This window comes from Faecalimonas canis (assembly GCF_054601575.1).
This window is the reverse complement of sequence record NZ_BAAHSI010000031.1, coordinates 1-56,057: the sequence shown is the minus strand read 5'-3', so window position 1 is coordinate 56,057 and position 56,057 is coordinate 1. Positions and strand designations below refer to the sequence as shown.

The 56,057-nt window shown below is 38.2% G+C and carries 73 protein-coding genes, 1 tRNA gene, 1 other RNA gene and 1 riboswitch (1 of these 76 running past the window's edge); of the genes, 69 read left to right on the top strand and 6 right to left on the bottom strand.

The features are described from left to right. Nucleotides 1-590 carry the final stretch of a phosphoglucosamine mutase gene (gene glmM, locus ACYPXO_RS09050; protein ID WP_459640247.1) on the top strand. The gene continues 757 nt to the left of window position 1, outside the view, so only the last 590 of its 1,347 coding nucleotides appear in the window; its start codon lies off the left edge, out of view; it ends in the stop codon at nt 588-590. A gap of 45 nt (nt 591-635) precedes the next feature. On the opposite strand, the gene ACYPXO_RS09045 is transcribed toward glmM, so the two are convergent. Continuing rightward, nucleotides 636-1,478 carry a YitT family protein gene (locus ACYPXO_RS09045; protein WP_459640246.1) on the bottom strand — a complete coding sequence of 281 codons (843 nt, stop codon included), beginning with the start codon at nt 1,476-1,478 and terminating at the stop codon, nt 636-638. Between the two features lie 121 nt (nt 1,479-1,599). Here ACYPXO_RS09045 and eno point away from each other — a divergent pair, with 121 nt between their 5' ends. The 9 genes from eno to ACYPXO_RS09000 all read left to right on the top strand — a co-directional run bounded on the left by eno (nt 1,600) and on the right by ACYPXO_RS09000 (nt 8,740). Continuing rightward, complete coding sequence (eno, locus tag ACYPXO_RS09040) at nt 1,600-2,895, top strand: phosphopyruvate hydratase (RefSeq protein ID WP_459640245.1); 1,296 nt, start codon at nt 1,600-1,602, stop codon at nt 2,893-2,895. A 51-nt stretch (nt 2,896-2,946) separates the two neighbouring features. Further along, nucleotides 2,947-3,189, top strand: a complete 243-nt coding sequence (gene secG, locus ACYPXO_RS09035) for a preprotein translocase subunit SecG (protein WP_009461371.1) — start codon at nt 2,947-2,949, stop codon at nt 3,187-3,189. 78 nt (nt 3,190-3,267) lie between these two features. Continuing rightward, a complete protein-coding gene (rnr, locus tag ACYPXO_RS09030) occupies nt 3,268-5,394 on the top strand; it encodes a ribonuclease R (protein ID WP_459640244.1) in 2,127 nt (708 codons plus the stop codon). Between the two features lie 3 nt (nt 5,395-5,397). Continuing rightward, nucleotides 5,398-5,865, top strand: coding sequence for an SsrA-binding protein SmpB (gene smpB / locus ACYPXO_RS09025; RefSeq protein ID WP_459640243.1), 468 nt, complete (start codon nt 5,398-5,400; stop codon nt 5,863-5,865). Between the two features lie 8 nt (nt 5,866-5,873). Next, entirely contained in the window at nt 5,874-6,107 is a 234-nt protein-coding gene (locus ACYPXO_RS09020) for a hypothetical protein (protein WP_459640242.1), read from the top strand. A 72-nt stretch (nt 6,108-6,179) separates the two neighbouring features. After that, nucleotides 6,180-6,526, top strand: a transfer-messenger RNA (tmRNA) gene (gene ssrA, locus ACYPXO_RS09015). A 129-nt stretch (nt 6,527-6,655) separates the two neighbouring features. Next, nucleotides 6,656-7,432 (top strand): shikimate kinase, encoded by a 777-nt coding sequence (locus ACYPXO_RS09010; protein ID WP_459640241.1) that lies wholly within the window; start codon nt 6,656-6,658, stop codon nt 7,430-7,432. Nucleotides 7,433-7,493: 61 nt separating this feature from the next. Continuing rightward, on the top strand, nt 7,494-8,063 hold the full coding sequence (locus ACYPXO_RS09005; RefSeq protein ID WP_459640240.1) for a Maf family protein: 570 nt from the start codon (nt 7,494-7,496) through the stop codon (nt 8,061-8,063). Between the two features lie 17 nt (nt 8,064-8,080). Beyond that, entirely contained in the window at nt 8,081-8,740 is a 660-nt protein-coding gene (locus tag ACYPXO_RS09000) for an HAD family hydrolase (protein ID WP_459640239.1), read from the top strand. 47 nt (nt 8,741-8,787) lie between these two features. Here the strand turns inward: ACYPXO_RS09000 and ACYPXO_RS08995 are convergent, their stop codons facing one another. Beyond that, nucleotides 8,788-9,687, bottom strand: coding sequence for an NAD(P)-dependent oxidoreductase (locus ACYPXO_RS08995; protein WP_459640238.1), 900 nt, complete (start codon nt 9,685-9,687; stop codon nt 8,788-8,790). A 4-nt stretch (nt 9,688-9,691) separates the two neighbouring features. Further along, nucleotides 9,692-10,552 carry a class I SAM-dependent methyltransferase gene (locus ACYPXO_RS08990; RefSeq protein WP_459640237.1) on the bottom strand — a complete coding sequence of 287 codons (861 nt, stop codon included), beginning with the start codon at nt 10,550-10,552 and terminating at the stop codon, nt 9,692-9,694. 178 nt (nt 10,553-10,730) lie between these two features. Here ACYPXO_RS08990 and yedF point away from each other — a divergent pair, with 178 nt between their 5' ends. From yedF to ACYPXO_RS08895, 19 genes are all read left to right on the top strand, one after another. Continuing rightward, nucleotides 10,731-11,333: a sulfurtransferase-like selenium metabolism protein YedF gene (yedF, locus tag ACYPXO_RS08985; RefSeq protein WP_459640236.1), complete on the top strand. Its 603-nt coding sequence runs from the start codon at nt 10,731-10,733 to the stop codon at nt 11,331-11,333. A 25-nt stretch (nt 11,334-11,358) separates the two neighbouring features. Beyond that, nucleotides 11,359-12,399: a selenide, water dikinase SelD gene (gene selD / locus ACYPXO_RS08980; RefSeq protein ID WP_459640235.1), complete on the top strand. Its 1,041-nt coding sequence runs from the start codon at nt 11,359-11,361 to the stop codon at nt 12,397-12,399. 12 nt (nt 12,400-12,411) lie between these two features. Continuing rightward, on the top strand, nt 12,412-13,824 hold the full coding sequence (gene selA / locus ACYPXO_RS08975) for an L-seryl-tRNA(Sec) selenium transferase (protein ID WP_459640234.1): 1,413 nt from the start codon (nt 12,412-12,414) through the stop codon (nt 13,822-13,824). A gap of 30 nt (nt 13,825-13,854) precedes the next feature. Beyond that, a complete protein-coding gene (gene selB / locus ACYPXO_RS08970) occupies nt 13,855-15,768 on the top strand; it encodes a selenocysteine-specific translation elongation factor (RefSeq protein WP_459640233.1) in 1,914 nt (637 codons plus the stop codon). Continuing rightward, nucleotides 15,768-16,667: a selenium metabolism-associated LysR family transcriptional regulator gene (locus tag ACYPXO_RS08965; protein ID WP_459640232.1), complete on the top strand. Its 900-nt coding sequence runs from the start codon at nt 15,768-15,770 to the stop codon at nt 16,665-16,667. The genes selB and ACYPXO_RS08965 overlap by 1 nt, the downstream gene beginning before the upstream one ends. A gap of 135 nt (nt 16,668-16,802) precedes the next feature. Next, complete coding sequence (locus ACYPXO_RS08960; protein ID WP_459640231.1) at nt 16,803-17,942, top strand: aminotransferase class V-fold PLP-dependent enzyme; 1,140 nt, start codon at nt 16,803-16,805, stop codon at nt 17,940-17,942. Nucleotides 17,943-17,957: 15 nt separating this feature from the next. Then, a complete protein-coding gene (gene yedE / locus ACYPXO_RS08955; protein ID WP_459640230.1) occupies nt 17,958-19,055 on the top strand; it encodes a YedE family putative selenium transporter in 1,098 nt (365 codons plus the stop codon). 44 nt (nt 19,056-19,099) lie between these two features. Next, complete coding sequence (locus ACYPXO_RS08950) at nt 19,100-19,303, top strand: sulfurtransferase TusA family protein (protein ID WP_459640229.1); 204 nt, start codon at nt 19,100-19,102, stop codon at nt 19,301-19,303. 1 nt (nt 19,304) lies between these two features. Continuing rightward, nucleotides 19,305-19,541: a DUF3343 domain-containing protein gene (locus tag ACYPXO_RS08945; RefSeq protein ID WP_459640228.1), complete on the top strand. Its 237-nt coding sequence runs from the start codon at nt 19,305-19,307 to the stop codon at nt 19,539-19,541. A gap of 246 nt (nt 19,542-19,787) precedes the next feature. Beyond that, nucleotides 19,788-21,185, top strand: coding sequence for an alanine/glycine:cation symporter family protein (locus tag ACYPXO_RS08940; protein ID WP_459640227.1), 1,398 nt, complete (start codon nt 19,788-19,790; stop codon nt 21,183-21,185). A 26-nt stretch (nt 21,186-21,211) separates the two neighbouring features. Next, nucleotides 21,212-21,311, top strand: a riboswitch (glycine riboswitch). Nucleotides 21,312-21,430: 119 nt separating this feature from the next. Next, on the top strand, nt 21,431-21,814 hold the full coding sequence (locus ACYPXO_RS08935; RefSeq protein ID WP_459640226.1) for a GrdX family protein: 384 nt from the start codon (nt 21,431-21,433) through the stop codon (nt 21,812-21,814). A gap of 65 nt (nt 21,815-21,879) precedes the next feature. After that, complete coding sequence (locus ACYPXO_RS08930) at nt 21,880-23,163, top strand: glycine/sarcosine/betaine reductase component B subunit (protein ID WP_459640225.1); 1,284 nt, start codon at nt 21,880-21,882, stop codon at nt 23,161-23,163. Nucleotides 23,164-23,182: 19 nt separating this feature from the next. Continuing rightward, entirely contained in the window at nt 23,183-24,487 is a 1,305-nt protein-coding gene (gene grdB, locus ACYPXO_RS08925; protein WP_459640224.1) for a glycine reductase complex selenoprotein B, read from the top strand. A 24-nt stretch (nt 24,488-24,511) separates the two neighbouring features. Continuing rightward, a complete protein-coding gene (trxB, locus tag ACYPXO_RS08920) occupies nt 24,512-25,459 on the top strand; it encodes a thioredoxin-disulfide reductase (RefSeq protein WP_459640223.1) in 948 nt (315 codons plus the stop codon). A 22-nt stretch (nt 25,460-25,481) separates the two neighbouring features. Beyond that, entirely contained in the window at nt 25,482-25,799 is a 318-nt protein-coding gene (gene trxA / locus ACYPXO_RS08915; RefSeq protein WP_459640222.1) for a thioredoxin TrxA, read from the top strand. Nucleotides 25,800-25,926: 127 nt separating this feature from the next. Continuing rightward, nucleotides 25,927-26,400, top strand: a complete 474-nt coding sequence (gene grdA, locus ACYPXO_RS08910; protein ID WP_459640221.1) for a glycine/sarcosine/betaine reductase complex selenoprotein A — start codon at nt 25,927-25,929, stop codon at nt 26,398-26,400. Between the two features lie 213 nt (nt 26,401-26,613). Then, complete coding sequence (gene grdC, locus ACYPXO_RS08905; protein ID WP_459640220.1) at nt 26,614-28,146, top strand: glycine/sarcosine/betaine reductase complex component C subunit beta; 1,533 nt, start codon at nt 26,614-26,616, stop codon at nt 28,144-28,146. A 13-nt stretch (nt 28,147-28,159) separates the two neighbouring features. Then, on the top strand, nt 28,160-29,311 hold the full coding sequence (grdD, locus tag ACYPXO_RS08900; protein ID WP_459640219.1) for a glycine/sarcosine/betaine reductase complex component C subunit alpha: 1,152 nt from the start codon (nt 28,160-28,162) through the stop codon (nt 29,309-29,311). A gap of 15 nt (nt 29,312-29,326) precedes the next feature. Next, nucleotides 29,327-29,620 (top strand): hypothetical protein, encoded by a 294-nt coding sequence (locus ACYPXO_RS08895; protein ID WP_459640218.1) that lies wholly within the window; start codon nt 29,327-29,329, stop codon nt 29,618-29,620. Between the two features lie 36 nt (nt 29,621-29,656). Here the strand turns inward: ACYPXO_RS08895 and ACYPXO_RS08890 are convergent, their stop codons facing one another. Both ACYPXO_RS08890 and ACYPXO_RS08885 read right to left on the bottom strand, forming a co-directional pair. Continuing rightward, entirely contained in the window at nt 29,657-30,244 is a 588-nt protein-coding gene (locus ACYPXO_RS08890; protein WP_459640217.1) for a TetR/AcrR family transcriptional regulator, read from the bottom strand. A 14-nt stretch (nt 30,245-30,258) separates the two neighbouring features. Beyond that, on the bottom strand, nt 30,259-31,290 hold the full coding sequence (locus ACYPXO_RS08885) for a proline racemase family protein (protein WP_459640216.1): 1,032 nt from the start codon (nt 31,288-31,290) through the stop codon (nt 30,259-30,261). 335 nt (nt 31,291-31,625) lie between these two features. On the opposite strand from ACYPXO_RS08885, the gene ACYPXO_RS08880 reads away from it, so the two are divergent. The 8 genes from ACYPXO_RS08880 to ACYPXO_RS08845 all read left to right on the top strand — a co-directional run bounded on the left by ACYPXO_RS08880 (nt 31,626) and on the right by ACYPXO_RS08845 (nt 37,889). Continuing rightward, a tRNA-Sec gene (locus ACYPXO_RS08880) sits at nt 31,626-31,723 on the top strand. Nucleotides 31,724-31,846: 123 nt separating this feature from the next. Further along, a complete protein-coding gene (gene prdC, locus ACYPXO_RS08875) occupies nt 31,847-33,163 on the top strand; it encodes a proline reductase-associated electron transfer protein PrdC (RefSeq protein WP_459640215.1) in 1,317 nt (438 codons plus the stop codon). 19 nt (nt 33,164-33,182) lie between these two features. After that, nucleotides 33,183-33,566 carry a sugar transporter gene (locus ACYPXO_RS08870; protein ID WP_459640214.1) on the top strand — a complete coding sequence of 128 codons (384 nt, stop codon included), beginning with the start codon at nt 33,183-33,185 and terminating at the stop codon, nt 33,564-33,566. 68 nt (nt 33,567-33,634) lie between these two features. Next, nucleotides 33,635-35,461, top strand: a complete 1,827-nt coding sequence (prdA, locus tag ACYPXO_RS08865) for a D-proline reductase (dithiol) proprotein PrdA (RefSeq protein ID WP_459640213.1) — start codon at nt 33,635-33,637, stop codon at nt 35,459-35,461. A gap of 16 nt (nt 35,462-35,477) precedes the next feature. Next, nucleotides 35,478-35,765 (top strand): CBO2463/CBO2479 domain-containing protein, encoded by a 288-nt coding sequence (locus tag ACYPXO_RS08860; protein WP_009461338.1) that lies wholly within the window; start codon nt 35,478-35,480, stop codon nt 35,763-35,765. Beyond that, nucleotides 35,765-36,490: a D-proline reductase (dithiol) protein PrdB gene (gene prdB, locus ACYPXO_RS08855; RefSeq protein ID WP_084667655.1), complete on the top strand. Its 726-nt coding sequence runs from the start codon at nt 35,765-35,767 to the stop codon at nt 36,488-36,490. The genes ACYPXO_RS08860 and prdB overlap by 1 nt, the downstream gene beginning before the upstream one ends. A gap of 156 nt (nt 36,491-36,646) precedes the next feature. Beyond that, the gene (prdD, locus tag ACYPXO_RS08850; RefSeq protein WP_459640212.1) at nt 36,647-37,411 is read left to right on the top strand and encodes a proline reductase cluster protein PrdD; all 765 of its coding nucleotides are present in this window, start codon (nt 36,647-36,649) and stop codon (nt 37,409-37,411) included. Nucleotides 37,412-37,421: 10 nt separating this feature from the next. After that, complete coding sequence (locus ACYPXO_RS08845; protein ID WP_459640211.1) at nt 37,422-37,889, top strand: glycine/sarcosine/betaine reductase component B subunit; 468 nt, start codon at nt 37,422-37,424, stop codon at nt 37,887-37,889. Nucleotides 37,890-37,905: 16 nt separating this feature from the next. Here the strand turns inward: ACYPXO_RS08845 and ACYPXO_RS08840 are convergent, their stop codons facing one another. Beyond that, entirely contained in the window at nt 37,906-39,003 is a 1,098-nt protein-coding gene (locus ACYPXO_RS08840) for a permease (protein WP_459640210.1), read from the bottom strand. 386 nt (nt 39,004-39,389) lie between these two features. On the opposite strand from ACYPXO_RS08840, the gene rpsJ reads away from it, so the two are divergent. The 32 genes from rpsJ (at nt 39,390) to ACYPXO_RS08680 (ending at nt 55,991) form a co-directional block, all read left to right on the top strand. Then, entirely contained in the window at nt 39,390-39,707 is a 318-nt protein-coding gene (gene rpsJ / locus ACYPXO_RS08835; RefSeq protein ID WP_459640209.1) for a 30S ribosomal protein S10, read from the top strand. A 74-nt stretch (nt 39,708-39,781) separates the two neighbouring features. After that, on the top strand, nt 39,782-40,462 hold the full coding sequence (gene rplC, locus ACYPXO_RS08830) for a 50S ribosomal protein L3 (protein ID WP_009461332.1): 681 nt from the start codon (nt 39,782-39,784) through the stop codon (nt 40,460-40,462). Nucleotides 40,463-40,490: 28 nt separating this feature from the next. Further along, nucleotides 40,491-41,111 carry a 50S ribosomal protein L4 gene (gene rplD / locus ACYPXO_RS08825; protein ID WP_459640208.1) on the top strand — a complete coding sequence of 207 codons (621 nt, stop codon included), beginning with the start codon at nt 40,491-40,493 and terminating at the stop codon, nt 41,109-41,111. Further along, nucleotides 41,111-41,410 (top strand): 50S ribosomal protein L23, encoded by a 300-nt coding sequence (gene rplW, locus ACYPXO_RS08820; protein WP_459640207.1) that lies wholly within the window; start codon nt 41,111-41,113, stop codon nt 41,408-41,410. The genes rplD and rplW overlap by 1 nt, the downstream gene beginning before the upstream one ends. A gap of 68 nt (nt 41,411-41,478) precedes the next feature. After that, nucleotides 41,479-42,321, top strand: coding sequence for a 50S ribosomal protein L2 (rplB, locus tag ACYPXO_RS08815; protein WP_459640206.1), 843 nt, complete (start codon nt 41,479-41,481; stop codon nt 42,319-42,321). Nucleotides 42,322-42,350: 29 nt separating this feature from the next. Continuing rightward, nucleotides 42,351-42,632, top strand: a complete 282-nt coding sequence (rpsS, locus tag ACYPXO_RS08810) for a 30S ribosomal protein S19 (RefSeq protein WP_009461327.1) — start codon at nt 42,351-42,353, stop codon at nt 42,630-42,632. Nucleotides 42,633-42,662: 30 nt separating this feature from the next. Next, nucleotides 42,663-43,049 carry a 50S ribosomal protein L22 gene (gene rplV / locus ACYPXO_RS08805; protein WP_004611887.1) on the top strand — a complete coding sequence of 129 codons (387 nt, stop codon included), beginning with the start codon at nt 42,663-42,665 and terminating at the stop codon, nt 43,047-43,049. Nucleotides 43,050-43,060: 11 nt separating this feature from the next. Then, nucleotides 43,061-43,717 (top strand): 30S ribosomal protein S3, encoded by a 657-nt coding sequence (rpsC, locus tag ACYPXO_RS08800; RefSeq protein ID WP_459640205.1) that lies wholly within the window; start codon nt 43,061-43,063, stop codon nt 43,715-43,717. Between the two features lie 2 nt (nt 43,718-43,719). Further along, nucleotides 43,720-44,157, top strand: a complete 438-nt coding sequence (rplP, locus tag ACYPXO_RS08795; RefSeq protein ID WP_009461320.1) for a 50S ribosomal protein L16 — start codon at nt 43,720-43,722, stop codon at nt 44,155-44,157. Continuing rightward, nucleotides 44,147-44,353, top strand: coding sequence for a 50S ribosomal protein L29 (rpmC, locus tag ACYPXO_RS08790; protein ID WP_009461318.1), 207 nt, complete (start codon nt 44,147-44,149; stop codon nt 44,351-44,353). The genes rplP and rpmC overlap by 11 nt, the downstream gene beginning before the upstream one ends. Before the next feature lie 41 nt (nt 44,354-44,394). Beyond that, nucleotides 44,395-44,649, top strand: coding sequence for a 30S ribosomal protein S17 (gene rpsQ / locus ACYPXO_RS08785; RefSeq protein WP_009461316.1), 255 nt, complete (start codon nt 44,395-44,397; stop codon nt 44,647-44,649). 21 nt (nt 44,650-44,670) lie between these two features. Beyond that, nucleotides 44,671-45,039 carry a 50S ribosomal protein L14 gene (rplN, locus tag ACYPXO_RS08780; protein ID WP_009461314.1) on the top strand — a complete coding sequence of 123 codons (369 nt, stop codon included), beginning with the start codon at nt 44,671-44,673 and terminating at the stop codon, nt 45,037-45,039. A 12-nt stretch (nt 45,040-45,051) separates the two neighbouring features. After that, a complete protein-coding gene (gene rplX / locus ACYPXO_RS08775; protein WP_459640204.1) occupies nt 45,052-45,363 on the top strand; it encodes a 50S ribosomal protein L24 in 312 nt (103 codons plus the stop codon). Between the two features lie 23 nt (nt 45,364-45,386). After that, on the top strand, nt 45,387-45,926 hold the full coding sequence (rplE, locus tag ACYPXO_RS08770; protein WP_009461310.1) for a 50S ribosomal protein L5: 540 nt from the start codon (nt 45,387-45,389) through the stop codon (nt 45,924-45,926). A 17-nt stretch (nt 45,927-45,943) separates the two neighbouring features. Beyond that, nucleotides 45,944-46,129, top strand: coding sequence for a type Z 30S ribosomal protein S14 (locus ACYPXO_RS08765; RefSeq protein WP_009461308.1), 186 nt, complete (start codon nt 45,944-45,946; stop codon nt 46,127-46,129). Nucleotides 46,130-46,241: 112 nt separating this feature from the next. After that, nucleotides 46,242-46,643 carry a 30S ribosomal protein S8 gene (gene rpsH / locus ACYPXO_RS08760; protein WP_459640203.1) on the top strand — a complete coding sequence of 134 codons (402 nt, stop codon included), beginning with the start codon at nt 46,242-46,244 and terminating at the stop codon, nt 46,641-46,643. A gap of 149 nt (nt 46,644-46,792) precedes the next feature. Further along, complete coding sequence (gene rplF / locus ACYPXO_RS08755) at nt 46,793-47,335, top strand: 50S ribosomal protein L6 (protein ID WP_459640202.1); 543 nt, start codon at nt 46,793-46,795, stop codon at nt 47,333-47,335. A gap of 17 nt (nt 47,336-47,352) precedes the next feature. After that, nucleotides 47,353-47,721: a 50S ribosomal protein L18 gene (gene rplR, locus ACYPXO_RS08750; RefSeq protein ID WP_009461302.1), complete on the top strand. Its 369-nt coding sequence runs from the start codon at nt 47,353-47,355 to the stop codon at nt 47,719-47,721. 14 nt (nt 47,722-47,735) lie between these two features. Then, nucleotides 47,736-48,245, top strand: coding sequence for a 30S ribosomal protein S5 (gene rpsE, locus ACYPXO_RS08745; protein WP_459640201.1), 510 nt, complete (start codon nt 47,736-47,738; stop codon nt 48,243-48,245). A gap of 14 nt (nt 48,246-48,259) precedes the next feature. Further along, complete coding sequence (gene rpmD, locus ACYPXO_RS08740; RefSeq protein ID WP_459640200.1) at nt 48,260-48,439, top strand: 50S ribosomal protein L30; 180 nt, start codon at nt 48,260-48,262, stop codon at nt 48,437-48,439. A 22-nt stretch (nt 48,440-48,461) separates the two neighbouring features. After that, a complete protein-coding gene (gene rplO, locus ACYPXO_RS08735) occupies nt 48,462-48,902 on the top strand; it encodes a 50S ribosomal protein L15 (protein WP_459640199.1) in 441 nt (146 codons plus the stop codon). Further along, entirely contained in the window at nt 48,903-50,219 is a 1,317-nt protein-coding gene (gene secY / locus ACYPXO_RS08730) for a preprotein translocase subunit SecY (RefSeq protein WP_459640198.1), read from the top strand. Between the two features lie 106 nt (nt 50,220-50,325). After that, a complete protein-coding gene (locus ACYPXO_RS08725) occupies nt 50,326-50,970 on the top strand; it encodes an adenylate kinase (RefSeq protein ID WP_009461292.1) in 645 nt (214 codons plus the stop codon). Between the two features lie 4 nt (nt 50,971-50,974). Beyond that, a complete protein-coding gene (map, locus tag ACYPXO_RS08720; RefSeq protein ID WP_459640197.1) occupies nt 50,975-51,730 on the top strand; it encodes a type I methionyl aminopeptidase in 756 nt (251 codons plus the stop codon). A gap of 11 nt (nt 51,731-51,741) precedes the next feature. Next, on the top strand, nt 51,742-51,993 hold the full coding sequence (locus ACYPXO_RS08715) for a KOW domain-containing RNA-binding protein (RefSeq protein WP_459640196.1): 252 nt from the start codon (nt 51,742-51,744) through the stop codon (nt 51,991-51,993). A gap of 1 nt (nt 51,994) precedes the next feature. Beyond that, complete coding sequence (gene infA / locus ACYPXO_RS08710; RefSeq protein WP_004607275.1) at nt 51,995-52,213, top strand: translation initiation factor IF-1; 219 nt, start codon at nt 51,995-51,997, stop codon at nt 52,211-52,213. A gap of 116 nt (nt 52,214-52,329) precedes the next feature. Beyond that, nucleotides 52,330-52,443, top strand: a complete 114-nt coding sequence (gene rpmJ, locus ACYPXO_RS08705; RefSeq protein ID WP_003497809.1) for a 50S ribosomal protein L36 — start codon at nt 52,330-52,332, stop codon at nt 52,441-52,443. Between the two features lie 305 nt (nt 52,444-52,748). After that, entirely contained in the window at nt 52,749-53,117 is a 369-nt protein-coding gene (gene rpsM / locus ACYPXO_RS08700; protein ID WP_459640195.1) for a 30S ribosomal protein S13, read from the top strand. 154 nt (nt 53,118-53,271) lie between these two features. After that, nucleotides 53,272-53,667 carry a 30S ribosomal protein S11 gene (gene rpsK / locus ACYPXO_RS08695; protein WP_009461273.1) on the top strand — a complete coding sequence of 132 codons (396 nt, stop codon included), beginning with the start codon at nt 53,272-53,274 and terminating at the stop codon, nt 53,665-53,667. Nucleotides 53,668-53,684: 17 nt separating this feature from the next. Continuing rightward, on the top strand, nt 53,685-54,278 hold the full coding sequence (gene rpsD / locus ACYPXO_RS08690; protein WP_459640194.1) for a 30S ribosomal protein S4: 594 nt from the start codon (nt 53,685-53,687) through the stop codon (nt 54,276-54,278). Nucleotides 54,279-54,341: 63 nt separating this feature from the next. Further along, nucleotides 54,342-55,301 carry a DNA-directed RNA polymerase subunit alpha gene (locus ACYPXO_RS08685; RefSeq protein WP_459640193.1) on the top strand — a complete coding sequence of 320 codons (960 nt, stop codon included), beginning with the start codon at nt 54,342-54,344 and terminating at the stop codon, nt 55,299-55,301. Nucleotides 55,302-55,463: 162 nt separating this feature from the next. Beyond that, nucleotides 55,464-55,991 carry a bL17 family ribosomal protein gene (locus ACYPXO_RS08680; RefSeq protein ID WP_459640192.1) on the top strand — a complete coding sequence of 176 codons (528 nt, stop codon included), beginning with the start codon at nt 55,464-55,466 and terminating at the stop codon, nt 55,989-55,991. Nucleotides 55,992-56,057 lie beyond the last annotated feature (66 nt).

Genomic DNA, 56,057 nt, shown 5'->3' with positions numbered 1-56,057 from the left:
AAGTTGTGGATGGGGATTTGATTTTATACGTTTGTGGAAAATATTTAAAAGAGCAGGGACGTTTAAATAACGATACCATTGTCACAACGATTATGTCTAATATTGGTTTATATAAGGCTTGTGATAAGGCTGGAATTAAGTATGAAAAGACTGCTGTAGGTGATAAATATGTTTACGAAAATATGGTGCAGAATAATCTTTCGCTTGGCGGAGAACAGTCAGGACATATTATTTTCAGTAAATATGCTACGACAGGTGATGGAATTTTAACCTCACTTTTACTTATGGAAGTTATGTTAGAGAAAAAAGAAACACTTGGAAGGCTGACGGAGGAAGTGAAAATTTATCCGCAGTTATTGAAAAACGTAAAAGTTTCCGATAAGAAAACGGCGAGAGAAAATCCGGCGGTTGTCCGTGAAGTAGAAAAGGTAACGGAAGCATTAGGAAGTGACGGGCGTATTCTTGTAAGAGAAAGTGGAACAGAACCGGTTATTCGTGTTATGGTGGAAGCTGCTACACATGAGTTGTGTGAAGAGTATGTAAATCAAGTGATTGATGTGATGGAAAATGAGGAACTGATTATAGAATAATGTGATATATAAACAAGGAAAGTACAATTTGTACTTTCCTTGTTTTTATACATAATGAAATCCCTTACCGATAATCTCACTCGTATTAGAAATCAGAATAAATGCCCCCGGCTCCTGTTGTTTGATAAAGTTTCTTAATTTTACTGCCTGTGACCTGTTCAGTGCGGTGAAGATAATATAGCGGTCATCTCCGGAAAAAGCACCTTTTGCAAGACAAGTTGTTGCGCTTCGATTTAATTCGTGAACGATAAAATCACAAATCGGTTCAGGGTCACTACACACAACATTGAAATATTTACTCAAGTTCATACTTTCAATTACGTTGTCAATCATCAGTGAACGAACTGCAAGTCCGAGAACGGAATAAAGCCCTGTCTTAATGTCGAAAACAAAGAATCCAAGTAAAGTGATGACAATATCACTTAACAGAAGAGCATTTCCGATATTGAAACTTGTATATTTCTTTACAATCATGGCAAGAATATCGGTTCCTCCGCTGGATGCTCCCATATTGAACAGTGCTGCTGATGCGATTGCGGGAAGTGCAATGGCAAAAATCAATTCCAACATAGGCTGGTCTGTCATTGGTTTTGTCATTGGGAAAAGTCTTTCTAAAGCAGACAATGCTACTGAAAGAAGGATGCTACAGTAGGCAGTCATAATACCGAAATCTTTTCCTAAAATAAGAAAACCGATTAACAGAAGTACCATGTTCATAATGAAAGTGAAATCACCGGCGGTCATAAATCCGGTTTTTGCAACGAGAACTGCAAGACCTGTAATTCCGCCGAAAGTGAAGTTATTTGAGAATTTGAAAAAATAAATTCCCACTGCCATTAAAAGAATACTTCCGGTTAGTAAAAAGAAAGATTTTAATTTTGTTTTCATTTGTATACCCCTCGATGTTTAGTTTCATTTCCTTTTAAAATTGTAACGCTCTGAATATGAATTGTCAACGAATTAGAACATATATCTTGGTAATAATATGATACAGAAGGAGGAAAATATCATGTATAAAAATTTACCAATTCAAGATATATACGCACGAGAAATCTTAGATTCAAGAGGAAATCCAACAATTGAGGTGGAAGTTCTTGTGGGGGAAAATATTGTGGGAAGAGCATCTGTGCCTTCTGGGGCATCCACGGGAAAATATGAAGCGGTGGAACTTCGCGATGGAGATGAGAGATATAATGGACTAGGGGTGGCTAGGGCGGTTCATCATGTCAATGATGCGATTGCACGTGAAATTATAGGAATAAATGTCTTTGAACAGGAGAAAATAGACGGTATTCTTCTGAAAATAGATAGAACAGAAAATAAATCCAATTTAGGAGCAAATGCCATGCTGGGAGTTTCACTTGCAGTGGCAAAGACAGCGGCGAAAGCACTTGATATTCCGCTTTACAGATATTTGGGCGGAGTAAACGCTGATACAGTGCCGATTCCGATGATGAACATTTTAAATGGCGGACGCCACGCAGATAACTCTATAGATATTCAGGAATTTATGATTATGCCGGTAGGGGCAAAATGTTTTAGGGAAGCGCTGCGGATAGGAGCGGAGGTTTATCATCGACTGAAAGGAATTTTAAAGGAAGAAAAGAAGAAAACAGCTGTGGGGGATGAAGGAGGTTTTGCACCTGAACTTTCAAATGCAAAAGAAGCGTTATTTTTCATTGTGCAGGCAATAGAAACAGCGGGATATAAGGCGGGAAAGGATGTTGTGCTTGCGTTAGATGTGGCGGCATCCGAATTATATAATAAGGAAGAGAATAAATATGTGTTTGCCGGAGAGGGAAAAGAATATTCGACGGAAGAAATGATTGATTATTATGAGGAACTTTTGGCGGAATTTCCTATTGTATCTATAGAAGACCCGCTTGATGAGGAAGACTGGGAAGGTTGGGAGTTGCTTACGACAAGACTTGGTCAGGATATTCAACTTGTGGGAGATGATTTGTTTGTCACAAATACGAACAGGTTGGAGAGAGGTATAAGGCAACACGTTGCCAACTCTATTTTGATTAAAGTAAATCAGATTGGAACGCTTACGGAGGCGATAAAAGCGGTGGAAATGGCAAAAAATGCAGGTTACAAAGCAGTTATTTCTCACCGCTCAGGCGAAACGGAAGACAGCGTAATAGCGGATATTGCGGTTGGATTAAATGCCGGACAGATTAAGACGGGAGCGCCATGTCGCTCAGAGCGGACGGCAAAATATAATCAACTTTTAAGAATTGAAGAAGAATTGGCAGAAACGGCAAAATATAGGAATGTTTTTAAAGAAAATCTTGCCATTTGACAGTGTTTATGATACACTAATCCTAGTGTTATCCGTAGGAGGTGTATTTGAATGGAAATTTTAAAAATGGTAATTACAATTTTATTTGCAATAGACTGTATCGCATTGACAGCAATCGTACTACTTCAGGAAGGTAAATCAGCAGGGCTTGGAACAATCAGCGGTGCTGCCGATACTTACTGGGGACAGAATAAAGGACGTTCTATGGAAGGTGCTTTAGTGAAATCTACAAAGTTCTTAGCAATTTTATTTGTTGTATTAGCAGCAGTTTTGAACTTAAAAGTATTTGCATAATGTATGATGAAAGAAAGTGGAACACTCTATTAGGTAGGGTGTTCCTTTTATGTTGCAAAGAAGAAAGGAAGTGAAAAGGTGAACGAGATTTTTGAGAAAAGAAAAAAGATGATATATGATTTTATCTGTGATGAGTTTTATGTTCCGATGAAGATAAAAGAATTTGCCATTCTTCTGCAAGTTCCCAAAGAAGAGAGAGGGGAACTGAAAAAGATTTTGGATGCTCTTGAAACGGAAGGGAAAGTCAGAGTTTCTAAGAAGGGTAAATATGTAAAAGGCGAAGCGAAAAGTCTTATCGGAACGTATCAGGCACATCAGCGTGGTTTTGGATTTGTTACGATTGAAGGCGAAGATGAAGATATATTTATTTCAGAGGACGATATTAACGGAGCGTTTCACGGAGATAATGTGGAAGTCATAATTAAGGCGGCACCGGAAGGAAAACGCAGAGAGGGAAAGATTACGAAAATTTTATCGCACGGGACGACACAACTGGTCGGATATTTTCAGCGAAATAAAAATTTTGGTTTTGTTATACCCGATAATGCAAAATTTTCACAGGATGTATTTGTACCGCTTGAACGCTCGAAAGGTGCGGTAACCGGCCATAAAGTTGTAGTGGAACTGACATCTTACGGCAGGGAAGGGAAAAAACCGGAAGGAAAAATTATGGAAATTATCGGTCATATCAATGAACCGGGAACGGACATTATGTCGATTGTGAAAGCGTTTGATTTGCCTGTAGAATTTCCGGAGAAAGTGATGAATCAGGCAGAACGTGTAGGAGATAAAATTATTCCTGCAGATATGGCCGGTAGAATGGATCTTCGCAATTGGGATATGGTGACGATTGACGGAGAGGACGCAAAAGACTTGGACGATGCTATTTCCATAAGAAGACAGGAAGACAATTATTTACTCGGGGTGCATATTGCAGATGTGGCAAACTATGTGCAGGAAAAAAGTGCATTGGACAGAGAAGCGTATAAGCGTGGAACTAGTGTATATCTGGCAGACAGGGTCATACCAATGTTGCCGCACGCACTTTCAAACGGTATTTGTTCCTTAAATGAAGGTAAGGACAGACTTGCGCTCAGTTGTATTATGACGATTACCCCGAAGGGCGAGGTGATTGACCATAAAATAGCGGAAACGGTAATCTGTGTTAATAGACGAATGAGTTACACGAGCGTGAAAAAGATTTTGGAAGATAATGACGAACAGGAAATTGAGAAATATAAAGAATTTTATCCCATGTTTAAATTGATGGAGGAATTGGCAGGTATTTTGCGTGGAAAACGTAAAAAACGAGGTTCGATTGACTTTGATTTTCCCGAAACAAAAATGATACTTGATGAAAACGGTAAACCATTGGAACTAAAACCGTATGATAGAAATGTGGCGACAAAGATTATTGAGGACTTTATGCTGATTGCCAATGAAACAGTGGCGGAAGACTATTTTTGGCAGGAAATACCGTTTGTATATCGTACGCATGAAACACCGGATGAAGAGAAAATTAAAAAATTGGCAATTTTTATTAATAATTTTGGGCATTCACTCCATATTGCAAACAATGCGGTAAGACCGAAAGAAGTTCAGAAACTCCTGACGAAAGTAGAGGGAACAGCGGAAGAAATGTTAATCAGCAGATTAGCATTACGCTCTATGAAACAGGCAAAATATACTCCGGACAATACCGGGCATTTTGGACTTGCAGCGCCGTATTATTGCCATTTTACTTCGCCAATCAGACGTTATCCGGATTTACAAATCCACCGCATTATCAAAGAAAATATACGGGGACGCATGAATGTAAACCGTAGGGAGCATTACGAAGGAATTTTGCCGGAAGTAGCAAAACATTCCAGCGAAATGGAAAGACGGGCGGAAGAGGCGGAACGTGAAACAGTAAAACTGAAAAAGGCGGAATATATGGAAGACCATATAGGAGAAGTTTTTGAAGGTGTTATTTCAAGCATAACAAAATGGGGAATGTATGTTGAACTTTCCAATACGATAGAAGGGCTTGTTCATGTGACAAATATGTGTGATGACCATTATAATTATTACGAAGAGAGATATGAGATGGTGGGCGAGCATACAAATAAAGTATATAAACTCGGACAAACCGTAAATGTTCGTGTGTTGGATGTAGACAAGTTACAGAGAACAATTGATTTTGAACTTGCAGAAGGAGAGTAGATTATGGCAAAGACAGAGGGAAAACTAATTGCAAATAATAAAAAAGCGTATCACGATTATTTTATTTTAGACACATACGAGGCAGGAATTTCTCTTCACGGAACGGAAGTAAAATCACTCCGTATGGGAAAATGCAGTATCAAAGAATCTTTTATCCGTATTGAAAATGGAGAAATGTTTATTTATGGAATGCATATCAGTCCGTATGAAAAAGGAAATATTTTTAATAAAGATCCTCTTCGCGTAAAGAAACTTCTTCTACACAAGTCTGAAATTAATAAAATGCTTGGTAAGACAAAAGAAAAGGGAATGGCAATCGTTCCCTTGAGAGTTTATTTTAAAGGAAGTCTGGTAAAAGTGGAAATCGGACTTGCGAGAGGTAAGAAGTTATATGATAAACGCGATGATATTGCAAAAAAAGATCAAAAGAGAGAGGCACAGAGAGAATTTAAAATTCGCAATCTGGGATAGGAGGAAATATGGTACCTACAACAAAAGAGGCGTTGAGTAAATTAGTGACGGAAACGACAGTGGAAATTTATGAGGAACTGACTCCTCAGTTAATTCAACTGATTGATCAGACAAAACATAATGACAAATTAACCGAGGCACAAAAGCAGGACGAGATTTCTCTGCATATGATGGGATATGTGAAGTCATGCACAAATGAAATTATGATAGAAGTTTTGGCGGAAATTCTCGGTTTGGACTAGGCAGTGCCTTGACAAGTGAAAAGTGCTACACTATAATGTATCTGTATTAAACCAAATAAGTACTGACATTCAGGGCTTGTACTGGTTTCGACGGGGGTTCTGAAGTTTGGGAAGCCATCTGCGGTGCGGAACCGCACAACAATCCGCAAATTAAAATTAAACGCAGACGAAAATTTAGCGTACGCTGCCTAGTGGCAGCAGTCGGTCTTAAGTCGCTCACTGCTTAAGGAACCGGCTTCGACGAGGTGAGGTACTTCGTTTCCAAAGCTTTGAGGGAATGGAAGAATTGATGAAGCTACTGAAACTGACAGTTCGTCATCAGACGGTCAGCGGAGGGAATATTAAAATGATGACTGTGATGGGAGATGCCTGAATGGACGGGCTTTCGGACAGGGGTTCGATTCCCCTCAGGTCCATTTTTAGCAAAGGGATGAAAATAGAGAGTTTTTGCTCTCTATTTTTTTGTTGCAGAATATTCAAGAGTTTTGTATACTCTGTATATAATTAAATAACTACAATTTCCATGAAAGAGGAAAGGAAAGAAAAGTATGAATGATTTGGAATTATACAGAGAACAACTTGCATTGTGTGATGAGAAAATAATTGAAGATTTGACAGAAAGAAGTAATATTTTTGAAAAAATGCTGGAATATAAAGAAGAACACGGAATGCTTATTTTACAGCCGATGCAGAGAGAAAAGAGAATGAAAAGGCTGGAGGAGAAGTTAGAAGGCAATCCATATAAAGAGGAAATTATGGATGTATTTTCATGTATTGCATGGAACTGGAAACGCATTCAGGGAAAGAAACTTTTTCCTCATAATATTGTCCTGATAGGCTTTATGGGAACGGGAAAAACAACATTGGCAAAATATATGGGTGAGAGATTTGCCATGGATGTGGTGGAGATGGATAAGGAGATTGAAAAACGTTCGGGAATGTCTGTGGAAGATATATTTTCAACATACGGTGAAGAATATTTTCGTCAAATGGAAACAGAACTTCTCGAAGAATTGCAAGTAAAAGACCATATCGTTATTTCCTGCGGAGGAGGAGTTGTACTTCGTGAAGAGAATGTTGAAAAGTTGAAAAAACAGGGGAAGGTTGTTCTTCTTACTGCATCACCGGAAGAAATTTTGCAGAGAGTACAGGAAAATGAAGAACGTCCATTGTTGAAAGGAAAGAAAAACAAAGAGTGGATTTGCCAAATGTTAGAAGAACGGTCTGACAAGTATGAAATGGCTGCAGATGTTACAGTGAATACCGATAAGAAAACAGTTCTTCAGATTTGTGAAGAAATGATTCAAAAATTAGAAGAAAGATAAGAGATTGGAAACACCTGCTATGCGGGTGTTTTTTGTACATACATATGAGGAGGAAAAGGAATTGAAAAAGATTATTTTGGCATCGGCTTCTCCAAGAAGAAAAGAGATTTTGGAACAGATAGGGATGCAGTTTGAGATTTTGGTGAGCGATAAAGAGGAAATTTATGAGAGTAGCAGACCGGAGGAAATTGTAAAAGAACTGTCACTTTTAAAGGCAGATCATGTTTCGGAGATGGTAGAGAAAAAAGACATCATCGTTATAGGAGCAGATACTATCGTTGCCCATGAAGGTAAGGTGCTTGGAAAACCGAAAAACAGGGTGGAGGCTTTTGAAATGATTAAAAGCATACAAGGAAAAGTGCATAAAGTTTATACGGGAGTTGCCATTTTGTGTTATGATGAAAGTGGTAATAAGAAAACGATAAATGATGCGGTGGAAACAAAAGTGTTTGTTTATCCGATGAGTGAAAAAGAAATAAATAATTATCTGGATACGGGCGAATATATGGACAAGGCAGGAGCATATGCCATTCAGGGACAGTTTGCACCATTTATAGAGAAAATCGAAGGAGATTATTATAATGTAGTCGGATTGCCGGTTTCTTACATTTATCAGGCGATAAAATCATAAAGAAGGAGGGTGGGTGTATGTTAAAAGCACTATTATTTGATATGGACGGATTGATTTTTGATTCCGAAAAGGTTGTGCAGCGTTCATGGAATATGGCAGGAAATATTTTGGGATATGGAAATATCGGCGACCATATTTATAATACACTTGGCATGAATGCAAAGAGTAGAGGCGAATATTTTAAGGGTGTATTTGGTGAAGATTTTCCGAATGAAAAATTTAGAGATTTGGCGAGAGAAAATTTTTATGGTATTGTGGAAAGGGAAGGTCTGACAGTTAAGACGGGTGCGAGAGAATTAATTCATTATGCAAAACAGTTAGGTTATCATATGGCTGTAGTCACTTCATCAAGAAGACCATATGTTGAGGAGATGTTCAAAAAGGCAGGACTGTATGAATATTTTGACGTATTTGTATGTGGGGATATGGTGACGAAATCAAAGCCGGATCCGGAAATTTATGAGAAAGCCTGTAGATTTTTAGGAGTAAGACCGGAATATTGCGTTGCTTTTGAAGATGCACCTGCGGGGGTAGAATCTGCCACGGCTGCGGGAGTGGACGTTATTATGGTTCCGGATTTAGTTCAGCCGGACAGCGAAACGCGTTATAAGGCATGGAGAGTGATTGGTACGCTGGATGAGGCGATTGATATATTGAGAAGAGAAGCGAGGGAATAAAAAAGAGGAGAAACTATTTAAAGGTTTCTCCTCTTTTGCATATGTATTTATTGTTGTAAATATTGTTCCATATTATCGAGAACTTTTTGATTTAATCTTTCTACAGCCTGTCTTGTCATTCCTGCTGATTGTTTGGCACAGTGGACGTTTGGAAGAGAGAGGAAATCAGTATTTCCCACTGCCATAAGAGTATCGCAGTAATAGTGATTTTCAGAGTGAGAAAGCCATTTTTCCATTGCATTCACATCAAACGAAGGACTAAGTGCCGTGTTGAAAATAATTTTGTGATTGCCCAGAATCTCCAATTCTTCTTCATAAAGAAGGGTAACGTTTTTACTCAGGCAACAGCAGATAATATCACATTCTTTGAGAAGGGGGTGCAAATCTTTGTAGACAATACCACTTTCTTCTATACTTTCTTTTCTTGTGCGACTGTAATAAGAAACGCATGAACCGAAGAAACGGAGAGCGTTTGCCACAATCTGACCTGTTGTTCCCATACCGAGTACACCAACTTTTAGGTCTGTCAGTTCGGCGGGCTCATCAAAAAATGATTTTTTGCCGTGAAATCCATGCAATACTTCTACTAATTCACCTACTACATATTCGGCAACTCCGTTGTCACCGTAATCACGTATACCTGTTACTGTAATGCCGTGTTCTCGTGCGTATCGGATATCCACACTTGCACTTTCTTCAGAGTAAAGGCTACAGCACATTCCGATATATTTTAGATTTGGGCAGGCAGATAAAATTTCTTCCGTAATAGAAGTAGTGTAACTGACTAAAAGGCAGTCAGCATCACCGATACGTCTAATCACTTCTTCTGCTGAGGAAGGAATATCGTTAAATAAAATAAGTTCCTCACAATGTGTACGGAATTTTTCTTCTCCGAAAGGGAGCATATTGACAGGTTCAATTGCTACAATTTTTCTGAATTTTTTCATTTTCTTACTTCCTTTCCCAACGACCTGACGCACCGCAAGGGAGAACAAGCCCATTGCTTGAAACCGGAAGTCCGATTTCCTGTGCTTCTACAAATCCGTTAAATTTTTTCAATTCTGTTGCAAGCATATAAGTGAGAACAGAAGGTGCAAGCCCTGTTGTATATGAATTAATTAGGAAGAAAAGAGGATCGTCGGATAAAATCTGTGTACAGAGTTTTATTAATGGGTGAATGGCGTCCTCGATTTTCCATATTTCTCCTTTAGGTCCTCTCCCGTAAGAAGGGGGATCCATAATAATGGCATCATAGTGATTACCTCGTCGGATTTCTCTCTCGACAAATTTGACGCAGTCATCTACAAGCCAGCGGATAGGTGCATCTTTAAGTCCTGAGGAAACAGCGTTTTCCTTTGCCCAAGTAACCATACCTTTTGAAGCGTCCACATGAGTAACACTTGCTCCCGCACTTGCTGCCGCTAGTGTAGCGCCTCCTGTATAAGCAAATAGATTTAACACTTTAATCGGACGTCCTGCATTGCGGATTTTTTCTGAGAACCAGTCCCAGTTTGTCGCCTGTTCAGGAAAAAGTCCGGTATGCTTGAAACTAAATGGTTTCAGGTTGAATGTCAAATCTTTATAGTGAATCTGCCATTGTTCAGGTAAATCAAAAAATTCCCATTCGCCACCGCCTTTCTTGCTGCGGTGATAATGACCGTTCATTTTTCTCCAGCCTTTATTTGTCTTAGGGGTATCCCATATAACCTGCGGATCAGGTCTGACAAGGATATAATCCCCCCAACGTTCCAGTTTTTCTCCATTGGAGGAGTCTATTACTTCATAATCTTTCCAGCCGTCTGCTATCCACATAATATTAAAATCCTTTCGTATCAATTTCATTTCATATAAAGTTATTATATCAAGAATTAAAAGGGAAGTATAGATATTTTTAGGTTTACCTTTTTAAATGGGAGTGATAAAATAATTCTATGGGTGAAGAATGAAAAAAGAGGGACATTCTTAAGAAATAAGGAAAGGTGATATAGGAATGATAAAAGTAAATGCAATGGGCGATAATTGTCCGATTCCGGTAATTAAAACAAAAAAGGCAATGCAGGAAGTGACAGGACCGGAAGTAATCGAAGTATCTGTTGATAATGAAGTTGCTGTACAGAATGTAACGAAAATGGCATCTTCAGCAGGAGGCGTGGTTACTTCTGAGAAGGTTGCCGAGAAGGAATATAAAATAACAATCGAAATGAACGGAGCAATTAAAGAAGAAATAGAAGAAACATACTGTGATACAAAGAAAGAAGATAATACAGTTATTGTTGTTTCCTCAGACCGTATGGGAAGCGGTAATGATGAACTTGGAAAAGTGCTTATTAAAGGATTTATTTTTGCGGTGACACAGTTAGAAACACTTCCGAAAACAATGTTGTTCTATAATGGAGGAGCTACACTTACGGCAGAAGGTTCGGATTGCCTTGATGATTTGAAACATCTTGCAGAGCAGGGAGTAGAAATCTTAACTTGTGGAACTTGTCTGAATTATTATAATTTAACAGATAAGTTGGCAGTTGGTTCTGTGACAAATATGTACACAATCGTAGAAAAAATGGCAGGGGCAGCAAAAATTGTGCAGCCATAGCAATAAAGGGGAAAGGAGAAGGCAGATGAATTCAAACATGAAATTAACACAGATGACAAAGACAGCAGGGTGAGCCGCTAAAATAGGTCCGGAGACCCTTGCTCAAGTTTTGGGTAAGTTACCTAAGTTTCACGATGACAATTTATTGGTAGGAATTGAAACTTCCGATGATGCAGCTATCTACAAAGTAACAGACGACATCGCACTCATTCAGACGGTCGACTTCTTCACCCCGATAGTAGATGACCCTTATATGTTTGGACAGATTGCGGCAGCAAATTCTTTGAGTGATGTGTATGCCATGGGAGGAGAACCAAAGATTGCGTTGAACATTGTCGGGTTCCCGAATTGTCTGGATCCGTCAGTGCTTGGAGAAATATTGGCGGGTGGCGCCGATAAGGTGAAAGAGGCAGGAGCGGTCTTAGTTGGAGGACATTCCGTGCAGGACGATGAGCCTAAATATGGCTTATGCGTGTCCGGCTTTGTACATCCTGATAAAATCTTCAAAAATTACGGTTGTAAACCGGGAGATGTTCTTATTTTGACAAAACAGATTGGAAATGGAATTGTCAACACGGCAATCAAAGCGGAGATGGCTTCGGAGAGAGCCATTAAGGAAGTTACGGTTGCGATGGCATCTTTAAATAAAAAAGCAAAAGAAGTTGTGGAAAACCATCAGGTCAATGCGTGTACGGATATTACAGGCTTTGGACTTTTGGGACATTGTGTGGAAATGGCGGTTGCAAGTGATGTGACCTTTGAACTTCATGTAAAAGATATTGCCTATTTTGAAGATGCGATTTCTTATGCAAAAATGGGACTTGTTCCGGCAGGAGCATATAAGAATAGAGGATATTCAGGAAAACAGGTGGATATGTCACAGGTGGAGGAACATTATGTGGATTTATTGTATGACCCACAGACGTCAGGAGGACTTTTGATTAGTGTTCCGCCGGAAGAAGTGGAAAATATCATGAAAGAATTTGAAGAAAAGAAAATGGATACGAAAGTATCGATTATAGGAAAGGTAGTAGAAAAAGACGAAAAACTCATTCGTCTTCGTTAGCAGGAAAAAATAATGAACAAAAATCTTTTATATCGCAATATACCTAAGGTGGATATTCTTTTAGAAAATGAAAAGTTACAGGAACTGATTGCAGTTTATGGGAGAGAAACAGTTGTGGAAACAATTCGGGAGGAATTGGAAACACTTCGGGAATACATCAAAGAATGTGAAGAGGAAGAAAAGGCGTTTGCAAGGATAGCTTCTCTTGTAGCAGACATAGAGAAAAAGGTTATTCGCATAAATACACCGGATATAAAAAGTGTTATTAACGGTACGGGAACAATTTTACATACTAATTTGGGGCGTGCCCCAATTAGTCCGAAGCATATGCAGTATGTGGCAGAGATTGCAACAGGGTACTCTAATTTGGAATACAATTTAGAAGAGGGAAAACGTGGAGAACGTTATTCTCATTTTGAAAAACTGTTATGTAAAATTACAGGCGCTGAGGCTGCAATGGCGGTAAACAATAATGCTGCTGCGGTTATGCTTATTTTGAATACGCTCGGAAAAGGAAAAGAGATTATCGTATCACGAGGAGAACTTGTGGAAATTGGCGGAAAATTTCGTGTTCCGGATGTGATGGAGCAAAGCGGCGCATCTCTTGTGGAAGTAGGAACGACAAACAAGACACATTTTGCAGACTATGAACAGGCAATTACCGAAGAAACAGGTGCTTTATTGAAAGTACATACAAGTAACTACCGTATTGTAGGATTTACGGATACGGTTTCTATAGAAGAACTCGTTCCGCTTGGAGAGAAATATCATCTTCCTGTTATAGAAGATTTGGGAAGCGGAGTACTTATTGATTTGAGTAAATATGGTTTAACCTATGAGCCGACTGTGCAGGATTCAATTCGTCACGGTGCAGATATTGTCTGTTTTAGCGGTGATAAATTGTTCGGCGGGGCTCAGGCGGGAATCATTGTCGGAAAGAAAGAATACATTGACAAAATGAAGAAAAATCAGATGACAAGAGCGCTTCGTATTGATAAATTTACGGCGACGACTTTGGATGTGATTTTGCATGAATATCTGTCAGAAGAAAGGGCAATTAACAATATTCCTACATTGCATATGATTACGGAATCATTGGAAGATGTGACAAAAAGAGCGAAATCATTGCAGAGAATGTTAAAACAGATGAAGCCGGAAGCGGAAATTATGCTGGAAAAATGCGAATCTCAGATTGGTGGAGGGTCACTTCCTCTTGAGCGTATTGAGAGTATGGCGGTTACGATAAAACCAACTTGCATTACAACCGCAGAATTGGAAGAAAGAATGCGTCATCTTCCTATTCCGATTATTCCGCGTACAATGAACGATAAGATTATATTGGACGTTCGTACAATCGAACAGAGATTTTTCAAGACAATCGTGCAGGAGTTAAAAGAATCACATATTTTTGAAGAGAAAGCCTGATGGCAGGGCGATAGGAAAGGCTATACGGATATGAAAAATATCATTATTGGAACAGCAGGTCATATAGACCATGGGAAGACAACGCTGATAAAGGCTCTCACAGGGAGAAATACAGACCGTTGGGAAGAGGAACAGCGAAGAGGAATTACCATTGACTTGGGATTTACTTATTTTGATTTAAAAAGCGGTGACAGAGTTGGAATCATTGACGTTCCGGGACATGAAAAGTTTATCAATAATATGGTGGCAGGTGTTGTTGGAATGGATTTGGTTATGCTTGTAGTGGCGGCAGATGAAGGAATTATGCCACAGACAAGAGAACATATGGATATTCTGGGGGAATTAGGCATCGAAAAGAGTATACTTGTATTGAATAAATGCGATTTAGTTGATGAGGAATGGCTTGAACTTGTAGAGGAGGAAATTCAGGAGGAACTTGAAGGGACTTTTCTTGAAAATGCTCCTGTTGTAAAAGTTTCGGCGGCAACAGGACAAGGCATTCCGGAGTTAATTGAAACGATAGAACAATTGACGGCAGATGAGGTTGTGGAAAAAGATATACATACCATTCCGCGACTACCGGTTGACCGAGTGTTTACATTGTCGGGATTTGGAACAATTATTACAGGAACACTTCTTGCAGGGACAATTTGCAAGGAAGATACTTTGCAGATGTATCCGATAGGGAAAGAATGTAAAATCAGAAGCATTCAGGTACATGGAGAAAATGTAGATAAATGTTATGCGGGACAGCGTGTGGCAATCAATATTTCCAACATGAAAAAAAGTGAAATACACAGAGGGTGTGTTCTTGCACCGCCCAATAATATGAAAAATACGATGCTTTTAGATGTGAAGATGAATATACTTCCGTCCTCCATGCGTATTTTGACAAATCATACGCGACTGCATTTATTTACGGGAACAAGTGAGATCTTATGCCGTGCGGTACTGCTTGATAAGGAAGAAATCGGTCCGGGAGAAAGCGGGTATGTGCAATTACGTCTGGAAGAAGAAATTGCTCTTAGAAGAGGGGATAAATTTATTGTCCGTTTTTATTCTCCTATGGAAACAATTGGCGGAGGCGTTGTGCTTGAGCCGAACCCGACAAAGAAAAAACGTTTTAATGCAGATACAATCGAGGAATTGAAACGAAAAGAATTGGGTTCGTCAGAAGATATAATTGAAATGCATATCAAAAACAGCAAGGACAGTATGCTTACTGTGGCGGAATTGGCGAAGATAACAGCATTATCTTTGGATGAAGTAAAACAGGATGTGGATGCTTTAGAAGAAAAAGGAATTATCAAAGTTTTCCATATGAAGAAAGACAGTTATACATGGCACAGAGATAATGACAAGATGTTGCAGGAGGAAATGATAAAAACTTTGCAGATATATCACGAAAAACATCTGTACCGATACGGAATGCAAAAGGCGGAAATACATATGACTTTCATGAGAAAGGTAAAACCAAATGTATTTGATTTATATATGGAAAGTCTTGTGGGGGAAGGCGTGATGAAGAGAAGAAATGAATTTTTAAGTCTTCCACAGCACGAAATCGTAAAAGACCGGATATATCAGCAAGTGGAAAGCAAACTACTCACCACATTTGAAAAAGCGGGGCTTGATTTTCCGAAAGTTTCGGAAATAGATTTTGGGACAGTGCCGTTTGAAGTGGTGGAAGATATTCTTTTACTCCTTATGGAAGAGAAAAAGATTATCAAACTGGGCGAAGAACTTTATACGTTGACTTCTTATATAGAAAAATCAAAAGAGATTATTTGTTCTATGTTAAAAGAAAAAGATTTGATTACCATGGCGGAAATTCGCGATGCTTTGGAAACAAGCAGGAAGAACGCTAAGTTAATTGTAGAATATATGGACAGCATTAAAATAACGAAGAGGAATGGGACAGAAAGCGAAAGGGTAGCATACTAATGAATTTAAAACAGTTAGAGGCGTTTGTATATGTCGCAGAAAAGAAAAGTTTTTCTAAGGCAGCGAAAGAATTATTTTTGACACAGCCGACAATAAGCGCACACATTTCTTCATTGGAGAAGGAATTGAATGCCCGTCTGTTTGTGCGAAATACAAAGGAAGTAAATCTTTCGGACGAGGGGAAAAGACTTTATGAATGTGCAAAAAAAATGGTAGAATTGGAAAGGGAGATTGAGGAAACGTTTTTCCGTGAGGAAGAGGATAAAACTTGCATTACAATCTCTGCGTCGACAATACCGGCACAGTATTTACTGCCAAAAATATTAGCAAAATTCAGTGACAAATATCCTGAGGAACAGTTCAAAATAAAAGAAACAGACAGTGCACAGGTAGTGGAACAAGTAGTAAATCGTCAGACAGACATCGGATTTACAGGTACAATGTTAGATAGAAAACACTGTGTATATCTGCCGTTTTATGAAGATGAATTGATAGTTATTACACCAAATCAGGAAAGATTTAGAAATTTACGGAAAAACGACAATCATGCTGAATGGATTCAAAAAGAACCGATGATTATGAGAGAAGAGGGGTCGGGGACTAGAAAAGAGGCAGAAAAACAATTAAAAAGAAAAGGTGTCAGCGTTGAAGCCTTAAATATTGTTGCCAGCATTGAAAATCAGGAAACAATTAAGCGTTCTGTAGAAAATGGAATGGGCATTTCCATTATTTCAAAACTGGCGGCAAAACGTGAGATAGAAAACGGAAAACTGTTAGGTTTTCCGTTGGCAGAAGAAGAAAGTGTCCGAAATATTTATATGGTATACAATAAGGATATTAGATTATCTCATGTAACTGAGAAATTTATCAAAATGGTAAAAGAAATTTACAATTATTAAAAGGGAAAGTGGTGTGTTTATAGAAAAAACCTATAAACACACTGCTTTTATTATGGTTTTCAATTAGACGGGGATAAATAGCAGGGGTATAATAAAAGCAATGATATAAGAACAGAAGACGAGAGGAAAACGGGCATGATATATATGGATAATGCGGCGACGACCATGCATAAGCCGAAGGAAGTCATGGATGCTGTTGTGCAGGCGATGAATTCTATGGGAAATGCAGGGCGGGGTGCACACAGTGCTTCTTTGGATGCTTCGCGAACGATTTATGGGACGAGAGATATTTTGGCGAAGTTCTTCGGTGCAGAGAGTGCGAAACAGATTGTATTTACAAATAATTCCACGGAAAGTTTGAATATTGCAATAAAAGGTCTGTTGCAACTGGGAGATCATGTGATTGCAACCGAAATGGAACATAATTCAGTGTTAAGACCTTTATATGAGATGGAAGAAAAGGGGGTAGAACTGACTATACTTCCGGCAGATAGGACAGGAATGGTTTGTTATGAAGATTTTGAAACGGCTATTCGTCCGAATACGAAAGCAATTGTCTGTACTCACGCATCTAATCTGACGGGAAATATGCTGGATATAAAAAGAATTGGAACAGTAGCCAAGGAACATGGTTTGAAATTTATCGTAGACGCTTCTCAGACAGCAGGAGTTTATCCGATAGACGTACAGGAAATGAAAATTGATATTCTCTGCTTTACGGGGCATAAAGGACTTTTAGGACCGCAGGGAACGGGAGGAATGTATGTCAGAACCGGTCTTGCATTAAGACCGCTTAAATGTGGTGGAAGCGGAGTAGATACATATAATAAACATCATCCGGAGGAGATGCCTACAGCGTTAGAGGCGGGCACTTTAAATGGACACGGAATAGCCGGATTAGGAGCGGGTGTATCCTATATACAGAAAAAGGGCATGGAAGCGATTCGGGAGAAAGAACTTGAATATATGTGGAAGTTTTATTATGGAGTAAAAGATATACCGAACGTGAACGTGTATGGTGATTTTGAAACGAAAAAGCGTTGTCCGATAGTGACGCTTAATATTGGGGATTATGATTCTTCTGAAGTTAGTGATGAACTGCTTATGACATACAATATTTCTACAAGACCGGGAGCACATTGCGCGCCGCTTATGCATAAAGCGCTCGGAACTGTGGAACAGGGTGCGGTCAGATTCAGTTTTTCTCATTACAATACAGAGGAAGAAATTGCAATTGCGATTCAGGCAATTGAAGAATTAGCACAGGAAGAGTAGCGAGGAGGAAAGAAAATGAATTTATCAGATTCAAAAGTCAAATTAGGCATTGCCGGCGTTATCTGCGGAATTGTAGCAGTTGCATTGGCAATGACGGGAAATCCGGGGAACATGGCAATTTGTATCGCCTGTTTTATCCGCGACACAGCGGGAGCATTGGGAATGCATCAGGCGGCAGTTGTGCAGTATGTAAGACCGGAAATTATCGGTATCGTATTGGGAGCATTTATTATTTCCGTAGTAACGAAAGAATACCGTTCTACAGCAGGATCATCACCTATGATTAGATTTGTACTTGGTATGATGATTATGATTGGTTCTTTGTTGTTCTTAGGATGCCCGCTTCGTATGGTAATCCGTATGGCAGCAGGAGATTTGAATGCTTATGTGGCATTAATCGGATTTGGCGGAGGTATTGTTACAGGTTCGATAGCGTTGAAAAAAGGTTTTAGTTTAGGAAGAGCACATGAAACAAACAAAACAAGCGGAGTAGTTCTTCCACTTCTTATGGTAGGGCTTTTAGTGCTTGTTGCTATCGGTTCTCCGTTACTTATCAACAGTAAAATGGGACCGGGAAGTATGCATGCACCGATTTGGATTGCTTTAATCGGAGGTCTTGTGTTTGGAGCATTTGCTCAGAAATCAAGAATGTGTTTTGCGGGAAGTATTCGTGATATTTTCCTAATGAAGAATTTTGATTTATTTACAGTGATTGCCGGATTGTTTGGCGTTATGCTTATCTACAATGTGGCAACAGGAAACTTTGCATTTAGTTTCACTGGAAATCCTGTAGCACATTCACAGCACTTATGGAATATTCTTGGAATGTATATCGTAGGATTTGCGGCAACACTTGCCGGAGGATGTCCTCTTCGTCAACTTGTTTTGGCAGGACAGGGTTCTTCGGATGCAGCGGTTACCGTGGCAGGACTTTTTGTAGGAGCAGCGCTTTGCCATAACTTAAAACTTGCGTCAGCAGCGGCAGCGCCTGCAACAAAAGAAGCGGCAGCAGTTATCGGAGGACCATCTATAGAAGGTAAAGTAGCGGCGGTTATCTGTATTGTATTATTGTTTGCTATTGCATTTGTAGGAAACAAAAGAAAAACACGCTAGAAATAAGAATAAAAATATGATACTCTAGGAAAGAAGGAAAAAATATGAAAGAAGTAGATGCAAGAGGACTTTCTTGTCCGGAACCGCTTATGTTGACAGCGGAAGCGTTAAAAACAGCAAAAGGTCCGGTAAAGGTGTTGGTAAGCGAACCACATCAAAAGACAAATGTGGAAAAATATGCGAAAGATCATGGAAAGAAAGCGACTTCCACACAGAAAGGCTCAGAATTCGAAATTATAATTGAGTAAAATGAGAAAGAAAGAATTAAAATTAGTCGTAACGTTTCATACGACAGCAGATGCTATGGCGATGGAAAAAGCCTGCAAGGAGCATGAGGTTTCAGGGAGATTAATCCCTGTCCCACGGACAATTTCCGCGGGGTGCGGATTATCTTGGTGTGCTGAATTAACTGAGTTGGAACAGATTAAAAAGGTGATGCAGGAAGTGGGAATTGAGGAAGAAGAAATCCACGAATGCATGGTATAAGTCAGGGGAAAAGAAGGCGGATATGCCTTCTTTTTTCGACTTTGTTAAAATATGTGCAATGTGCATAAATATAGAAAAAATCTATAACCCTAAATCCTATAAAATGGTTTTTAATTTAAAAGATTAGGGAAAAATTAACGAAAAAAACTGGAATTATGTAATTTTATTGCACTTTTCTCCTAAATGCAGTATTATAAATAACATAAATAATGTTTATGGAAGACATTTATAGGAGGAGGGATTTGTTTGGATTTAAACAAAATTGTATTGGCGATTCAGGGTGTATTAGCAGATAAGATTCTTCTAGTTGCACTCGTAGGTACAGGTCTATGGTTTACCTTCAGTCTTGGCTTCATTCAGGTCAGAGGATTTGGCGAAGGATGGAAGCGAACATTTGGTGGCTTATTTAAGAAGAGCGGAAAAGCCGGCAAAGACGGAATGTCCTCTTTCCAAGCGTTAGCAACAGCGATTGCGGCACAGGTTGGTACCGGTAATCTTGCCGGAGCGGCAACAGCCATTGCAATGGGTGGACCGGGAGCAATCTTTTGGATGTGGATAAGTGCATTTTTAGGAATGGCAACAATCTATGCCGAAGCACTTATGGCTCAGAAGTACAAACAAGTCGGTGATGACGGTGTTGTAACAGGTGGTCCTGTATACTACATCAGAGCAGCATTTAAGGGAACATTCGGAAAAGTTCTCGCAGCAGTCTTTGCAGTACTTATTGTATTTGCATTAGGATTTATGGGTAACGCAGTTCAGTCAAACTCTATCAGTGATGCGTTTGGAACAGCATTCGGTATTAATCCTTGGATTATTGGTATCGCTATCGCAGCAATTTCTCTGTTCGTATTTGTCGGAGGTATTTCAAGAATTGCTTCTCTGACAGAGAAAATCGTTCCAGTTATGGCAGCGTTCTACATTGTAGGTGCTTTAATCGTTATTATCGTAAATGGTGAGATGGTTCCGAAAGCATTCCACGATATTTTTGTAGGAGCATTTAATCCACGGGCAATCGGTGGTGGTGTTCTTGGTTGGACAGTATCAAGGGCAATGGCTCGAGGCGTTGGACGAGGATTATTCTCTAACGAAGCTGGTATGGGTTCTACACCGCACGCACACGCAGTTGCGAAAGTGGATCATCCGGTAGAGCAGGGATTTGTAGCAATGATGGGTGTATTTATTGATACATTCGTTGTTCTTACATTGACAGCACTTGTTATCCTTACAAGCGGAATGGTTGGAAAAATTGACCCACTTACAAATGCAGTTTATACAGGAACGGCTCTGACACAGGTTGGTTTCTCGAGTGTATTCGGAAAAGGTGGAGAAGTCTTTATTGCAATTTGTATGTTCTTCTTCGCATTTTCAACAATCATCGGATGGTATTTCTTCGGTGAAGCAAATATTAAATACTTGTTTGGCAGCAAAGCAGTAAAAATTTATGCAGTGCTTGTATGCGTATGTATCGTAGTTGGCTCAGCACAGAAAGTTGACCTTGTATGGAATATGGCAGACTGCTTTAACAGTGCGATGGTAATTCCTAACGTTATAGGTCTGTGGGCATTGAGCGGAATGGTTAAGAAAGTACATAATGACTACTTCCAAAATTTCAAACCAAATCAGATGAAAAAGAAAAAATAGAATAATGAAGATTTAGAAATATGGGAAGATGTTTTTTGTGAGAGAGTCAAATGACCGCCGAAGATGCAAGCCTGACAATCGTCAGTGTTGGGTGAAACTTTCAGGCAAAAGGAGCAAAAAGCGGACCATACTCTGAACTGAGTGTTGAAGAATTGACACTGGAACAGGTGGGACGGCTTAAAGGCAATCAAAGAAGTATTGCATTAAACCGTCCCATTTTTATAAAAAGACAGACAGGTGAGAACATGAAAGCAGATTTTATTATTTTAACAAACAATCCTCTTATCGTAGAAAAATTAGGACAGGAATATACAGTAGAATACGAAGATATTTCTTATGAAGACACATTAAAAAAAGTTCGGGATTATATTTATAAGGGACATGAACTTCTGACACACCCTCTTTCAGGGAGTGTCAAGCCGAACGAAACACCGTATAAATCCGTTATGGTTTCCGAAAAAGTAAAAGGGCTTAATCAAGAAGCGGTGAAAATTATAGAGCAGGCAATACATTCCTGCGGTAAATTTGAATTCAAATCCGATAAATATGCAGAAGATGTTTATGACGATTTCCAATATATTGACTATACACTGATTAGCAGTGCATTGCCGTCAGCAACGGCATGGTAAAACAGTACTCTGGCACGAAAAGTGCTTAAAGTAATATAAACACAAATCAAAGGAGGTAATTTACAGTGAGAAGATTAGAATTAGGGCACATTAACATTAAAGATATTCAATTTGGTCCGGAATCAAAAATTGAAGACGGAGTGCTTTATGTTAATGAAGAAGCTGTAAAAGCAATCGTTCTTGAGGACGAAAAAATCAAAAGTTGTAAATTGGATATTGCAAGACCGGGTGAAAGCGTAAGAATTACACCTGTTAAAGATGTTATTGAACCAAGAGTAAAAGTTGAGGGAAGAGGCGGAGTATTCCCTGGAGTAATCAACAAAGTAGATACAGTTGGTGAAGGAAAAACATATGCATTAAAAGGAATGGCTGTTGTAACAGCAGGTAAAATCGTTGGTTTCCAGGAAGGTATCATTGATATGACAGGACCTGGCGCTGATTACACACCTTTCTCAAAATTAAATAACTTAGTAGTTGTTTGTGAACCAGTTGACGGACTTAAACAGCACGATTATGAACCGGCAGTAAGATTTGCAGGATTCAGAGTTGCAGTATATCTAGGAGAATTAGCACGTGAATTAACACCTGATTCAACAGAAGTATTTGAAACATATGGAATTATGGAAGGCGCTGAAAAATTACCTGGACTTCCAAGAGTTGCATATGTACAGATGTTACAGTCACAGGGGTTATTACATGACACATATGTATACGGAGTAGACGCTAAGAAAACATTATCTACAATGATGACACCAACGGAAGTTATGGATGGGGCAATCGTTTCAGGTAACTGTGTATCTGCTTGTGATAAAAACCCAACATATGTTCATGAAAACAATCCTGTTGTACATGACTTATTTGCAGAACACGGAAAAACACTTAACTTTGTAGCACACATTTTAACAAATGAAAATGTATATTTAGCTGATAAACAGCGTTCATCTGACTGGACAGCAAAATTATGCCGCTTATTAGACCTTGACGGTGTAGTTGTATCTCAGGAAGGATTTGGTAATCCGGATACAGACCTTATTATGAACTGTAAGAAAATCGAAGCAGAAGGCATTAAGACAGTTATCATTACTGACGAATATGCAGGACGTGACGGTAAATCTCAGTCATTGGCAGATGCAGATGCGGCGGCAGATGCAGTAGTAACAGGCGGAAATGCTAATCAGGTAATTGTTCTTCCAAAACTTGACAAAGTTATCGGAACATTAGATTATGTAAATACAATTGCCGGTGGTAATGAACACAGCTTGCGTGAAGATGGAACAATCGAAGTTGAAATTCAGGCAATTACCGGAGCAACAAACGAAACAGGTTTCGGTTACTTAAGTGCAAGATAGGGAAGGAGGAAAATAGACAATGATTAAAGTAGTACATTATATTAACCAGTTCTTCGCTAATATCGGTGGAGAAGAAATGGCTCATATTCCTGCAGAACTTCACAAAGGGGAAGTAATGGGACCGGGCCTTGCATTTAAAGCAAGTTTTAAAGATGAAGCAGAAATCACAGCGACAATCGTATGTGGTGACTCATGGTTTAATGAAAACCTTGAAGAAGCAAAGAAAACAATTTTAGCATGGGTAAAAGAGGAAAATCCTGACGTATTCGTTGCAGGACCTGCATTTAACGCAGGACGTTACGGAGTTGCCTGTGGTACAATTGCTGATGCAGTTCAGGAAGAATTAGGGATTCCTGCTGTAACAGGTATGTACGAAGAAAACCCTGGTGCTGATATGTTTAAAAATAAAGTATACACAGTACCTACAAAAAATAGTGCTGCAGGTATGAGAGCGGCAGTTGCAAATATGGCACCTTTAGCGTTAAAATTAGCAAAAGGAGAAGCAATTGGTGCATCTTGTCAGGATCACTATATGCCAAATGGTGTTCGTGTAAACTTCTTTGAAGAAAAACGTGGTTCAAGACGTGCAGTAGATATGCTACTAAAAAAATTGGCAAACAAACCATTCACAACAGAATATCCAATGCCTGCATTTGACAGAGTTCCACCAATGCCTGCAATCAAAGATTTATCTAAGGCTACAATTGCTTTAGTAACATCAGGCGGTATTGTTCCAAAAGGAAATCCTGACCACATTGAAAGTTCTAACGCTTCTCATTATGGTGAATATGACATTACAGGTGTTATGGATTTAACAGAAGACACATATGAAACAGCACATGGTGGATATGACCCTGTATATGCTAATGAAGATGCTGACCGTGTATTACCTGTAGATGTTCTTCGTGACATGGAAAAAGAAGGTGTGATTGGAAAATTACACAATAAATTCTATACAACAGTTGGTAACGGAACAGCGGTTGCTTCTGCAAAAGCATTCTCAGAAGAATTTGCACAGAAACTTATTGATGACGGAGTAGATGCAGTTATCTTAACTTCTACTTGAGGTACTTGTACACGTTGCGGTGCAACGATGGTAAAAGGCGTAGAAGGTGCTGGACTTCCGGTAGTTCACGTATGTACAGTAACTCCTATTTCAATGACAGTAGGAGCAAACAGAATTGTTCCTGCAGTAGCAATTCCTCATCCACTCGGAAATCCTGCTTTAGAAGCAGATGAAGAAAAGAAATTGCGTAGAAACTTAGTTGAAAAAGCACTTCACGCATTGACAGTAGAAGTTGAAGACCAGACAATCTTTGAATAATAACAGCGAGAAGGAGAGAACGTTATGAGCAAGATTTATGACGTAGTTATCCTTGGTGCAGGTCCTGCCGGATTAGCGGCAGGTCTGTATGCAGGGAGAGCCCGTATGTCTACATTGATTGTAGAAAAAGGGAAAGACGGCGGACAGATTGCAATCACAGATGAGATTGAAAACTATCCGGGACAGATTGTAGAAGGAGAATCAGGACCTTCTTTAATCGCAAGAATGACAGAGCAATGTGAAAAATTCGGTGTAGAACGTGTTACTGATGTTATCAATGATGTAGTTCTTGAAGGCGATGTAAAGAAATTAATCAGTGCAAAAGGAGAATATTGTGGTAAAACACTTATCATTGCAACTGGTGCGTTCGCAAGACCGATTGGCTGCAAAGGTGAAAAAGAATTCATGGGTAAAGGTGTTTCTTACTGTGCTACCTGTGATGCAAACTTCTTTGAAGATTTTGAAGTATACGTTGTAGGCGGAGGAGATTCTGCTGTTGAAGAAGCAATGTATCTGACAAAGTTTGCAAGAAAAGTTACAATTATTCACAGACGTGATGAACTTCGTGCAGCAAAATCTATTCAGGAAAAAGCATTCAAAAATCCTAAACTTCACTTTATGTGGGATACGGTTGTAGAAGAAGTCGGCGGAGATGGTATTCTTTCAGAAATGACAGTAAAAAATGTTAAGACCGGAGAATTGACAAAGATTGAAGCGGATGAAGAAGACGGAATGTTTGGTGTATTCGGATTTATCGGAACATTGCCAAGCACAAAAATCTTTGAAGGCAAAGGACTTGAATTAGACGAAAGAGGATACATTCCTACAGATGAAAATATGCGTACAAATATCCCTGGCGTATTTGCAGCGGGAGATGTTCGTGTAAAAAGTCTTCGTCAGGTAGTAACAGCGGCAGCAGATGGTGCTATTGCCACAACACAGTGTGAAAAATATATTAACGAAATGGAATAATTTCTTGAAGGAGGACAAAACAATGTTAGATTTAGATAAAACAACATTTCAGCCTGAGGTATTGGAAGCAGAAGGATATGTTTTTGTAGATTTTTACGGAGATGGCTGTGTGCCATGTCAGGCTTTGATGCCATTTGTTCATGAAATGGCTGAAAAATATGGAGATAAATTAAAATTCACATCTCTTAACACAACAAAAGCACGTCGTCTTGCTATCGGACAGAAAGTTTTAGGACTTCCTGTTATGGCTATTTACAAAGATGGAGAAAAAATCGATGAAGTAGTAAAAGATGATGCTACACAGGAAAATATTGAAGCAATGATTCAGAAATATATTTAATTTGTATTTTTGACGAAAAGTATGTATACTTAATATGCGTATAAAGCCTATGGGCTTTTGCGGAAATGTGAAAGCATTTCAACTATAAATAATGCTAAAAATAAATGGAAAGGAAGGAGAAGAAGCCATGGCAATTTTAGATGGTAAAAAAGTAATCATCATTGGCGACCGTGATGGTGTACCAGGACCTGCTATCGCTGAATGTGTTAAGACAGCCGGCGGAGAAGTAGTTTTTTCTTCAACTGAATGCTTTGTCTGAACGAGCGCAGGTGCAATGGATCTTGAGAATCAGAAACGTGTTAAAGACTTTGCAGATGAATTTGGTGCAGAGAATTTAGTAGTTATCGTTGGAGCAGCAGAAGGAGAGGCAGCAGGATTAGCTGCTGAAACAGTTACTGCAGGTGACCCAACATTCGCAGGACCATTGACTGGGGTCGAGTTAGGACTCACGGTATATCATGTATGTGAACCAGAATTGAAAGAAGAATTCGATGAAGAAGTTTACGATGAACAGGTTGGTATGATGGAAATGGTACTTGATGTTGATGATATCGTAGGCGAGATGTCATCTATTCGTGAACAATTTTGTAAATATTTATAGAAGATAAGTATTTATAACGAAAATCTGATTTGATTTTGGGTTTTCTATGGGCGATGAAGTAAATGCTTACTTCATCGCCTTTTTATTGTATCAGAAAAGTTCTATGAACTTTTCTATACCAACAAATGCAATTTGTGCAAATATGCACAATCTTTATTTTTAGTATATATAAAAACAATATTTAAACATCTAAAAGAAAGGTGGAACCTTCAAATGAACAGTGTAATTAAAGGAGCCAGTTATGTATTGGCACATACTCCACAAATGGTAGTATATAATGGAACAACACAGACAACAGAGAGAGTTGTCAACCCAGAATCTGAATATTTAAAAGAATTAAACAGCCATCTTCGTTCTTACGAAGAATGTGTAAATTATTGGCCGAATCAGGTATATATTGGAAATGCACATCCGGATGAACTTGCAGAAGTTGAGTTCCCTTATTATGATAAAGTGAAAGAAGGAGCAGAAAGATTTGGTAAATACGGTGAAATTATGCCGGAAAATGAATTCCTTCTTTTAGTACAGGCTTGCGATATGTTTGAAGTTGTAAAATTAGACAAAGAATTTGTCGCTGCAACAAAAGAAGCATTTGCTGCCAATCCGATTATTACAGAAGATATTATTGAAAAAATTGAAGAGGGTGTTGAACTTGGTGAAATAGAACACCTTGTAAATGATGAACACGCAGAAGGACTTTACATTGACGGAAAATTAGTTGGTTGCATTAAGAGAGCACATGATATTGATGTGAACCTTTCTGCTCATGTTATGCACGAAAATATGATGAGCAAAGCGACAAGCGTGCTTGCCTTATTATATGCAGTAAGAAATACAGGAATTGATAAATCTGAAATCGAATATGTAATCGACTGTGCTGAGGAAGCGTGTGGTGATATGAATCAGCGCGGAGGCGGTAACTTTGCGAAAGCGGCAGCAGAAGTTGCAGGACTTTTAAATGCAACAGGTTCTGACTCTCGTGGTTTCTGTGCAGGACCTTCTCACGCATTAATCGAAGCAGCAGCACTTGTAAAATCAGGTGCGTATAAATGTGTTGCGGTTACAGCCGGAGGATGTACGGCAAAACTTGGTATGAACGGTAAAGATCATGTGAAAAAAGGTCTTCCAATTTTAGAAGACTGTCTTGCAGGTTTCTGTGTGATTATTTCTGAAAATGATGGGGTAAGCCCTGAAATCAATCTTGATATTCTCGGACGCCATACAGTTGGCACAGGTTCAGCTCCACAGAACGTAATCGGAAGTCTTGTTGCGACTCCGCTTGAAAAAGTTGGAATGAAAATTACTGATATTGACAAATACTCTCCTGAAATGCAGAATCCTGATATTACAAAACCGGCAGGAGCAGGAGATGTTCCTTTAGCAAATTATAAAATGATTGCTGCTTTGGCAGTTAAGAAAGGTGAACTTGACAGAAAAGAATTACCTGCATTTGCTGCAAAACACGGTTTAACAGGATGGGCTCCAACACAAGGACATATTCCTTCAGGTGTTCCTTATATTGGATTTGCTGTGGAAGATATTAAAGCAGGTAAAATCAAAAATGCCATGATTATTGGTAAAGGAAGTTTATTCCTTGGCCGTATGACAAACCTTTTTGATGGAGTATCATTCGTAATTCAGGCAAACACAGGTGCAGAAGAAAACGCAGGTGTTTCTGAAGAAGAAGTAAAAGGATTAATTGCAAAAGCAATGAAAGATTTTGCAGAAACTCTTATGGCAGAATAGAGAGGTGGAAAAAATGGCAAATAGTGTAGAAAAAATGATTGCTTCCACCTTTATGGAAATTGCACAGGGGCTGGAAACAGGAAGTTTTGGAAAGCGTCCGAAAATTGCCCTGACAGGTATGGGAAGCGAACATGGAGAAGAAAACTCTATGGCTGCGGCTGTGGAAGCAGCAAAAGACGGAATTGATGTTTATTATATCGGTACATTAGAGGCGGAAGGTGTAACGACAATTAAAGTGGCTGATGATGAGGAAGGTCACAAAAAAATGGAAGAAATGCTTAAAAACGGAGAGGTTGACGGTGCGGTAACAATGCACTTCCCGTTCCCTATTGGTGTTTCGACAGTAGGTCGTTGTGTGACACCTGCAACTGCAAAAGAAATGTTTATCGCAAATACAACAGGAACATCAAGTACAGACCGTATTGAAGGCATGATTAAAAATGCTATTTATGGAATTATTACAGCGAAAGCCTGTGGAAAGAAAAATGCTACAGTTGGTATTTTAAATGTCGATGGTGCACGTCAGACTGAAAAAGCGTTAAAACAACTTAAGGAAAACGGATACGATATTACTTTTGCTGAATCGGGAAGAGCAGATGGTGGATGTGTAATGAGAGGAAATGACGTATTGCAGGCATCTCCTGATATTATGGTAACAGACTCTCTTACAGGAAATATCCTTGTAAAAATGTTATCTTCTTTCACAACAGGAGGAAGTTTTGAGGCGACAGGATTCGGTTATGGCCCAGGAATTGGCGAAGGTTATGAACAACTTGTTATGATTGTATCCCGTGCGTCAGGTGCTCCTGTTATTGCAAATGCAATCCGTTATGCAGGTCAACTTGTGCGAGGAAAAGTATTTGAGGTTGCTAAGAAAGAATTTGAGGCTGCAAATAAAGCAGGTCTGAAAGAAATTTTGAATGCACATAAAAATGCAGCAAAACCTGTTGAGGCTGAAGAAGTAAAAGAACCTCCAAAAGAAGTTGTAACGGCACAGATTCCTGGAATTGAAGTTATGGACTTGGAAGATGCAGTTAAAACACTTTGGAAAATTAATATCTATGCAGAAAGCGGAATGGGATGTACAGGACCGATTGTTCTTGTATCCGATGCAAATTTAGTTAAAGCAGAAGAAGAATTGAAAAAAGCAGGATATATTAACTAGACGGGAGCGAATAAAATGAAAGTTTATGATACAGTAAATAAAGTGGAGTTAGAGGCTACCGAAGAAGAGTTAATCAAACTTATGGCTTCGGGTGGACGTCAGGTAGATTTATATTTAGAAGGAAAGAAAACGGATGAAGACGGTTATCTCACATGGGATGTGGAACATTGGTCAAGCATTGATGGAAAGAGATTTATCCGCTGCTATTCTTTGGAAGGAAGAGTTCTTGGAGAATCTACCGGACACAACATTTACGATTTAAGAAATGACTTTAAGCCGGAAGAGGCAAAAGAAGTAAAATTAAGTTAAAATAAATGGGAGAAGACAAAAGGTCTTCTCCCATTTTTATATCTCTTCTTTAAATCTGTCCAAAACATGAGGCAGAAGTTTGTCGCTATATTCTGTAAGAGAATATTTTCCTTTACATAAAGCCCAATCATAAAGAAGAGAACGTTCATACATTGTATAAAGTTTTACTAAATCAGACACACTGTTTGCCGGATGAAATTCACCTCTTTTTAATGCGTCTTCAATAATCTCCGTAATCCATGTGAAATAATAACGCTTTTTATCCAGCAAAGATTTCTTATCTTTTGTAATTAACTGGGAAGAATATAAATAAGCAAGTAAATTCACATCGATACTCGTTTCAATCATATAAAATAATTCATGATTTAAAAAGAGCAGTTTATCATACGCCGATAAGTCGGGATTAATTATTCCTGTTAGTTCCTCGTATTTGTCATCAAGAAGGTAGGAAAGAGAACTCAAAAGAGCATCTTTTCCTTTAAAATAGTGATAAAACGTACCTTTTGATGTTTTGGAAGCAGCAATAATATCATTTACCGTAGTTTCTTCATAGCCATTTTTGTAGAAGAGATTCCATGCGGCTTTGACTATCCTGCTTTTTGGGGATTGGCGTTTGCGTGGCACTTGCCTAAACCTCCTTATCCTATTGAGAAACCATATTTTAGTGGATCTGTAGGGTCAATGACATATGTTCCCATACCTGTAATATATGCGCTTCCTGTAATCTGTGGGATAACTGCTTTGAAATCTCCTACAGATGCTTCTTCTTTAATGATACCCTTAAATACAGAACCTGTGAAAGATTCATAGCGGAATTCTTCTCCGATTTTAATTTCATCCCAAGCGTAAAGAGTTGCAAGTTTAGCACTTGTACCTGTTCCGCAAGGTGAACGGTCAGCCTGGGCTTCGCCGAAGATAACAACGTTTCTCATGTCTGCATTTTCAGGATTTGGTGTAGGACCGTAGAATTCTACAAGGTCTACTGTGTTGATGTCAAGTGTCGGATGCTGAACAGAAATTTCTTTATTAATTTTTTCAAGCATCTTCATTCCTAAAGTCTGGAGAGCAGGAACTGCTGAAGGTCCGATGTTGTATCCTAATTTAGAAGCGTCTACTAATGCGAAGAAACTTCCGCCGAAAGAAATACAATATGGGATTGTAACACCGTCAATTTCTACAGAAAGGTTGTCTTTATATAAGAAAGCAGGTACGTTTGTTAAAGTAACTTCTACTGCTTTTCCGTTCTCAACTTTTACTTTTGTACGGATAATTCCTGCCGGAGCTTCCAATACTACTTCTGTATATGGTTCGGTTACAGGAACAAGACCTGTTTCAACGGCAACTGTTGCAGAACCGATAGTTCCGTGTCCGCACATATTTAAGTATCCGCCTGTGTCCATGAAAATAACACCCAGATCAGCCTCTTCGCTGATTGGCTCAGTTAAAATAGCACCGAACATATCGTGGTGTCCTCTTGGTTCAAGCATTAATGCTGTTCTGTAATGGTCGCAGTGATTTACAAGGAAATTTTTGCGTTCCATCATAGTATCTCCCTCTAATTCAGGGAAACCTGATAATACGATTCGTGTAAATTCACCTACAGTATGTGAATCAACTACAGTAAATGCAACTTCAAATCGCTCTTTGTTAAGTGTTGGATTTAATGACATATCCGTTCCTCCTTATAATAATGAATAATATAAATTAATTATAGACAAAATCTATATATGGAATACGGCAAATGTATTCCGCGAAAAGAATCAGGCATATTTCCGATAAAATAGTTATGGAAAAAGCAAAAAATACGGTTAAAAACGACAAAAAAATAACAAATAGACCGTGTTCTAGTCCGTATTCTAGTATTGAGTTCAATTCTATATAGTTATTATGCTTGAAAACCCTTGAAAAGTCAATGTTTATTTGGTTAGAATAAAAATGTCAAAAAAAGAAAAAATAACTTGAAATACAGAGCGAATTATGGTAGTCTAAAAGCGTAAAATGACATGAGGGTAGATGGGTAACTGGTGTGCCTCCTAGTCTTCAAAACTAGTGTTGGGCGTTAAGAGCGTCCTGGGTGGGTTCGATTCCCACATACCCTCGCCAAAAGAATGTTAAAAATAATACGAATTATTTTGAAAAATGAATAGAACATTATAGAGAAAAGCAATAAATTACAGGACGTCACGTTCTGTAAAATTTTTATAAAGGTAAAAGGAGAATGGTGTCATGAAAGATGTACAGATTCTATTAAGACAACACGTGGGTGCACCTTGCCAGGCAACTGTAAAAAGTGGTGATAAAGTAAAGAAAGGAACATTGATTGCAACACCGACAGGACTTGGAGCAAATATTTTCTCAAGTGTTTACGGTGAAGTTATAGATGTTTTGGAAGACAGAATTATCATCAGACCGGATGAAGTGCAGAGTGAAGAGTTTGAGAAGATTGAAGAAGGAAGCAAACTCGACATGATCAAAGCAGCCGGAATTGTAGGTATGGGAGGAGCTGGTTTCCCTACAGGAGTGAAAATCGGAACGGATTTACAAGGAGGATACATTCTCATCAATGCGGCAGAATGTGAGCCGGGACTTCGTCATAACATTCAGCAGATTGAAGAAGAGTGCGACAAAGTTGTTCGCGGTGTGAAATACACAATGGAAATTTCCAATGCGGCAAAAGCAATTTTTGCTATTAAGAAGAAAAACGAGAAAGCAGTTCAGACATTAAAAGAAGCACTGAAAGATGAAGAAGCAATTTCTATTCACTTACTTCCTGATATTTATCCGATGGGAGAAGAAAGAGCGGTAGTAAGAGAATGCCTTGGTATTGAATTGAAACCGGAAGAACTTCCTTCAGTGGCAAAATCAATTGTAATCAATGTAGAAACATTAGCGAGAATTACAGAAGCGATTGAAGAAAGAAAACCTTGCTTTAGCAAAAATCTGACAGTAATCGGCAAATTGAACGGTGGAAATGAACCGCATGTATTCAAAGATGTTCCTGTTGGAACGAGTGTGGAAGAATTGATTGAGAGAGCCGGCGGAATTGACGGAGAATATGGCGAAATCATCATGGGCGGACCATTTACGGGAAAGGCGACAACATTAGATGCACCGATTACAAAAACAACAGGCGGAATTATTGTGACTATGGAATTTCCTGATTTACACGGTGCAACAATGGGCGTTTTAGTATGTGCCTGTGGTGGAGATGAAGCGCGTATGCGTGATATTGCAGAAAAAATGAATGCAAAAGTTGTTTCTGTAGCAAGATGTAAACAGGCTCAGGAAATGAAGAGTGGTGCTTTGAAATGTGAAAGACCGGGTAACTGTCCGGGACAAGTGAAGAACAGTATGCAATTTAAAAAAGATAAATGTGAATACATTATTATTGGTAACTGCTCAGACTGTTCAAACACAGTTATGGGTTCAGCACCAAAAATGAATTTGAAAGTATTCCATCAGACAGACCATGTAATGAGAACAATCGGTCACCCATTATACAGATATTTGACTGTTTCTAAACAGGTAGAACAGGACATTTAGAAAGAGGGAGGAACGAGATATGTTAATTACAAATGAAATGGTAAAAGAATACGCAGATAAGCCGGCGGTTTTTGCTGTAAAAGTTGCAGCAGGAACAGAGATTGCGGCAGAACATTTGGAACATCCTATGTTTTTGGATGATATGGTAAGTTCTAATTTGTTTACTTTAGACGAGGCACTGACAATCGGACAGGTTATAGGAGTGAAAGCAGCAAAAGATTGTGATGCACTTACACCTGTTACGGAAGAAGCGGTGGGTGGAACTGTAAAACTTGCAGTGAAAGTTACACCGTCGGAAGAAAAAGAGCAGGAAGTACAGACGGAGATTTCCGCACAGGACGGGGATACAATTATTATTTCTATTAAAGAAGGAAAAGATATTTATCTTGAATTTCCGGTATAGGTATTACAATCACGAGAGTGATTAGAATATATAAATGATGAAACTTGATTAAACAAGGAGGAAGAGATATGTCAATTACAGCTGAAACAGCGAAAGAGCATGCAAAAGACCCTGCAGTATTATGTTGCAGAGCAGAAGAAGGCATTATAATTGGACCAGAGAACTTAGAAGACCCAGCGATTTTTGATGATTTGGTAGACTCAGGTTTATTAAATTTGGATGGGGTATTAACAATTGAAGAAATCTTAGGTGCGAAATTAACAAAAACTTGCGATTCACTTACACCGGTTACACGTGATGTAATTGATGCAGTTCAGACAGTTGCTGAAGAAAAACCTGAAGCACCTGAAAAGGCACCGGCAGCACCAGTACCACCGGTTGCACCAAAAGCAAACGGCGGAGTGTTGAAAATTCATATCGGTGAAGGAAAAGATATTCATATTGAATTACCGATGAACGCAGGTGCAGGTACAGCAAAAGCGGTAGAACTTCCAGCAGGAGCAGAAGTTGCAGCACCGGTTAAAGAACAAGAACCAAAATTAATCAGAAGTTTAACAAGAAAATACTTCAAAATTACAGAAGTAAAGAGAGGACCTGAAACAAAGATCGAAGGAACAACTCTTTACATCAGAGAAGGTATTGAAGAAGAAGCAGTAGAATCTCAGGAATTAGTAAACAGTTTAAAAATTGATATTATTACACCTGCTGAATATCACACATATTCAGAAACAATCATGGACGTTCAGCCAATCGCTACAAAAGACGGCGATGATGAAATTGGTTCAGGAGCAACAAGAGTTCTTGACGGCGTTGTTATGATGGTAACAGGTACAGACGCAAATGGAGTTCAGATTGGTGAATTTGGTTCATCTGAAGGATATTTAGATGAAAATATTATGTGGGGACGTCCTGGTGCACCTGAAGAAGGTGAAATCTTCATCAAGACAGAAGTAGTTATCAAAGAAGGAACAAACATGGAAAGACCGGGTCCTTTAGCTGCTCATACCGCAACTGATGTGATTACACAGGAAATCAGAACAGCATTAAAGAAATTAGATGAGTCTTTAGTGGTAGAAACAGAAGAATTTAAGCAGTATAGAAGACCGGGAAAGAAAAAAGTTGTTATCGTAAAAGAAATCATGGGACAGGGTGCTATGCACGATAACTTAATTCTTCCTGTAGAGCCTGTTGGTGTACTTGGTGCCAAACCAAACGTAGACTTAGGGAACGTACCTGTAATGGTATCTCCACTTGAAGTATTAGACGGATGTATCCATGCACTTACTTGTATCGGACCTGCATCAAAAGAAATGTCAAGACATTACTGGAGAGAGCCATTAGTACTTGAAGCGCTTCATGATGAAGAAATTGACTTATGTGGAGTTATTTTCGTGGGAAGTCCACAGATTAACGCAGAAAAATTCTATGTATCTAAACGTGTTGGTATGATGGTAGAAGCGCTTGATGTTGACGGTGCGTTTATCACAACAGAAGGTTTTGGTAACAACCACATTGACTTCGCAAGTCATCACGAACAAATCGGTATGAGAGGTGTTCCTGTTGTAGGTTTATCTTTCTGTGCCGTTCAGGGTGCTTTGGTAGTTGGTAATAAATACATGACAAATATGGTTGATAACAATAAATCTGAAGCAGGTATCGAAAATGAAGTTCTTGCTTGTAACACACTTTGCCATGAAGATGCACTTCGTGCTCTTGCAATGCTTAAAACAGCAATGGCTGGTGAAGAAGTTAAAAAACCAGAAAAGAAATGGAATCCAAACGTAAAAGCAACTAATGTTGAATTAATCTCTAACGTAACAGGTAAACCGATTGAACTCGTTAAAAATGAACAGTCATTACCGATGAGCGATAAGAGAAGAGAAAAATACAACTAATTTTTAGGTGATAGATATGAAATATGGCGATAAATTGATTAGAATGGAAGGTGTAATCGTAGAGGTTCATGATGGTTGTGTAGCTGTGGACTTGAAAGGGAGATTGGGCTATTTGAAAATCCCGATGAGAATGCTGATTACAGATTATCCGCTCGCAGTAGGACAGGAAGTTGCGTGGAACATGAGTTTTATTGAACAACTTGGTCCGGAAGCCAATGATAAATATGTAAGTAACCTAGATGTATATAAACGCAGACAAGAAGAAGCACGTCTGAAAAATGAAAATAATAAGGAGGCAGAATAATGAGTTTAACAACAGTTAAAGGAATACAATCAGAAATTTTTGTTCCGATTACTCCTCCATCAGTATGGACTCCTGTAACAAAGGAAATCAAAGATATGACAGTAGCGCTTGCAACTGCTGCCGGTGTTCATCACAAAGATGACAAGAGATTTAACCTTGCCGGAGACTTTACATGGAGAAAAATCACAGATACAATGAAATCGGAAGATTTAATGGTATCACATGGTGGATATGATAATGGTGATGTTAATAAAGATATCAACTGTATGTTCCCAATTGACAGAATCCATGAGTTAGCAAAAGAAGGATTTATCAAGGCTTGTGCACCTGTACATGCAGGTTTCATGGGTGGTGGTGGAAACCAGGAAAAATTCAAACATGAAACTGGTCCTGCTATTGCTCAGATGTTTAAAGAAGAAGGCGTAGATGCTGTACTTCTTACTGCTGGTTGAGGTACTTGCCACCGCTCTGCAGTATTGGTGCAGAGAGCGATTGAAGAAGCTGGAATTCCAACAATTATTATTGCAGCTCTTCCACCGGTTGTACGTCAATCCGGAACACCACGTGCGGTTGCTCCATTAGTTCCAATGGGTGCTAACGCCGGAGAACCAAATAATAAAGAAATGCAGACTGCTATCGTAAAAGCGACATTAGAACAATTAGTAGAAATCCAGACACCTGGAAAAATTGTTCCACTTCCGTTTGAATACGTGGCTAAAGTTTAATTATGAGGTATCACCTATGGTCCTGGACTGTAGGTGATATTTTTGTGAAAAAGTGTGAAAGGGGACGTAGTAAAGTTTAAGAAAACTACGTCCCCTTTCACACTTTTTTCACAATCTATGCTATAATAAATCAATCAGAAGCAAGGGGTGAGTCTATTGTCTAAGGAAGTAAAAGATTTGAGAAGGTTGGTCATAAAAGCCTTTCATATTAAGAATATGGAAGAAGGCTTGGAAAATAGAGTTTCTTCCGTCGGAGAAATGAAAGTACATACGGGAATGGTACAGATAAAAGAGGAAAAGTCTGCGATTGATAAAATAGAAATTTCTATAATTAAACCGGAAGAACATAATCGGTGGACGAACAGTATAATGGATATTATTCCGATTTCGACGAAAGTGCTTGGTAAACTGGGGGAAGGGATTACCCATACGTTGACAGGAGTATATGTGATTTTAACCGGGGTGGATGTTAATGGAATACAGACGGCGGAATTTGGTTCATCAGAAGGGGTTTTATCGGACAGATTATATTTAGGGAGAGCGGGGACACCTTCTCCGGAAGATTTTTTGATTTCGTTTGATGTAACTTTTAAAGCAGGAATGGGTCAGGAAAGACATGGTGTAACAGAGGCGCATAAGAAATGTGATGAATTTATACAAGAGTTCCGTGAACAAATGAAAAAGTTTAAAGGTGAAGAGTGTACAGAACGGCATGAATACCATGATATTGTAAGACCGGGAAAAAAACGTGTTTTGATTATAAAACAGGTGGCGGGTCAGGGGGCGATGTATGACACGCATCTGTTTGGAAATGAACCTTCCGGTGTGGAGGGTGGGCGTTCTATCATAGATATGGGGAATATGCCGGTTCTTGTGACACCAAATGAATATCGGGACGGAATTATCCGTTCTATGCAGTAGGAGGTAGAAAATGGGAATTGGACCATCAACAAAAGAAACTTCATTACATCATTTTAGAGATCCGCTGTTAGATGTCGTATCTTCCGATGAAGATTTGGATTTACTGGGTGTTTTGCTTGTTGGAACACCGGACGGAAATGAGGAAAAAATGCTTGTAGGAAGAAGAACTGCTGTCTGGGCGGAGGGGATGCGTGCGGACGGTGTGATTATTTCTTCTGATGGCTGGGGAAACAGTGATGTGGATTTTACAAATACGATAGAAGAACTTGCTACGCGGGGAATCGAAGTTACCGGTTTGAATTTTAGTGGGACAGTGGGACAGTTTGTAGTGGTAAATGAATATTTGGATGGAATTATAGATATTAATAAAAGTGAGAGTGGAACGGAAACGTGCGTAGTCGGTGAAAATAATGCGACTGCCTTGGATGCGAAAAAGGCGGTTGCGCGATTGAAACTAAAAATGCGCAGGAAACAATAAAGACTGCGAAATATAATCACAGTCTTTTTGCGTCTTTGAAAAATGTGAATGCTGTGTAGAGCATGACACATATAACGATGGCGGTCAAAATGTTTATCGGAAGGGCGGCAGCGACTTTGTATGCGACAAATACGCCGATGAGTCCGAAAATAGTAATGATTACAGCGGCTTTTCGGTCGTATTTTCCGGATTGTATAAATTGAATGCTTGCTGACGGCATAAGAAAAGCACAAGAACCCATCATTACAGGAAAGGCGGCAGCGACGTTTAAACCTAAAGCGCTTACCATGGCCATGCAGGGAGCGTAAAGCCCTACACCGATAGTCATTAATGCTCCGAGGAGTGTATTAATGAGAATGCCGAGAATAAGTTTGTATCCATCTAATCCGTAAGTGAGATGATTGGAAATAACGGATGTCAGATTACGGGCGTTTAGAGAGGAAATTCCTTCGGATTTAAGTCTGGGGATGAGAGAATTTAATTCGCTCATAGTTATAGAAGGGTTTGTGTAAATTTCTTTTTCTGTGTTACTTAGGTTTTGGTTGTTCTCGATAAGATAAATCCACTCTTTACTATTTTCGATGGGAAATCCGTTTGTGATTAATTTGTTAACGATAGTTTCGGGTGAAAGTGGTTTTTCAAAAGGACCTATGTGTGCCAACTTAAGAGAAAGAATAACTGCCAGTACGACCAGTGCAAATCCAAGCGCTGTGCGTATGATTTTTAGTGACCATTTTGAAACAATAGAAGCCCCATAAATTGCACCGATTACCGCACCGCCGATTAAGAAAACGAGAGTAGTTCCTTCTATTTTAATGAGGTGCAGAAATAACAGAAATTCTGCTATGGTAGGGAGTGTGTGTGCAACATTTAAAGTCCCCGGCATCTTTTCGTCAGGACATGAGTTTGTAAATTTAAAAGCGGCTTGACAGGTTGCAAAACTTCCAATTCCCCAAGTGTCTAAGAGGTCACTGAAAAAACCGATAAAGGCAAGAGGGAAAAATTTATTTCCAGTAAAATCAGATTTATGTTTCAAACAATCGGTAATAAGAATGACAGCGAAGAAAAGCGCATAAAGACAAATGGCTATCTGCATAAAACGTACGAGATTCATTGTGTTTCCTCCTATTATAATAGATGATAATTTATTATAATCAGAGGGAGAAGAAAACATACATTTTCCAAGAAAAGAGTAAAAATAAATTGTATCTAAAAAAATACAATATTTTTCAAAAAAGACTTGAAAAAAATGAAATGGTTTAGTATACTTAAAAAGCTGTGACATGATAGCGATGAAACGTGAGGTTGCTACTTATAATAGTAGGTGTTCCGCGGAGCGAATGTCAAGTTAGGAAACTGGCGACAAGTCACTGTACGAATCAATAACGGCCACTGAAACGTGGTAACAACGTGTGAAGAGATTAGGACACACACGGGAGAGTGTACAGTCACCGCTTGTCGTACTGAAGTTAAAAGTACGAAAAGGAGGCGACTTTTTTTATGGCAAGTCAAGTAATGAGAATTACACTTAAAGCATATGATCATCAGTTAGTTGATTCATCTGCGAAAAAAATTATCGAAACTGTAAAGAAAAATGGATCACAGGTGAGCGGACCGGTACCACTTCCAACTAAGAAGGAAGTTGTAACAATCTTAAGAGCGGTTCACAAATACAAAGATTCCAGAGAACAGTTTGAACAGAGAACTCATAAGAGACTTATTGATATCATCACACCAACACAGAAAACTGTTGATGCATTATCAAGATTAGAAATGCCAGCAGGTGTTTATATCGATATCAAAATGAAAAACAAATAATTTAGACAGTATCAATCCTAAAATTTAGGATGAACACTTCGGTGTTCCGCTGTAAATCACAGGAGGTAATTATAATGAAGAAAGCTATTTTAGCGACTAAAGTCGGAATGACTCAAATCTTCAACGAAGACGGAGCATTAACTCCGGTAACTGTACTTCAGGCTGGACCATGTGTAGTAACACAGATTAAAACAGTTGAAAATGACGGTTACAGTGCTGTTCAGGTTGGTTTCGTTGACAAAAAGGACAAAATTGTTAACGTTGACAAGAATGGTAAAAAAGAAATCGTGCATAGACACGGTGTAACAAAAGCAGAAAAAGGACATTTTGACAAAGCTGGTGTTTCAGGTAAAAGATTTGTAAGAGAATTCAAATTTGAAAATGCTGACGAATACACATTAGCACAGGAAATTAAAGCGGACATCTTTGCTGCGGGAGATAAAGTAGATGCTACAGCAATCTCAAAAGGTAAAGGATTCCAGGGTGCGATCAAAAGACATAACCAACACAGAGGTCCTATGACTCACGGTTCTAAATTCCATCGTCATGCAGGTTCTAATGGTGCTGCATCTGACCCGAGTAAAGTATTCAAAGGTAAAAAGATGCCAGGACACATGGGAAGTAAGAAAATTACAATTCAGAATCTTGAAATCGTAAGAGTAGATGCTGAAAACAACTTAATCTTAGTAAAAGGCTCAGTTCCGGGACCTAAGAAATCTTTAGTAACAATTAAAGAAAGCGTAAAAGCTATCTAGTCTTTAATAGGAAAGGAGGAACACACAGATGGCAAACGTATCTGTTTATAATATCGAAGGTAATGAAGTTGGAACAATCGACTTAAACGATGCTGTATTTGGTGTTGAAGTAAACGAACACTTATTACACATGGCAGTTGTAAACCAACTTGCAAATAAACGTCAGGGAACACAGAAAGCAAAAACTCGTTCAGAAGTTTCTGGCGGTGGTAGAAAACCATGGAGACAGAAAGGAACAGGTCATGCAAGACAGGGTTCTACAAGAAGTCCTCAGTGGACAGGCGGTGGAGTAGTATTTGCTCCAACACCAAGAGACTACTCTTTCAAATTAAATAAAAAAGAAAAGAGAGCGGCTCTTAAATCAGCTCTTACATCAAGAGTATTAGAAAACAAATTCATCGTTCTTGACGAAATCAATTTTGGAGAAATCAAAACAAAGAATTTCCAGAACGTATTAAATAACTTAAAAGTATCTAAAGCATTAGTTGTATTAGAAGATGATAACAAAAACGCAGAATTATCTGCAAGAAACATCGCTTCTGTAAAAACAGCAAGAACAAATACAATCAATGTATATGACATCTTGAAATACAACACAGTTATTACAACTAAAGCAGTTGTTGAAAAAATCGAGGAGGTGTACGCATAATGGCAAACATTCAGTATTATGATGTAATCCTTAAACCAGTAGTTACAGAAAAAAGTATGGAACTTATGGGAGATAAGAAATACACTTTCTTAGTTCACACAGAGGCTACAAAAAATCAGATTAAAGAAGCAGTAGAAAAAATGTTTGAAGGAACAAAAGTTAAAAGTGTTAACACAATGAATCTTGATGGAAAAACAAGAAGACGTGGAATGACATTTGGTAAAACTGCTAAAACAAAAAAAGCGATCGTTCAGTTAACTGCTGATTCAGCAGATATCGAAATTTTCGAAGGACTGTAAGATTTAAGAGTATTATACGCATAAAAGCGTGACAACAAATAATTTGAGTAACGAAAGGAGATAAAGTAATGGGAATTAAAACATACCGCCCATATACACCTTCAAGAAGACAGATGACTGGTTCTGATTTCTCGGAAATCACAAAGACTACACCAGAGAAATCTTTAGTAGTTTCTTTAAATAAAACAGCCGGTCGTAATAATCAGGGTAAAATTACTGTAAGACACCGCGGAGGCGGAGCAAAAAGAAAATATAGAATTATCGACTTCAAGAGAAGAAAAGACGGAATTCCGGCAACTGTAATCGGAATCGAATACGATCCAAACAGAACAGCAAATATCGCATTAATCTGCTACGCAGATGGTGAAAAAGCATACATCCTTGCACCAGAAGGATTAAAAGACGGAATGAAAGTTATGAATGGACCTGAAGCGGAAGTAAGAGTTGGTAACTGTTTACCACTTTCTGAAATTCCTGTAGGTACACAGATCCATAACATTGAGTTATATCCGGGAAGAGGCGGACAGTTAGTTCGTTCTGCAGGAAACAGCGCTCAGTTAATGGCTAAAGAAGGAAAATATGCAACACTTAGATTACCATCAGGTGAAATGAGAATGGTTCCAATCGTTTGTAGAGCATCAATCGGTGTTATCGGAAATGGCGATCACAACCTTATCAACATTGGTAAAGCAGGACGTAAACGTCACATGGGATTCAGACCAACAGTTCGTGGTTCTGTTATGAACCCTAATGACCATCCACACGGTGGTGGTGAAGGTAAGACTGGTATCGGTCGTCCGGGTCCAAGCACACCTTGGGGCAAACCAGCACTTGGTCTTAAGACTAGAAAGAAAAACAAACAGTCTAACAAATTAATTGTTAGAAGAAGAGATGGTAAAGGTATCAAATAAATAGTTAGTTTACAAGGAGGTTAGAACCTATGGCTCGCTCACTTAAAAAAGGACCATTTGCAGACGAAAGCTTAATGAAAAAAGTGGAAGCTATGAACGCTGCAGGTGATAAATCAGTTATAAAAACTTGGTCACGTCGTTCTACAATCTTCCCACAGTTCATCGGACATACAATCGCTGTTCATGACGGAAGAAAACACGTACCTGTATATGTAACAGAAGACATGGTTGGACACAAACTTGGAGAGTTTGTTGCAACAAGAACATATAGAGGACATGGAAAAGACGAAAAGAAATCAAGAGTTCGTTAATTAATTGTAATTTGAAAGGAGGGTTCATCCATGGCAAAAGGACATAGATCCCAAATCAAAAGAGAGAGAAATGCAAACAAGGACACTAGACCATCAGCGAAATTATCTTACGCTAGAGTTTCTGTTCAGAAAGCATGTTTCGTATTAGATGCCATCAGAGGTAAGGATGTACAGACAGCACTTGGTATTTTAACTTACAATCCAAGATATGCTTCAAGCTTAATAAAGAAATTATTAGAATCAGCAATCGCAAACGCTGAAAACAACAACGGAATGAATGTTGAAAACCTTTATATTGAAGAATGCTACGCAAATAAAGGACCAACAATGAAGAGAATTAAACCGAGAGCACAGGGTAGAGCTTACAGAATCGAAAAGAGAATGAGCCACATTACTTTAGTGCTTAATGAAAGATAAGGAGGGCAATAATGGGACAGAAAGTTAATCCTCATGGCTTAAGAGTCGGTGTTATCAAAGACTGGGACTCTAAATGGTATGCAGAAGATAAATTTGCAGATTATTTAGTAGAAGACCATAAAATCAGAACATTTCTTAAAAAGAAATTATACAGCGCAGGAGTTTCTAAAATCGAAATCGAAAGGGCTTCTGACCGTGTTAAAATCATTATCTATACAGCAAAACCTGGTGTAGTAATCGGTAAAGGCGGAGCTGAGATTGAAAAAGTAAAAGCAGAACTTCAGAAATTTACAGACAAAAAATTAGTTGTAGATATTAAAGAAATCAAAAGACCGGATAAAGATGCTCAGTTAGTTGCTGAAAACATTGCTTTACAGTTAGAAAACCGTATTTCTTTCAGACGTGCAATGAAATCTTGTATGTCAAGAACAATGAAAGCAGGAGCGCTTGGAATTAAGACTTCTGTATCAGGACGTCTTGGCGGAGCAGATATGGCTCGTACAGAATTCTACAGTGAAGGAACTATTCCACTTCAGACACTTAGAGCAGACATCGATTATGGATTCGCAGAAGCAGACACAACTTATGGAAAAGTTGGTGTTAAAGTATGGATTTATAAAGGTGAAGTTCTTCCAACAAAAGAAACTAAGGAAGGGAGCGATAAATAGTTATGTTAATGCCAAAAAGAGTAAAACGTCGTAAACAATTCCGTGGTTCTATGAAAGGAAAAGCTTTACGCGGAAATAAAATCACAAATGGTGAATATGGTATCGTAGCAACAGAGCCATGCTGGATTCGTTCAAATCAGATTGAAGCTGCCCGTATTGCAATGACTCGTTATATCAAACGTGGTGGTAAAGTATGGATTAAAATATTCCCAGATAAACCAGTAACTACAAAACCAGCTGAAACACGTATGGGTTCAGGAAAAGGAACTCTTGAATACTGGGTAGCAGTTGTAAAACCGGGACGCGTTATGTTCGAACTTGCTGGAGTACCTGAAGAAACAGCTCGTGAAGCGTTACGTCTTGCAATGCACAAATTACCTTGTAAATGTAAGATAGTTTCTCGCGAAGATTTAGAAGGCGGTGATAACAGTGAAAATTAATACATTTGTAAAAGATTTAAAAGCAAAATCAGTTGCAGAATTAAACGAAGAATTAGTAGCTGCTAAAAAGGAACTTTTTAACTTAAGATTCCAAAACGCAACAAATCAATTAGATAACACAAGCAGAATTAAAGAAGTTAGAAAAAACATTGCTAGAATTCAGACAGTAATTACAGAAGCTTCTAAAGCAGAGTAAGATACTGAGTCTTGTGTAAAAATTGTGAAAGGAGCAAAACTGTGGAAAGAAATTTAAGAAAAACACGTGTTGGTAAAGTTGTTAGCAACAAAATGGATAAAACTATCGTAGTTGCAGTTGAAGACCACGTAAAACATCCTCTTTACAACAAAATCGTAAAGAGAACATATAAATTGAAAGCACATGATGAAGCAAATGAATGCAACATCGGTGACAAAGTAAAAGTTATGGAAACAAGACCATTATCTAAAGATAAGAGATGGAGACTTGTTGAAGTTATGGAAAAAGTAAAATAGTATTTAAGGAGGGTTACCTGCATGATACAGCAAGAAAGTAGACTTAAAGTAGCAGATAATACAGGTGCTAAAGAATTACTTTGCATCCGTGTATTAGGTGGTTCTACTAGAAGATATGCAAGCATTGGTGATGTAATCGTTGCTTCTGTTAAAGACGCAACACCAGGTGGCGTTGTTAAAAAAGGTGATGTAGTAAAAGCTGTAGTTGTTCGTACAGTAAACAAAACTCGTCGTAAAGACGGTTCTTACATCAGATTTGATGAAAATGCTGCTGTAATTATTAAAGATGACAAGAATCCAAAAGGAACTCGTATTTTTGGACCAGTAGCGAGAGAGCTTCGTGAAAAACAATTTATGAAAATTGTTTCATTAGCTCCAGAAGTACTATAAGGAGGTACCTGTATGTCAACAATGAAAATTAAAAAAGGTGATACAGTTAAAGTAATCGCCGGAAAAGATAAAGACAAAGAAGGCAAAGTAATTGCTGTAAATAAAAAAGATAATACAGTATTAGTTGAAGGTGTCAATATGTTGACAAAGCACACAAAACCAAGTGCAACTAATCAGAATGGTGGAATCGTTCACCAGGAAGGACCTATTGATGCTTCTAACGTAATGTATCTTCACAAAGGAACAGCCACAAGAGTAGGCTTCAAAATGGACGGAGATAAAAAAGTACGTTTCGCAAAATCAACAGGCGAAGTTATCGACTAATTCAGGGAAGGAGGAAAATCACTTTGAGTAGACTTAAAGAAACATACCAGAATGAAATCGTTGACGCAATGATTAAAAAATTCGGTTATAAAAATATTATGGAAGTGCCAAAACTCGATAAAGTTGTTATCAACATGGGTGTTGGTGAAGCAAAAGATAATCATAAAGTGTTAGAATCTGCTGTAGCAGACCTTGAAAAGATTGCAGGACAGAAAGCAGTTCTTACAAAAGCAAAAAAATCAGTAGCAAACTTCAAACTTAGAGAAGGAATGGCTATCGGATGTAAAGTTACTTTAAGAGGAGAAAAAATGTATGAATTCGTTGATCGTTTAATCAACCTTGCATTACCTCGTGTACGTGACTTTAGAGGTGTAAATCCTAACGCATTTGATGGAAGAGGTAACTATGCTCTTGGAATTAAAGAACAATTAATTTTCCCTGAAATCGAATACGATAAAATCGATAAAGTAAGAGGTATGGATATTATCTTTGTTACAACAGCCAAAACTGACGAAGAAGCTCGTGAATTATTGACACAGTTCAATATGCCATTTACAAAATAGTAGGGAGGAACAATTTCATGGCAAAAACATCTATGAAAATTAAACAACAACGTAAACAAAAATTCTCTACTAGAGAGTATAATCGTTGTAAAATTTGTGGACGTCCACATGCATATTTAAGAAAATACGGAATTTGTAGAGTTTGCTTCCGTGAATTAGCATACAAAGGACAGATTCCGGGAGTGAAAAAAGCTTCTTGGTAGACCAAAAAGCACTTAGTAAAAACTAGGATATCCGTAGTAGAAGTGGTCGGTTATGCCGACTGCATCTGAAGGATGTAACAATTAAATGTAAAGAAAAAGGAGGCAACTTCAAATGACTATGAGTGATCCAATCGCAGATATGCTTACAAGAATCCGTAATGCAAATACTGCTAAACATGATACAGTAGATGTTCCGGCGTCAAAAATGAAAATCGCTATCGCAGATATTCTTTTCAACGAAGGATACATTGCAAAATATGACATCGTAGAAGATGGATGTTTCAAAACAATCCACATCACATTAAAATACGGTGCTGATAAAAATGAAAAAGTTATTTCAGGTCTTAAGAGAATTTCAAAACCTGGTCTTCGTGTATATGCGAACAGAGATGAACTTCCAAGAGTATTAGGTGGACTTGGAACAGCAATCATTTCAACAAACCATGGTGTTATTACAGACAAAGAAGCAAGAAAACTTAACGTAGGTGGAGAAGTACTTGCATTTGTTTGGTAGGCATTGAACACTTAGTGCGTGCGAAGCACAAACTTAGTGAGAAGGTCGTTCTTTGAGCGAAAGCGAAAAGAACTTCCTTAGATAGACGCAACTGAAAACAGAGGAGCCTGTAAGGCTTCTCCGAAAATTTAAGTGTAGGAGGTAACGGTATGTCACGTATAGGAAGACTGCCAGTAGCAATTCCAGCAGGAGTAACTGTTGAAATCGCTGAAAACAACAAAGTGACTGTAACAGGTCCTAAAGGAACTCTCGTAAGAGAACTTCCTGTAGAAATGGAAATCAAAAAAGAAGGCGAAGAAGTTGTAGTAACAAGACCAAACGACTTAAAAAGAATGAAAGCGTTACATGGTCTTACAAGAACATTGATCAACAACATGGTTGTTGGTGTTACTCAGGGATATGAAAAAGTTCTTGAAGTAAATGGTGTTGGTTACAGAGCAGCAAAATCAGGAAACAAATTGACATTAAACTTAGGATACTCTCATCCAGTAGAAATGACTGATCCAGAAGGTGTTGAAACAGTACTTGAAGGACAGAACAAAATTACTGTAAAAGGTATCGATAAAGAAAAAGTAGGCCAATACGCAGCTGAAATCAGAGATAAGAGAAGACCTGAACCATACAAAGGTAAAGGTATTAAATATGCTGATGAAGTTATCAGACGTAAAGTTGGTAAGACTGGTAAGAAATAATTAAGGAGAGTGTGAAGATGGTTAGTAAAAAATCAAGAAGCGAAGTTCGTGTAAACAAACATAGAAAATTACGTAACCGTTTCAGCGGTACAGCTGAAAGACCACGTTTAGCTGTGTTTAGAAGTAATAATCATATGTATGCTCAGATTATTGACGATACAGTTGGAAATACTCTTGTTTCAGCATCTACTCTTCAGAAAGAAGTAAAAGCAGAATTAGAGAAAACTAACAACGTTGATGCAGCAGCATACTTAGGAACAGTAATTGCTAAAAGAGCAATTGAAAAAGGTATTAATACTGTTGTCTTTGACAGAGGCGGCTTTATATACCAGGGAAAAATCAAAGCGTTAGCAGATGCAGCTAGAGAAGCTGGATTAGAATTCTAGGAGGAGGAACACACATGAAACAAAATCGTATTGATGCTAGTCAATTAGAACTAACAGAAAAAGTGGTATCAATTAAACGTGTAACCAAAGTTGTTAAAGGTGGTCGTAACTTCAGATTCACAGCTTTAGTAGTTGTTGGCGATGGAAATGGCCATGTTGGTGCAGGTTTAGGAAAAGCAGCAGAAATTCCTGAAGCAATCCGTAAAGGAAAAGAAGATGCAATGAAGAAAATGGTATCAGTTGCATTAGATGAACACAGCAGTGTAACACATGATTTAATCGGTAAATTCGGTAGTGCATCCGTATTACTTAAAAAAGCCCCAGAAGGTACTGGAGTTATCGCCGGAGGTCCGGCGCGTGCGGTAATCGAACTTGCAGGTATCAAAAATATCCGTACAAAATCATTAGGTTCTAACAATAAACAAAACGTAGTACTTGCTACAATTAATGGGTTAAGTCAGATTAAAACTCCAGAAGAAGTAGCTAAGCTTCGCGGTAAATCTGTTGAAGAAATCTTAGGCTAAGGAGGAGATTGAAAATGGCAAATTTAAAAATTACATTAGTAAAATCTACAATCGGTGCTGTACCAAAACACAAAAAGACAGTTGAAGCATTAGGTTTAAAAAAGGTAAACAAAACAGTTGAATTACCTGATAATGCAGCAACAAGAGGAATGGTACAACAGGTAAGACATTTAGTAAAAGTAGAAGAAGTTTAATATTGGATAAGGAGGTGTCACGATGAACTTATCAAACTTAAGACCTGCAGATGGGTCAAAACACAGTGATAATTTCAGAAGAGGTCGTGGACATGGTTCTGGAAACGGCAAAACAGCGGGCAAAGGACACAAAGGTCAGAAAGCACGTTCAGGCGGCACAAGACCAGGCTTTGAAGGTGGACAGATGCCATTATACAGAAGAATACCAAAAAGAGGTTTCACTAACAGAAACAGCAAAGAAATCATTGGTATTAATGTAGATGCTTTAGAAGCATTCGATAACGATACAGTAGTTTCAGTTGAAACACTTATCGAAGCAGGGATTGTAAAAAACCCTAGAGATGGAGTAAAAATTCTTGGTAATGGAGAATTAACTAAGAAGCTTACAGTTCAGGCAAATGCTTTCAGTGCATCTGCAGTAGAAAAAATTGAAGCTCTTGGTGGAAAAGCAGAGGTGATCTAATTGCTTAAGACATTCCGTAGGGCTTTTCAGATTGATGACGTTAGAAAACGTATTTTTTATACGTTTCTAATGTTAATCGTTATCAGAATAGGGTCAATTTTACCAACTCCGGGAGTTGACCCAACATATATTCAGAATTTTTTCAAAAGCCAAACAGGTGAAGCATTTAACTTTTTCAGTGCATTTACAGGTGGTTCTCTAGAAAGAATGTCAATTTTTGCGTTGAGTATTACACCATATATCACTTCATCTATTATTATGCAACTTCTTACAATTGCTATTCCAAAATTGGAAGAAATGCAGAAAGATGGAGAAGACGGAAGAAAGAAAATTGCTTCAATTACACGTTATGTTACAGTAGTGCTTGCTTTAGTTGAATCGACAGCAATGGCAGTTGGATTCGGAAGAAGCGGATTACTTGTAAAATATAACTTTGTAAATGTAGCAGTTGCTGTATTAACATTGACAGCAGGTTCTGCGTTTCTTATGTGGGTTGGTGAAAGAATCACAGAAAAAGGAATCGGAAATGGTATTTCTATTGTGTTATTAATTAATATTATTTCACGTATGCCTAGTGATTTTATGACACTTTACACAAAATTTATGAAGGGCAAATCACTTGCTAAAGCAAGTCTTGCAGGATTAATTATTTTAGCAATTTTACTTGTAGTAGTTATTTTTGTAATTATTCTTCAAGACGGACAGAGAAAGATTTCAGTTCAGTATTCACAAAAAGTACAGGGAAGAAAAAGCGTAGGCGGACAGACTACATTTATTCCTTTGAAAGTAAATACTGCCGGTGTAGTTCCGGTAATCTTCGCTTCTTCATTAATGCAGACTCCGGTTGTTATCGCCGGATTCTTAGGAAAAGGTAATGGAAGTGGAATTGGAAGTGAAATTTTAAAAGGATTATCTTCAAATAACTGGTGTAATCCGGAGAATTTAAAATATTCTTGGGGATTAGTCCTTTACATCGTACTTACTATCGTATTTGCATATTTCTATACATCAATTACATTTAATCCGTTAGAAATTGCAAACAACATGAAAAAGAGCGGTGGATTTATTCCGGGAATTCGTCCTGGAAAACCAACAGTTGAATATCTGACAAAGATTTTAAACTATATTATCTTTATCGGAGCAGTAGGACTTGTAATTGTTCAGGTAATTCCATTCGTATTTAACGGCTGGTTAGGAGCAAATGTTTCATTTGCAGGAACATCACTTATCATTATTGTAGGTGTTGTATTAGAAACTTTGAAACAAATTGAATCTCAGATGCTTGTACGTAATTACAAAGGTTTCTTAAATAATTAATGATTTAGTGTCCTGTGTCATCCTATTTATCGGGTTGATGCAGAACACTAAAATGCTATACAGACATTTTTATAAAACCATATGACTCACAGTGAGGAGGAAAAAGATGAAGATTATTATGCTGGGTGCTCCAGGAGCAGGAAAAGGTACACAGGCAAAAAAAATTGCTGAAAAATATGGTATTCCGCATATTTCTACAGGAGATATTTTCAGAGCGAATATCAAAAACGGAACAGAGTTAGGGAAAAAAGCAAAAACATATATGGATGAAGGACTTCTTGTACCGGATGAATTAGTTGTTGATTTAGTAGTAGACCGTGTACAGCAGGAAGACTGTAAAAACGGATATGTACTAGACGGATTTCCAAGAACAATCCCACAGGCAGAAGCATTAGATAAAGCGCTTGCTGAATTGGGAGAAAAAATGGATTATGCAATCAATGTAGAAGTTCCGGATGAAAACATCGTAAATCGTATGTCAGGAAGAAGAGCGTGCGTAGGATGTGGAGCAACATATCATATTGTACACGCACCTACAAAAGTTGAAAATATTTGCGATACTTGCGGTGGAGAATTAATTTTAAGAGATGATGATAAACCGGAAACCGTTTTAAAACGTCTTGGTGTATACCATGAACAGACACAGCCGCTTATCCAGTATTACACAGACAAAGATATTCTTGTAGAAGTAGACGGAACAGTGGATTTAGAAGATGTATTTAAAGCAATTGTAAACATTCTGGGAGAATAAGAATATGCCTGTATCAATAAAATCGGCCAGAGAAATAGAACTGATGACAGAGGCGGGGAGAATACTCGCTATTGTGCATGAGGAGATTGAGAAGGCTTTACGTCCGGGAATGACGACCTTGGATATTGATAGGTTAGGAGAAGAGGTAATCAGAAGTTATGGCTGCGTTCCTTCTTTTCTAAACTATAATGGGTATCCGGCATCTATATGCGTGTCAGTGAATGATGAAGTTGTTCACGGTATTCCGAGCAGTAAACGTTTTTTACAGGAAGGCGATATTGTAGGAATTGACGCAGGAGTTATTTATAAGGGATACCATTCCGATGCGGCAAGAACACATGGCATTGGAGAAATAAGTAAAGATGCAAAAGAATTAATAAAGGTAACAAGAGAATCTTTCTTTGAAGGCATTAAATATGCTAAAGAAGGACATTACCTATTTGAAATTTCGGCAGCGATAGGCAAATATGCACAGGAAAGAGGATTCGGCGTTGTCCGTGATTTATGCGGACATGGAATAGGCGTAAATCTGCATGAAGCACCTGAAATACCGAATTACGAGATGAACAGAAAAGGGATGAAGTTACGTGCCGGAATGACATTGGCTATAGAGCCGATGATAAATGCAGGAGGTTATCAGGTGGATTGGCTTGATGACGACTGGACGGTAGTGACGAGGGACGGCTCTTTATCTGCACATTATGAAAATACGGTGTTGATTACAGAAAATGAACCGAAGTTATTGACCTTATTAAAGTAAAGGAAATTACTATGGAAAGATTTGAAGTAGGAATGCTGGCGAAGTCAAAGGCAGGACATGACAAAGATAATGTATATGTAGTAATCGGTCTGGATGATTTATATGTATATTTGGCAGACGGAAGAATAAAGACAATTGAGAAACCAAAAAAGAAAAAATATAAACATATACAGATAATCAGAGAGAAAAATAAAGACATACCTGTAACAGACAATGTAGCCATTAAACGAATTTTAAAATTATATAATAGGGAGGAAGCATAATATGTCAAAAGCTGATGTAATTGAAATTGAAGGAACAGTAGTAGAAAAATTGCCAAACGCAATGTTTCAGGTAGAATTAGAGAATGGACACCAGGTGTTAGCCCACATTAGTGGTAAACTTCGCATGAATTTCATTAAAATTTTACCGGGTGATAAAGTAACATTAGAATTATCCCCATATGATTTATCTAAAGGAAGAATTATCTGGAGAGATAAATAAAAAAGTATTGACTTTTTTTGAAACATAATGCTATAATATAGAGCGAACTGTTTTGAGAGAGTTGCAAATAAACGGTAATCATGTAGGCAGAGCAGTGGATGAAAGGAGGATTTGACGTGAAGGTTAGATCATCAGTTAAACCAATTTGCGAAAAATGCAAAATCATTAAAAGAAAAGGAAGCATCAGAGTAATCTGTGAAAATCCTAAACACAAACAAAGACAAGGATAATTATCGTTGTCGATTTTGTGCGTAGATGCACAAACTTAATTAGGCGGCTGTAGTATGGACACACCAGGCGGTGTGTAGATACTATTAATATACAGGGAAATCATTCTCCGATGTATATTGCTTATAATACCCGGTGTCATTTCCGGGAAAGGTCACTTATTTATTTAGTGGCTGGAAGTAGAGGTACTTCCCAATTTGAGACAATATTAACCAATGGGAATAAGTATATACACAACATTTCAGACAATGCAGTGCATTGGGCTGTATATATTTATTTACTAAGATTCAAAATGGAGGAAAATTACATGGCTCGTATTGCTGGTGTAGACTTACCAAGAGACAAACGTGTAGAAATCGGATTAACTTATATCTACGGAATCGGTAGAGTAAGTGCTAATAACATTTTAGAGCAGGCTGGAGTAAATCCGGATACTCGTTGTAGAGATTTAACAGACGAAGAAGTAAAAACAATCAGTGCTGTAATTGATGAAAAATATCAGGTTGAAGGTGATTTACGTAGAGAAATCGCTTTAAACATTAAGAGATTACAGGAAATCGGTTGTTACCGTGGTATTCGTCACAGAAGAGGACTTCCAGTTCGTGGACAGAAAACTAAGACAAACGCAAGAACAAGAAAAGGTCCTAAGAGAACAGTAGCAAATAAGAAAAAATAGGCTGAAAGCAACTTAATGAAATCAAGTTGAAAACGCAGATTAAATTTAGTGCGAGGTCATTCGCGAACCTTAACGAATGCATAGCAGGAGTTTGGTTGAGCGAACAGGTAAAATATTCAAGAAAATAGAAAGAAAAGAAAGTAGGTTAGTTTAAATGGCTAAAAAAGTTACAAAAAAAGTGACAAAAAGACGTGTCAAGAAAAACGTTGAACGCGGACAGGCACATATCCAATCATCTTTTAATAATACAATCGTAACATTAACAGATGCTCAGGGAAATGCTTTATCATGGGCAAGTGCTGGTGGTCTAGGATTTAGAGGTTCAAGAAAATCTACTCCTTATGCAGCGCAGATGGCGGCAGAAACAGCAGCTAAAGCAGCATTAGTACATGGACTTAAAACAGTAGATGTATTTGTAAAAGGACCGGGTTCAGGAAGAGAAGCAGCAATTCGTGCACTTCAGGCTTGCGGAATTGACGTAACAAGTATTAAGGACGTAACACCGGTACCACATAACGGATGTCGCCCACCAAAACGTAGAAGAGTCTAATAGGAGGATAATCGAACATGGCAGTAAATAGAGTTCCAGTTCTTAAAAGATGTCGTTCATTAGGTATGGATCCAATCTATTTAGGAATTGATAAAAAATCTAACAGACAGTTAAAAAGAGCAAATAGAAAAATGAGCGAGTATGGTCTTCAGTTACGTGAAAAACAGAAAGCTAAATTTATCTACGGTGTTTTAGAAAAACCTTTTAGAAACTACTTTGCAAAAGCTTCTAAAATGAACGGTATGACAGGTGATAACCTTATGATTCTTCTTGAATCAAGATTAGACAATGTTGTATTCCGTATGGGTCTTGCTAGAACAAGAAGAGAAGCAAGACAGATCGTTGACCACAAACACGTTTTAGTAAACGGAAAACAGGTTAATATCCCATCTTACTTAGTAAAAGCCGGAGATACAATCGAAATCAAAGAAAAAAACAAAGGTTCTCAGAGATACAAAGACATCTTAGAAGTAACAGGCGGAAGATTAGTACCTGAATGGTTAGATGTTGACGCTGAAAACTTAAAAGGTAGCGTAAAAGAACTTCCACTTCGTGAAGCAATTGATGTTCCTGTAGACGAGATGTTGATTGTCGAATTATATTCTAAATAATCCATAAGGATTATTTAGAAATTCACCCTCAATATTTTAATAACCCAAAGGAGGGACTTTGTAGTGTTTGATTTTAATAAACCAAATATTGAAATTACAGAAATTTCAGAAGATAAAAAATATGGAAGATTTGTTGTAGAGCCTCTTGAAAGAGGGTATGGAACAACTCTTGGTAACTCTTTGAGAAGAATTATGCTTTCTTCTTTACCTGGTTCAGCAATCAGTTATGTAAAAATCGATGGAGTTTTACATGAATTTAGTTCTATTCCAGGTGTAAAAGAAGATGTTACTGAGATTGTAATGAATCTGAAATCTTTAGCAATTAAAAATACTTCTGAGACTGACGAACCAAAAACTGCATACATTGAGTTTGAAGGTGAAGGAGTTGTAACAGGTGCAGATATTCAGGTGGATTCTGATATTGAAATCATGAATCCTGAAACTGTAATTGCTACATTGAATGGTGGAGCAGACAGTAAATTATACATGGAACTTACTATTACAAATGGTAGAGGATATGTAAGTGCGGATAAGAACAAAAATAGTGAATTACCAATTGCAGTGATTCCGATTGATTCTATCTACACACCTGTTGAAAGAGTGAATTTAACAGTAGAAAATACTCGTGTAGGTCAGATTACTGACTTTGATAAATTGACACTTGACGTTCATACAAACGGTACATTAGCACCGGATGAAGCGGTAAGTTTAGCAGCAAAAGTTCTTAACGAACATTTAAAACTATTCATCGATTTATCAGAAGTTGCTCAGGCTGCTGAGGTTATGATTGAAAAAGAAGATGATGAAAAAGAAAAAGTGCTAGAAATGAGTATTGACGAATTAGAACTTTCAGTTCGTTCATACAACTGCTTAAAGAGAGCAGGAATTAATACTGTTGAAGAATTAACAAACAGAACTTCAGAGGATATGATGAAGGTGCGTAACCTTGGTCGTAAATCTTTAGAAGAAGTATTGGCTAAATTAAAAGAACTTGGCTTAGAATTAAGTCAAGGCGAAGAATAAAGTTCTTTGCCTTGACGCTACTTCCTGAACTGTTAATGTTCAAGAAGGTTCAAATTTTAGGCGAAGAATAGAGTGTTGTTGATAAATCCGAAGAGTACAGCAACAGCACATGGCTAGTAAGCCCGAAGAAGCATAACCACGTGTTTATTGGAGGAAATAAAAATGGCAAAATATAGAAAACTTGGCAGAACATCAAGCCAGAGAAAAGCATTAATTAGAAATCAGGTAACAGCATTACTTAACAACGGTAAAATTGTTACTACAGAAGCAAAAGCAAAAGAGATCCGCAAAGTTGCAGAAGGACTTATTGCTTTAGCAGTAAAAGAAAAAGATAACTTTGAAGAAGTTAAAGTTATGGCAAAAGTTGCTCGCAAAGACCAGAATGGTAAAAGAGTAAAAGAAGTTGTAGATGGTAAAAAAGTTACTGTTTACGATGAAGTTGAAAAAACAATCAAAAAAGATATGCCTTCTAGATTACACGCAAGAAGAGAAATGCTTAAAGTTCTCTATCCTGTAGTAGAAGTTAAAGATGGTAAAAAGAGAAATGCTAAAGAAGTTGATTTAGTAGCAAAATTATTTGATGAAATTGCTCCTAAATATGCAAACCGTAACGGTGGTTACACAAGAATCGTAAAAATCGGTTTACGTAAAGGTGATGCCGCTATGGAAGTTCTTCTTGAATTAGTATAAGAATAATGAATAAAAGACCCGACAGAATTGTTCTGTCGGGTCTTTTACTATTATGGACTTTAGTCT

Bases quoted from the DNA above. Each gene is read 5' to 3' on its own strand.
- rpsS (WP_009461327.1), top strand. From the start codon at position 42,351: ATGGCTCGCTCACTTAAAAAAGGACCATTTGCAGACGAAAGCTTAATG.
- ACYPXO_RS08945 (WP_459640228.1), top strand. From the start codon at position 19,305: ATGAGAAAGAAAGAATTAAAATTAGTCGTAACGTTTCATACGACAGCA.
- eno (WP_459640245.1), top strand. From the start codon at position 1,600: ATGTATAAAAATTTACCAATTCAAGATATATACGCACGAGAAATCTTA.
- rplV (WP_004611887.1), top strand. From the start codon at position 42,663: ATGGCAAAAGGACATAGATCCCAAATCAAAAGAGAGAGAAATGCAAAC.
- grdD (WP_459640219.1), top strand. From the start codon at position 28,160: ATGGCAAATAGTGTAGAAAAAATGATTGCTTCCACCTTTATGGAAATT.
- ACYPXO_RS08950 (WP_459640229.1), top strand. From the start codon at position 19,100: ATGAAAGAAGTAGATGCAAGAGGACTTTCTTGTCCGGAACCGCTTATG.
- rplR (WP_009461302.1), top strand. From the start codon at position 47,353: ATGGTTAGTAAAAAATCAAGAAGCGAAGTTCGTGTAAACAAACATAGA.
- ACYPXO_RS08845 (WP_459640211.1), top strand. From the start codon at position 37,422: ATGGGAATTGGACCATCAACAAAAGAAACTTCATTACATCATTTTAGA.
- rplP (WP_009461320.1), top strand. From the start codon at position 43,720: ATGTTAATGCCAAAAAGAGTAAAACGTCGTAAACAATTCCGTGGTTCT.
- grdC (WP_459640220.1), top strand. From the start codon at position 26,614: ATGAACAGTGTAATTAAAGGAGCCAGTTATGTATTGGCACATACTCCA.
- ACYPXO_RS08895 (WP_459640218.1), top strand. From the start codon at position 29,327: ATGAAAGTTTATGATACAGTAAATAAAGTGGAGTTAGAGGCTACCGAA.
- ACYPXO_RS09020 (WP_459640242.1), top strand. From the start codon at position 5,874: ATGGTACCTACAACAAAAGAGGCGTTGAGTAAATTAGTGACGGAAACG.
- rpsJ (WP_459640209.1), top strand. From the start codon at position 39,390: ATGGCAAGTCAAGTAATGAGAATTACACTTAAAGCATATGATCATCAG.
- ACYPXO_RS08885 (WP_459640216.1), bottom strand. From the start codon at position 31,290: ATGTCATTAAATCCAACACTTAACAAAGAGCGATTTGAAGTTGCATTT.
- ACYPXO_RS09045 (WP_459640246.1), bottom strand. From the start codon at position 1,478: ATGAAAACAAAATTAAAATCTTTCTTTTTACTAACCGGAAGTATTCTT.
- rplF (WP_459640202.1), top strand. From the start codon at position 46,793: ATGTCACGTATAGGAAGACTGCCAGTAGCAATTCCAGCAGGAGTAACT.
- rplB (WP_459640206.1), top strand. From the start codon at position 41,479: ATGGGAATTAAAACATACCGCCCATATACACCTTCAAGAAGACAGATG.
- ACYPXO_RS08840 (WP_459640210.1), bottom strand. From the start codon at position 39,003: ATGAATCTCGTACGTTTTATGCAGATAGCCATTTGTCTTTATGCGCTT.
- rpsD (WP_459640194.1), top strand. From the start codon at position 53,685: ATGGCAGTAAATAGAGTTCCAGTTCTTAAAAGATGTCGTTCATTAGGT.
- infA (WP_004607275.1), top strand. From the start codon at position 51,995: ATGTCAAAAGCTGATGTAATTGAAATTGAAGGAACAGTAGTAGAAAAA.
- yedF (WP_459640236.1), top strand. From the start codon at position 10,731: ATGATAAAAGTAAATGCAATGGGCGATAATTGTCCGATTCCGGTAATT.
- ACYPXO_RS09000 (WP_459640239.1), top strand. From the start codon at position 8,081: ATGTTAAAAGCACTATTATTTGATATGGACGGATTGATTTTTGATTCC.
- rplX (WP_459640204.1), top strand. From the start codon at position 45,052: ATGTCAACAATGAAAATTAAAAAAGGTGATACAGTTAAAGTAATCGCC.
- rpmD (WP_459640200.1), top strand. From the start codon at position 48,260: ATGGCAAATTTAAAAATTACATTAGTAAAATCTACAATCGGTGCTGTA.
- ACYPXO_RS08765 (WP_009461308.1), top strand. From the start codon at position 45,944: ATGGCAAAAACATCTATGAAAATTAAACAACAACGTAAACAAAAATTC.
- rplD (WP_459640208.1), top strand. From the start codon at position 40,491: ATGGCAAACGTATCTGTTTATAATATCGAAGGTAATGAAGTTGGAACA.
- ACYPXO_RS08995 (WP_459640238.1), bottom strand. From the start codon at position 9,687: ATGAAAAAATTCAGAAAAATTGTAGCAATTGAACCTGTCAATATGCTC.
- trxB (WP_459640223.1), top strand. From the start codon at position 24,512: ATGAGCAAGATTTATGACGTAGTTATCCTTGGTGCAGGTCCTGCCGGA.
- ACYPXO_RS08860 (WP_009461338.1), top strand. From the start codon at position 35,478: ATGAAATATGGCGATAAATTGATTAGAATGGAAGGTGTAATCGTAGAG.
- trxA (WP_459640222.1), top strand. From the start codon at position 25,482: ATGTTAGATTTAGATAAAACAACATTTCAGCCTGAGGTATTGGAAGCA.
- rplC (WP_009461332.1), top strand. From the start codon at position 39,782: ATGAAGAAAGCTATTTTAGCGACTAAAGTCGGAATGACTCAAATCTTC.
- ACYPXO_RS08680 (WP_459640192.1), top strand. From the start codon at position 55,464: ATGGCAAAATATAGAAAACTTGGCAGAACATCAAGCCAGAGAAAAGCA.
- rpsM (WP_459640195.1), top strand. From the start codon at position 52,749: ATGGCTCGTATTGCTGGTGTAGACTTACCAAGAGACAAACGTGTAGAA.
- prdA (WP_459640213.1), top strand. From the start codon at position 33,635: ATGTCAATTACAGCTGAAACAGCGAAAGAGCATGCAAAAGACCCTGCA.
- yedE (WP_459640230.1), top strand. From the start codon at position 17,958: ATGAATTTATCAGATTCAAAAGTCAAATTAGGCATTGCCGGCGTTATC.
- rplN (WP_009461314.1), top strand. From the start codon at position 44,671: ATGATACAGCAAGAAAGTAGACTTAAAGTAGCAGATAATACAGGTGCT.
- rpsE (WP_459640201.1), top strand. From the start codon at position 47,736: ATGAAACAAAATCGTATTGATGCTAGTCAATTAGAACTAACAGAAAAA.
- ACYPXO_RS08725 (WP_009461292.1), top strand. From the start codon at position 50,326: ATGAAGATTATTATGCTGGGTGCTCCAGGAGCAGGAAAAGGTACACAG.
- ACYPXO_RS08990 (WP_459640237.1), bottom strand. From the start codon at position 10,552: ATGTGGATAGCAGACGGCTGGAAAGATTATGAAGTAATAGACTCCTCC.
- ACYPXO_RS08935 (WP_459640226.1), top strand. From the start codon at position 21,431: ATGAAAGCAGATTTTATTATTTTAACAAACAATCCTCTTATCGTAGAA.
- ACYPXO_RS09010 (WP_459640241.1), top strand. From the start codon at position 6,656: ATGAATGATTTGGAATTATACAGAGAACAACTTGCATTGTGTGATGAG.
- secG (WP_009461371.1), top strand. From the start codon at position 2,947: ATGGAAATTTTAAAAATGGTAATTACAATTTTATTTGCAATAGACTGT.
- ACYPXO_RS08715 (WP_459640196.1), top strand. From the start codon at position 51,742: ATGGAAAGATTTGAAGTAGGAATGCTGGCGAAGTCAAAGGCAGGACAT.
- rpsH (WP_459640203.1), top strand. From the start codon at position 46,242: ATGACTATGAGTGATCCAATCGCAGATATGCTTACAAGAATCCGTAAT.
- rplO (WP_459640199.1), top strand. From the start codon at position 48,462: ATGAACTTATCAAACTTAAGACCTGCAGATGGGTCAAAACACAGTGAT.
- smpB (WP_459640243.1), top strand. From the start codon at position 5,398: ATGGCAAAGACAGAGGGAAAACTAATTGCAAATAATAAAAAAGCGTAT.
- rpsC (WP_459640205.1), top strand. From the start codon at position 43,061: ATGGGACAGAAAGTTAATCCTCATGGCTTAAGAGTCGGTGTTATCAAA.
- selB (WP_459640233.1), top strand. From the start codon at position 13,855: ATGAAAAATATCATTATTGGAACAGCAGGTCATATAGACCATGGGAAG.
- rplW (WP_459640207.1), top strand. From the start codon at position 41,111: ATGGCAAACATTCAGTATTATGATGTAATCCTTAAACCAGTAGTTACA.
- ACYPXO_RS08960 (WP_459640231.1), top strand. From the start codon at position 16,803: ATGATATATATGGATAATGCGGCGACGACCATGCATAAGCCGAAGGAA.
- ACYPXO_RS08870 (WP_459640214.1), top strand. From the start codon at position 33,183: ATGTTAATTACAAATGAAATGGTAAAAGAATACGCAGATAAGCCGGCG.
- ACYPXO_RS08965 (WP_459640232.1), top strand. From the start codon at position 15,768: ATGAATTTAAAACAGTTAGAGGCGTTTGTATATGTCGCAGAAAAGAAA.
- rpsK (WP_009461273.1), top strand. From the start codon at position 53,272: ATGGCTAAAAAAGTTACAAAAAAAGTGACAAAAAGACGTGTCAAGAAA.
- prdC (WP_459640215.1), top strand. From the start codon at position 31,847: ATGAAAGATGTACAGATTCTATTAAGACAACACGTGGGTGCACCTTGC.
- map (WP_459640197.1), top strand. From the start codon at position 50,975: ATGCCTGTATCAATAAAATCGGCCAGAGAAATAGAACTGATGACAGAG.
- selA (WP_459640234.1), top strand. From the start codon at position 12,412: ATGAACAAAAATCTTTTATATCGCAATATACCTAAGGTGGATATTCTT.